The 57671-nt window shown below is 38.1% G+C and carries 55 protein-coding genes (1 of these 55 running past the window's edge); 37 read left to right on the top strand and 18 right to left on the bottom strand.

The annotated features are described in order from the left end of the window. Positions 1-104, bottom strand: partial view of a CarD family transcriptional regulator gene (locus tag ACFCYJ_RS15910; RefSeq protein WP_376074901.1) — the start only. The gene continues 388 nt to the left of window position 1, outside the view; the window shows 104 of its 492 coding nt (coding positions 1-104); it begins with the start codon at positions 102-104; its stop codon lies beyond the left edge, outside the window. A 144-nt stretch (positions 105-248) separates the two neighbouring features. On the opposite strand from ACFCYJ_RS15910, the gene ACFCYJ_RS15905 reads away from it, so the two are divergent. Then, positions 249-692: a MarR family winged helix-turn-helix transcriptional regulator gene (locus ACFCYJ_RS15905; protein ID WP_376074900.1), complete on the top strand. Its 444-nt coding sequence runs from the start codon at positions 249-251 to the stop codon at positions 690-692. A 105-nt stretch (positions 693-797) separates the two neighbouring features. Here ACFCYJ_RS15905 and ACFCYJ_RS15900 read toward each other — a convergent pair whose 3' ends face one another. Both ACFCYJ_RS15900 and ACFCYJ_RS15895 read right to left on the bottom strand, forming a co-directional pair. Further along, positions 798-920, bottom strand: coding sequence for a hypothetical protein (locus ACFCYJ_RS15900; protein WP_376074899.1), 123 nt, complete (start codon positions 918-920; stop codon positions 798-800). A 50-nt stretch (positions 921-970) separates the two neighbouring features. Continuing rightward, the gene (locus tag ACFCYJ_RS15895; protein ID WP_376074898.1) at positions 971-1528 is read right to left on the bottom strand and encodes a hypothetical protein; all 558 of its coding nucleotides are present in this window, start codon (positions 1526-1528) and stop codon (positions 971-973) included. 175 nt (positions 1529-1703) lie between these two features. On the opposite strand from ACFCYJ_RS15895, the gene ACFCYJ_RS15890 reads away from it, so the two are divergent. The 5 genes from ACFCYJ_RS15890 (at position 1704) to ACFCYJ_RS15870 (ending at position 7378) form a co-directional block, all read left to right on the top strand. Beyond that, positions 1704-2201 (top strand): NUDIX hydrolase, encoded by a 498-nt coding sequence (locus ACFCYJ_RS15890; protein ID WP_376074965.1) that lies wholly within the window; start codon positions 1704-1706, stop codon positions 2199-2201. Positions 2202-2224: 23 nt separating this feature from the next. Then, a complete protein-coding gene (locus ACFCYJ_RS15885) occupies positions 2225-3976 on the top strand; it encodes a LytS/YhcK type 5TM receptor domain-containing protein (RefSeq protein WP_376074963.1) in 1752 nt (583 codons plus the stop codon). Between the two features lie 4 nt (positions 3977-3980). Then, positions 3981-4727: a LytR/AlgR family response regulator transcription factor gene (locus ACFCYJ_RS15880; protein ID WP_376074897.1), complete on the top strand. Its 747-nt coding sequence runs from the start codon at positions 3981-3983 to the stop codon at positions 4725-4727. 118 nt (positions 4728-4845) lie between these two features. Continuing rightward, the gene (cstA, locus tag ACFCYJ_RS15875; protein WP_376074896.1) at positions 4846-6639 is read left to right on the top strand and encodes a carbon starvation protein CstA; all 1794 of its coding nucleotides are present in this window, start codon (positions 4846-4848) and stop codon (positions 6637-6639) included. A 409-nt stretch (positions 6640-7048) separates the two neighbouring features. Further along, on the top strand, positions 7049-7378 hold the full coding sequence (locus tag ACFCYJ_RS15870; RefSeq protein WP_376074895.1) for a YuiB family protein: 330 nt from the start codon (positions 7049-7051) through the stop codon (positions 7376-7378). Between the two features lie 148 nt (positions 7379-7526). Here ACFCYJ_RS15870 and ACFCYJ_RS15865 read toward each other — a convergent pair whose 3' ends face one another. Then, entirely contained in the window at positions 7527-8009 is a 483-nt protein-coding gene (locus ACFCYJ_RS15865; protein WP_376074961.1) for a divergent PAP2 family protein, read from the bottom strand. Between the two features lie 113 nt (positions 8010-8122). Between ACFCYJ_RS15865 and ACFCYJ_RS15860 the strand changes: the two genes are divergently transcribed. From ACFCYJ_RS15860 to cysC, 12 genes are all read left to right on the top strand, one after another. Beyond that, positions 8123-9631: a leucyl aminopeptidase gene (locus ACFCYJ_RS15860; protein WP_376074894.1), complete on the top strand. Its 1509-nt coding sequence runs from the start codon at positions 8123-8125 to the stop codon at positions 9629-9631. A gap of 67 nt (positions 9632-9698) precedes the next feature. After that, entirely contained in the window at positions 9699-9905 is a 207-nt protein-coding gene (locus tag ACFCYJ_RS15855; RefSeq protein WP_197144264.1) for a uroporphyrin-III methyltransferase, read from the top strand. Positions 9906-10182: 277 nt separating this feature from the next. Beyond that, positions 10183-10959, top strand: coding sequence for a uroporphyrinogen-III C-methyltransferase (cobA, locus tag ACFCYJ_RS15850; protein WP_376074893.1), 777 nt, complete (start codon positions 10183-10185; stop codon positions 10957-10959). Positions 10960-10971: 12 nt separating this feature from the next. Further along, entirely contained in the window at positions 10972-11712 is a 741-nt protein-coding gene (locus ACFCYJ_RS15845) for a sirohydrochlorin chelatase (protein ID WP_376074892.1), read from the top strand. After that, positions 11712-11861 (top strand): YezD family protein, encoded by a 150-nt coding sequence (locus ACFCYJ_RS15840; protein ID WP_079561519.1) that lies wholly within the window; start codon positions 11712-11714, stop codon positions 11859-11861. The genes ACFCYJ_RS15845 and ACFCYJ_RS15840 overlap by 1 nt, the downstream gene beginning before the upstream one ends. Positions 11862-11972: 111 nt before the next feature. Continuing rightward, positions 11973-13760, top strand: coding sequence for an assimilatory sulfite reductase (NADPH) flavoprotein subunit (locus tag ACFCYJ_RS15835; RefSeq protein WP_376074959.1), 1788 nt, complete (start codon positions 11973-11975; stop codon positions 13758-13760). Further along, entirely contained in the window at positions 13747-13935 is a 189-nt protein-coding gene (locus ACFCYJ_RS15830) for a hypothetical protein (RefSeq protein ID WP_376074891.1), read from the top strand. The genes ACFCYJ_RS15835 and ACFCYJ_RS15830 overlap by 14 nt, the downstream gene beginning before the upstream one ends. A gap of 22 nt (positions 13936-13957) precedes the next feature. After that, complete coding sequence (cysI, locus tag ACFCYJ_RS15825) at positions 13958-15679, top strand: assimilatory sulfite reductase (NADPH) hemoprotein subunit (protein WP_376074890.1); 1722 nt, start codon at positions 13958-13960, stop codon at positions 15677-15679. 436 nt (positions 15680-16115) lie between these two features. Then, positions 16116-16817 carry a phosphoadenylyl-sulfate reductase gene (locus ACFCYJ_RS15820; protein WP_376074889.1) on the top strand — a complete coding sequence of 234 codons (702 nt, stop codon included), beginning with the start codon at positions 16116-16118 and terminating at the stop codon, positions 16815-16817. A 12-nt stretch (positions 16818-16829) separates the two neighbouring features. Next, the gene (locus tag ACFCYJ_RS15815) at positions 16830-17894 is read left to right on the top strand and encodes a sulfate permease (protein WP_376074888.1); all 1065 of its coding nucleotides are present in this window, start codon (positions 16830-16832) and stop codon (positions 17892-17894) included. A gap of 119 nt (positions 17895-18013) precedes the next feature. Beyond that, a complete protein-coding gene (sat, locus tag ACFCYJ_RS15810) occupies positions 18014-19153 on the top strand; it encodes a sulfate adenylyltransferase (protein WP_376074887.1) in 1140 nt (379 codons plus the stop codon). Continuing rightward, entirely contained in the window at positions 19150-19743 is a 594-nt protein-coding gene (cysC, locus tag ACFCYJ_RS15805; RefSeq protein ID WP_376074886.1) for an adenylyl-sulfate kinase, read from the top strand. Before sat ends, cysC begins: the two co-directional genes overlap by 4 nt. Before the next feature lie 71 nt (positions 19744-19814). Here the strand turns inward: cysC and mnhG are convergent, their stop codons facing one another. Genes mnhG through ACFCYJ_RS15770 form a run of 7 tightly spaced genes read right to left on the bottom strand, consistent with a single transcriptional unit; the run spans position 19815 to position 25573 of the window. Continuing rightward, on the bottom strand, positions 19815-20183 hold the full coding sequence (mnhG, locus tag ACFCYJ_RS15800) for a monovalent cation/H(+) antiporter subunit G (protein WP_132361712.1): 369 nt from the start codon (positions 20181-20183) through the stop codon (positions 19815-19817). Further along, a complete protein-coding gene (locus ACFCYJ_RS15795; RefSeq protein ID WP_376074885.1) occupies positions 20167-20448 on the bottom strand; it encodes a Na(+)/H(+) antiporter subunit F1 in 282 nt (93 codons plus the stop codon). Before ACFCYJ_RS15795 ends, mnhG begins: the two co-directional genes overlap by 17 nt. After that, entirely contained in the window at positions 20445-20924 is a 480-nt protein-coding gene (locus tag ACFCYJ_RS15790) for a Na+/H+ antiporter subunit E (protein WP_376074884.1), read from the bottom strand. Before ACFCYJ_RS15790 ends, ACFCYJ_RS15795 begins: the two co-directional genes overlap by 4 nt. Before the next feature lie 4 nt (positions 20925-20928). Then, a complete protein-coding gene (locus tag ACFCYJ_RS15785) occupies positions 20929-22416 on the bottom strand; it encodes a Na+/H+ antiporter subunit D (protein WP_376074883.1) in 1488 nt (495 codons plus the stop codon). Continuing rightward, positions 22409-22750, bottom strand: a complete 342-nt coding sequence (locus ACFCYJ_RS15780; RefSeq protein ID WP_142510534.1) for a Na(+)/H(+) antiporter subunit C — start codon at positions 22748-22750, stop codon at positions 22409-22411. Before ACFCYJ_RS15780 ends, ACFCYJ_RS15785 begins: the two co-directional genes overlap by 8 nt. Further along, on the bottom strand, positions 22750-23172 hold the full coding sequence (locus tag ACFCYJ_RS15775) for a Na(+)/H(+) antiporter subunit B (RefSeq protein ID WP_376074882.1): 423 nt from the start codon (positions 23170-23172) through the stop codon (positions 22750-22752). The genes ACFCYJ_RS15780 and ACFCYJ_RS15775 overlap by 1 nt, the downstream gene beginning before the upstream one ends. Continuing rightward, positions 23159-25573 (bottom strand): Na+/H+ antiporter subunit A, encoded by a 2415-nt coding sequence (locus ACFCYJ_RS15770; RefSeq protein WP_376074881.1) that lies wholly within the window; start codon positions 25571-25573, stop codon positions 23159-23161. The genes ACFCYJ_RS15775 and ACFCYJ_RS15770 overlap by 14 nt, the downstream gene beginning before the upstream one ends. Before the next feature lie 153 nt (positions 25574-25726). Here ACFCYJ_RS15770 and ACFCYJ_RS15765 point away from each other — a divergent pair, with 153 nt between their 5' ends. Next, entirely contained in the window at positions 25727-26290 is a 564-nt protein-coding gene (locus ACFCYJ_RS15765) for a DUF5366 family protein (protein ID WP_376074880.1), read from the top strand. A 122-nt stretch (positions 26291-26412) separates the two neighbouring features. On the opposite strand, the gene ACFCYJ_RS15760 is transcribed toward ACFCYJ_RS15765, so the two are convergent. Further along, complete coding sequence (locus ACFCYJ_RS15760) at positions 26413-28266, bottom strand: transglycosylase domain-containing protein (protein ID WP_376074879.1); 1854 nt, start codon at positions 28264-28266, stop codon at positions 26413-26415. Between the two features lie 139 nt (positions 28267-28405). On the opposite strand from ACFCYJ_RS15760, the gene ACFCYJ_RS15755 reads away from it, so the two are divergent. The 4 genes from ACFCYJ_RS15755 to ACFCYJ_RS15740 all read left to right on the top strand — a co-directional run bounded on the left by ACFCYJ_RS15755 (position 28406) and on the right by ACFCYJ_RS15740 (position 30049). Continuing rightward, the gene (locus ACFCYJ_RS15755; protein ID WP_376074878.1) at positions 28406-28603 is read left to right on the top strand and encodes a hypothetical protein; all 198 of its coding nucleotides are present in this window, start codon (positions 28406-28408) and stop codon (positions 28601-28603) included. A 313-nt stretch (positions 28604-28916) separates the two neighbouring features. Further along, positions 28917-29138: a hypothetical protein gene (locus tag ACFCYJ_RS15750; RefSeq protein ID WP_376074877.1), complete on the top strand. Its 222-nt coding sequence runs from the start codon at positions 28917-28919 to the stop codon at positions 29136-29138. An 88-nt stretch (positions 29139-29226) separates the two neighbouring features. Beyond that, positions 29227-29814: a peptidylprolyl isomerase gene (locus tag ACFCYJ_RS15745; protein ID WP_376074876.1), complete on the top strand. Its 588-nt coding sequence runs from the start codon at positions 29227-29229 to the stop codon at positions 29812-29814. A gap of 22 nt (positions 29815-29836) precedes the next feature. Continuing rightward, positions 29837-30049, top strand: coding sequence for a hypothetical protein (locus tag ACFCYJ_RS15740; protein ID WP_049669158.1), 213 nt, complete (start codon positions 29837-29839; stop codon positions 30047-30049). 194 nt (positions 30050-30243) lie between these two features. Here ACFCYJ_RS15740 and ACFCYJ_RS15735 read toward each other — a convergent pair whose 3' ends face one another. Further along, positions 30244-31416: a MalY/PatB family protein gene (locus ACFCYJ_RS15735; protein ID WP_376074875.1), complete on the bottom strand. Its 1173-nt coding sequence runs from the start codon at positions 31414-31416 to the stop codon at positions 30244-30246. A 72-nt stretch (positions 31417-31488) separates the two neighbouring features. On the opposite strand from ACFCYJ_RS15735, the gene ACFCYJ_RS15730 reads away from it, so the two are divergent. Further along, a complete protein-coding gene (locus tag ACFCYJ_RS15730; RefSeq protein WP_082339692.1) occupies positions 31489-31749 on the top strand; it encodes a DUF1871 family protein in 261 nt (86 codons plus the stop codon). 369 nt (positions 31750-32118) lie between these two features. Here the strand turns inward: ACFCYJ_RS15730 and ACFCYJ_RS15725 are convergent, their stop codons facing one another. Further along, positions 32119-33459 (bottom strand): sodium-dependent transporter, encoded by a 1341-nt coding sequence (locus ACFCYJ_RS15725; RefSeq protein WP_376074874.1) that lies wholly within the window; start codon positions 33457-33459, stop codon positions 32119-32121. Between the two features lie 257 nt (positions 33460-33716). Here ACFCYJ_RS15725 and ACFCYJ_RS15720 point away from each other — a divergent pair, with 257 nt between their 5' ends. The 3 genes from ACFCYJ_RS15720 to yugI all read left to right on the top strand — a co-directional run bounded on the left by ACFCYJ_RS15720 (position 33717) and on the right by yugI (position 36367). Then, positions 33717-34265 carry an RNA polymerase sigma factor gene (locus tag ACFCYJ_RS15720; RefSeq protein WP_376074873.1) on the top strand — a complete coding sequence of 183 codons (549 nt, stop codon included), beginning with the start codon at positions 33717-33719 and terminating at the stop codon, positions 34263-34265. Next, positions 34258-35904, top strand: coding sequence for a hypothetical protein (locus ACFCYJ_RS15715; protein ID WP_376074872.1), 1647 nt, complete (start codon positions 34258-34260; stop codon positions 35902-35904). Before ACFCYJ_RS15720 ends, ACFCYJ_RS15715 begins: the two co-directional genes overlap by 8 nt. An 85-nt stretch (positions 35905-35989) precedes the next feature. Further along, a complete protein-coding gene (yugI, locus tag ACFCYJ_RS15710; protein ID WP_376074871.1) occupies positions 35990-36367 on the top strand; it encodes a S1 domain-containing post-transcriptional regulator GSP13 in 378 nt (125 codons plus the stop codon). Between the two features lie 216 nt (positions 36368-36583). Here yugI and ACFCYJ_RS15705 read toward each other — a convergent pair whose 3' ends face one another. After that, the gene (locus ACFCYJ_RS15705) at positions 36584-37891 is read right to left on the bottom strand and encodes an AAA-type ATPase lid domain-containing protein (protein WP_376074870.1); all 1308 of its coding nucleotides are present in this window, start codon (positions 37889-37891) and stop codon (positions 36584-36586) included. A gap of 145 nt (positions 37892-38036) precedes the next feature. Here ACFCYJ_RS15705 and pruA point away from each other — a divergent pair, with 145 nt between their 5' ends. From pruA to ACFCYJ_RS15690, 3 genes are all read left to right on the top strand, one after another. Continuing rightward, on the top strand, positions 38037-39581 hold the full coding sequence (gene pruA, locus ACFCYJ_RS15700; RefSeq protein WP_376074869.1) for an L-glutamate gamma-semialdehyde dehydrogenase: 1545 nt from the start codon (positions 38037-38039) through the stop codon (positions 39579-39581). A gap of 296 nt (positions 39582-39877) precedes the next feature. Continuing rightward, positions 39878-41071, top strand: a complete 1194-nt coding sequence (locus tag ACFCYJ_RS15695; RefSeq protein ID WP_376074868.1) for an ornithine--oxo-acid transaminase — start codon at positions 39878-39880, stop codon at positions 41069-41071. Between the two features lie 83 nt (positions 41072-41154). Next, entirely contained in the window at positions 41155-42399 is a 1245-nt protein-coding gene (locus tag ACFCYJ_RS15690; RefSeq protein ID WP_376074867.1) for a Glu/Leu/Phe/Val family dehydrogenase, read from the top strand. 37 nt (positions 42400-42436) lie between these two features. Here ACFCYJ_RS15690 and ACFCYJ_RS15685 read toward each other — a convergent pair whose 3' ends face one another. Next, positions 42437-42613 carry a hypothetical protein gene (locus tag ACFCYJ_RS15685; protein ID WP_376074866.1) on the bottom strand — a complete coding sequence of 59 codons (177 nt, stop codon included), beginning with the start codon at positions 42611-42613 and terminating at the stop codon, positions 42437-42439. Positions 42614-42864: 251 nt separating this feature from the next. On the opposite strand from ACFCYJ_RS15685, the gene ACFCYJ_RS15680 reads away from it, so the two are divergent. The 6 genes from ACFCYJ_RS15680 (at position 42865) to ACFCYJ_RS15655 (ending at position 54306) form a co-directional block, all read left to right on the top strand. Next, complete coding sequence (locus ACFCYJ_RS15680) at positions 42865-47457, top strand: DUF8202 domain-containing protein (RefSeq protein ID WP_376074865.1); 4593 nt, start codon at positions 42865-42867, stop codon at positions 47455-47457. Between the two features lie 185 nt (positions 47458-47642). Further along, entirely contained in the window at positions 47643-47840 is a 198-nt protein-coding gene (locus tag ACFCYJ_RS15675; protein ID WP_376074864.1) for an S-layer homology domain-containing protein, read from the top strand. A 235-nt stretch (positions 47841-48075) separates the two neighbouring features. Continuing rightward, positions 48076-51039: a sensor histidine kinase gene (locus ACFCYJ_RS15670; protein WP_376074863.1), complete on the top strand. Its 2964-nt coding sequence runs from the start codon at positions 48076-48078 to the stop codon at positions 51037-51039. Further along, positions 51036-52145 carry a response regulator gene (locus tag ACFCYJ_RS15665; protein ID WP_376074862.1) on the top strand — a complete coding sequence of 370 codons (1110 nt, stop codon included), beginning with the start codon at positions 51036-51038 and terminating at the stop codon, positions 52143-52145. Before ACFCYJ_RS15670 ends, ACFCYJ_RS15665 begins: the two co-directional genes overlap by 4 nt. A gap of 66 nt (positions 52146-52211) precedes the next feature. Then, positions 52212-53375 (top strand): iron-containing alcohol dehydrogenase, encoded by a 1164-nt coding sequence (locus ACFCYJ_RS15660; RefSeq protein ID WP_376074861.1) that lies wholly within the window; start codon positions 52212-52214, stop codon positions 53373-53375. Between the two features lie 187 nt (positions 53376-53562). Continuing rightward, positions 53563-54306 carry a hypothetical protein gene (locus tag ACFCYJ_RS15655; RefSeq protein WP_376074860.1) on the top strand — a complete coding sequence of 248 codons (744 nt, stop codon included), beginning with the start codon at positions 53563-53565 and terminating at the stop codon, positions 54304-54306. Positions 54307-54379: 73 nt separating this feature from the next. Here ACFCYJ_RS15655 and ACFCYJ_RS15650 read toward each other — a convergent pair whose 3' ends face one another. Then, positions 54380-55375, bottom strand: coding sequence for a cation diffusion facilitator family transporter (locus ACFCYJ_RS15650; RefSeq protein ID WP_376074859.1), 996 nt, complete (start codon positions 55373-55375; stop codon positions 54380-54382). Between the two features lie 14 nt (positions 55376-55389). Further along, positions 55390-56106, bottom strand: coding sequence for an MgtC/SapB family protein (locus ACFCYJ_RS15645; RefSeq protein ID WP_376074858.1), 717 nt, complete (start codon positions 56104-56106; stop codon positions 55390-55392). Between the two features lie 365 nt (positions 56107-56471). Between ACFCYJ_RS15645 and ACFCYJ_RS15640 the strand changes: the two genes are divergently transcribed. Beyond that, on the top strand, positions 56472-57371 hold the full coding sequence (locus tag ACFCYJ_RS15640) for a DMT family transporter (RefSeq protein WP_376074857.1): 900 nt from the start codon (positions 56472-56474) through the stop codon (positions 57369-57371). Positions 57372-57671: the final 300 nt, after the last annotated feature.

Here is a 57671-nt window from a genome sequence, read left to right as displayed (position 1 = left end):
ACATAATATGTTTTTGTAATGTCGTTAAAGGTTTGTTCACAAATATCTTCAATAGAACAAAGTCCATGTGATGAATAAATGACTACATCGCCAACATTGTACATGTATATTCCCTCCAACAAACTATATTGTCAACTTAGTTGACTAAATTTATTGTAAGCAATTAAAAGGTTTTTGTCAACTTAGTTGACGATTGCTGCTGTTTTTTGTATATTAATAACGAAAAATAGGAAATGAAGGTGAACTAGTTGAAGGACGAATTGCAGAATCGAGATGTCATTGATTTGTTGAGCGAACGTCACGAACTACTTCGAAGACTTGCTGAAGAGAAGTGGAATAAGCATAACGATATTTATATATCAAATTCGGAATGGTATATTTTGGGTATAATTTATAAAAAACAACTTACGATTTCAGATGTAGCTAAAAATGTTAAATTTTCAAGACAAGCAACCCATAAAATAATAAAGAGTTTGGAAGTTAAAGGGTTGGTGACAGTTACGAGTGTCGAACATAGTAAAAAACATAAAGCTATTCGTATGACTGAATTTGGTGAAGATTGCTTTGAAAAAAATCAATATTGTAAAGCAGAAATAGAAAAACAACTGGTCAATACAATTGGAGAAGATCAGGTCATCCGATTAAAAAATATATTAAAGCTTGATTGGGATATGGAGCAGTTGGAAGCGTAAGTAGTCGTTGTTTAGGTATGGAAAATGCTTGGAACACGGCTTATAACATGAAAAGGTAGGGCACTGTCTTAAGCCACTTTCGTTCTACTCGAAAGTGGTTTTTTTTTAACGTCTTTCAGCAAAAGACACCTGTAGCTGACGCTTCGCTTTCGCTACAGAAAATAATTGCTGAAAGAAGTTAAAGCCTCCGGCGGATGTCACGGAATCGGAAGGGAGTTCTTTGTGCAAGCACAAATCCGATTCCGGACGCAATTATGCCGGGGCATAATTGATAATCGTTACTTTACCTTCTCACGTTCTATAAATATAGCGCCATTTTCATTTGTTAAATTGTAAATAGCACTTTTCTCCTCTGGACCAAAACCAAATTGTCCGTTTTCTTCAATGACAAACTTTTCGTTATTTTTCGTTTGGAAATAATAAGTGCCTACTGTACCTGTTTCATACTCATAAATGACTTCCTTAATATTCTGCCATTCATATGTAGTTTTATGGAGATATTCTTTGAAAACAATTTGTGTATTCTGTATAGCGATATAACTTAAAACAGAAAAATAGCCTAAAACCAGACTGCTCACGATTGTTATAATCGTAATCAAATAGGTGTATTTATTTCTTTTGAAACCAAGTATGATCAACGTTAAAATAATTAGTGTAATTGCTAGGAAAAGCATAGTGAAATTGCTTATTGGAGTGATCAGCACGATATTATCGCTACTAAAATAAAAAGTTTGGGAAATCGTAAATGGCAACATGAAAACAATGATGGGTGATAGTAAAAGCAACGCTATCGCAATAATAAAAAGCTTCCCATTAGGTGATAATTCGTTTAACATAAAATTTCCTCCTTTAAATAGAGTGAATATTCTATATTTTAACTAGTGTAACATATTTACAAAATTGGAGTACATGCATATTTTATGTTTGAGAGTGAGAAGTAACCATAAAATTCTGAATTAATACTTCTATATACGGAAAAGCCGTTATAATAGTGATATAGAGGTGAAGATGATGAAAAAAGATAGAGGAAAAGTTTGGTTAGGTGTTGCAGGGGTAACTGTAAATGAGTTAGGACAATGGCTAGTTGTCAAAAAGGCATATAGCGGATTAAAGGGAAGATGGTCATTGCCAGCTGGTTTTGTCAATGCTGGTGAAACAGTAGATGAGGCTGTTGTTCGTGAACTAAAAGAAGAAACGGGCATTGATTGCTATGTATCAGGCTTAATTGGTTTTCGAACGGGTGTGATTCGTGGTGACATTAGTGATAATATGGCGATATTTTATTGTCGGATGAAAGATGAGCAACAGCAGATTTGTATTCAGGAAAAAGAATTGTTAGAAGCGAAATGGATGTATCCAAAAGAGCTAACTCAAGATGAGATGACTTCTGTGATGTTAAAGGAAATGGCATCCAATCAATTTGAAAAGCACCAATTAGAGGGGATAGAAGGGATTAATCCAGGAGATGTCTTTGGTTATTCCTCTTATAAATTGTTCTTTAAAAAATAGAGCGTCAGAGGAGGGGACCTATGATGGAGCTATTTTTGTTTATGTTAGAGCGAGTAGGGCTAATCATTGTGTTTGCCTTTTTAATGTCAAGATGGCGCCTCTTTCGGGGAGTGCTCTTTCAAGATCAAGGGGTTAAGGAAAAAGTTTGGCTTATTATTATTTTTAGTGCTTTAAGTATAGTTAGCAGCTATACAGGGATTAAAATTGAAAGTGGGTCCATTCATCCTTTAAATCAAATGATACATAGCACTATAAATGCAGAGGAGGCCATTGCGAATACGAGGCTAATTGGCGTAGCAATTGCCGGGATCTTCGGTGGGCCACTTGTAGGTGTTTGCGTAGGGATTATTGCAGGGATTCATCGTATTACCCTTGGCGGTTTTACAGCGGTTGCCTGTGGTGTTTCAACAATACTAGCAGGATTCATTACAGGTGGTTTAAGTAAGCAATTAAAAATACGTCAAACATTCTCCTATAAAAAGGCTGTTATCATCGGAATTTGTGCAGAGACTTTACAAATGATTGTTATTTTACTAATGGCAAAGCCTTTTGAACAAGCTTTGCAATTAGTTTCTTTAATTGCGCTACCGATGATTTTTATGAATGCCCTTGGGATTTTGATATTTTTCATTATTATTAAAACTTTTATTGATGAGGAAGAGCGTACAAAAGCATTACAAACACACCAAGCCTTTTCTATTGCTCAACAAACAATAGACCATTTTCGTAAAGGGTTAAGTGAAGAATCGTGCCAAACGGTTGCGGAGATTATTAAAAGAGAGATTAAGGTTGATGCAGTCGCGATTACTGATACAAATGGGATTTTAGCACATGTAGGAGTAGGAGAGGATCATCACGTCATTCATCAAGAAATAATGACGGCTTTAACGAAGCGCGTATTAGTGGAAGGGCGCATTATTACAGCGACGTCCGCAAAAGAAATCAATTGTCCACATGAAGATTGTCCGTTAAGTGCTGCGATTGTCTTACCATTAAAAGTACAGCATAAAACGGTTGGTACCTTAAAGCTATATTTTATTAATGTTACTTCGTTAACAGGGGCTAAAAAGGAACTTGCTGAGGGCCTCAGTCGACTATTTTCTTCGCAGCTTGAATATGCTGAAATTGAGCAGCAAAGAAAGCTATTAAAGGATGCCGAAATTAAAGCGCTACAAGCACAGGTACATCCTCATTTCTTTTTTAATAGTCTCAATACTATTTCAAGTTTGATCCGAACGGATGCTGATGGGGCTAGAGCATTATTGATAAAGCTTAGTACATTTTTCAGGAGTAATTTGCAGGGCGCTCGTCAAATGCTGATTCCGTTAAAAAATGAAATTGACCATGTGGAGGCTTATTTGTCGATTGAACAAACAAGGTTTCCAAATCGCTATGATGTGCAATTTCACTTGGATGAATCACTTTTTGACGTACAAATCCCCCCATTTACCTTACAGCCACTTGTTGAAAATGCCGTTTATCATGCCTTTAAAAATCGTAAGGAAGGCAAAATTGACGTTAAGGTACAACGAATTAATAATAAGCTGTTGCTGTCAACAGAGGATAATGGCTGTGGGATGAGAAAAGAGCAGGTTAAGCAGCTTGGCAAAACGATCATGCAATCCGAGCAAGGAACGGGGACCGCTTTATGGAATATTTATCAGCGTATTCATGAAATTTATGGAACTGAGGCAGATTTTCACATTTCAAGTACATTGGATGTTGGTACGACAATTATGATCCAGCTACCGTTAAAAGCCACAAGATGGGAGTAGAGAAATGTTAAATGTCTATATTGTAGATGATGAACCGTTAGCAAGGGCTGAATTGCGATATTTATTGGAGCAAACAAAGTTAGTTCAGATCATCGGTGAATCAGAGGATTTGGAGGAAATACTGCTGGATCCACAGTTTGAGCAGATCGATTGTGTGTTTTTAGATATTCAGCTAGGCGTAAATAATGGCCTTGAATTGGCAAAACAGCTACAACAAAGCATACTTAAATCTGAAATTATTTTTGCTACTGCTTATGATGAGTATGCACTACAGGCATTCGAAGTGAACGCTTTTGATTATATTTTGAAACCGTTTGAGCAAGAGCGTGTGCAACGTGCAGTTGAAAAACTAGTGGCCAAAAGAAGAGCAACACAGACTAAAACGATGGAAAAATTAAAGCATTTACAATTGGACAAGCTTGATAAATTAACAGTTTATGTGAATGATCGAATTTTACTTATAAAAATACAGGAAATTTTATATTGTACATCTGAAGATAGTAAGACGATTGTTGTCACTGAGAAAGGGAGATATTTTGCTTCAGAGTCGTTAGCCGTTTTGGAGAAAAAGCTCACTTTAAAAGGTTTTGTGCGTGTCCATCGGGCATTTATCGTCAATTTAGAACATATTGTAGAGCTGGAGCCTTGGAGTAGCTCTAAATACAATTTGATTTTGCATAATAGACATTCGATACCTGTCAGCAGGCTTTATATGAAGGATGTGCGCAAGATCTTTCAGCTATCAAAATAACTGCATTTCAACAGTAGAAAACACCCTTTCAACTTAAAATTCTGACATTTTGGTGAATTTTACGAATAATCGTTTAATTCATTTGCTATGATGTGGAAAACGTAAAAGGAGTGATAACATGAATGCTATTACAATTGTAATAGGTTCCATTTGTGTACTGATGATTAGCTATCGTTTGTATGGCATATTTTTCACAAAGAAGGTACTTAAGATAAAAGATGATACACCCACCCCAGCGCACGCTATGGAGGATGGTAAAGACTATGTTCCGACGAATAAATGGGTGACATTTGGGCATCATTTTGCAGCGATTGCAGCAGCTGGACCGTTAGTCGGACCTATTTTAGCTGCACAATTTGGCTATTTGCCAGGGCTCCTTTGGCTGTTAATTGGCGCGGTAATCGGTGGTGCAGTACACGATGCTGTAGTGTTATTCGCTTCTATGCGTCATGGTGGGAAGTCGTTATCAGAGGTAATGAAAAAGGAATTAGGCCCTGTTGCAGGATTCTGTACAGGCCTTGCCATGCTTTTCATTATTACAATTACAATGGCCGGGCTATCGATGGTTGTCCTTGGTGCGTTGGAGCGAAATCCATGGGGGACTTTTGCGGTAGGGATTACGATTCCAATAGCGATGCTTGTTGGTATTGCTTATCGTAAAACAGGAAATTTAATTGTTACATCGACAGTTGGCTTTATTTTGTTGATGATCGGTGTATTTATTGGACCGATGATTCAAGGAACAGCATTTGGTGATTTTTTAACGTTTGATCGTGATACTTTAGCTATTATTCTACCGATCTATGCATTCTTTGCGGCGGCATTACCTGTTTGGCTCTTATTAGCGCCGCGTGATTATTTAAGTAGTTTTATGAAAATTGGCGTATTTATTGCGTTAATCATCGGGGTCTTTTTCGTTAACCCAGTTATTCAATTCCCGCCAATTACAGAGTTTATTCATGGTGGAGGTCCAGTCATTGCTGGTCCAGTATGGCCATTCGTCTCTATCACAATTGCCTGTGGGGCTATTTCTGGCTTCCATGCTTTCGTAGGCTCTGGGACAACGCCGAAAATGATTGATCGCTGGGAAGATATTCGCATCGTTGGTTTTGGTGCCATGCTCGTAGAATCTTTAGTAGGTGTAATGGCTTTAATTGCAGCAACAGCCCTTCATCCTGCAGATTATTTTGCGATTAATTCAGCTCCAGCAGTCTTTGCTACATTAGGAATGGAGCCGGTTCATTTACATGCATTAGCTGAAAGTATTGGGATGGATTTAGAAGGACGTACAGGAGGAGCTGTTACTCTTGCAGTTGGGATGACTGATATTTTCACGGGGATTCCTTGGTTTGCTGAACTGTCTTCTTATTTCTATCAATTCGTGATCATGTTTGAAGCGGTCTTTATTTTAACGGCTATTGATGCTGGGACACGTGTTGCGCGCTATTTAATTCAAGATTTTGGCGGCAATGTTTACAAGCCGCTGAAACGTACAAATTGGCTTCCGGGTACAATCTTTGCAAGTGCACTTGCATGTTTCATGTGGGGCTACTTATTGTATTCAGGAGATATTAGTTCGATTTGGGTATTATTCGGCGTTTCGAATCAGTTGATGGCGACAATCGGTTTAGTATGTGGTGTAACAATAGTCTTAAAAGTTGCAGATAAGCGAATCTATGCTTTAACATGTTTTATCCCATTGGCCTATTTATATGTCACTGTAAATGTAGCAGGCTATTGGATGATTAAAAATGTGTATTGGAATACAGCGGCTGCAGGTTACAATATGTTAAATGGTGTATTGTCAGTCATTATGTTAGTTTTAGGCTTTATCATTGTTATTGCTGCCATTAAAAAATGGGCAGAGCTTTGGAAGTCACCAAAGTTTTTATTATCTCAAACAGCTTCATAATGAAAAGCAAGAAACTATTGAAAATTAGTTGTATACTAGTTTTCAATAGTTTTTTATTGGCTAATCACCAAGAGTTATGGATGACATTGCCACATATAAGTGGAGACTGGGCGACTCCTTGGGGATCAGTGTTACAGATGAGAACCTGCAGCGGGTAGGGGAACAAAGCTAAAACCATTACATCCTGTGATAACGCCTTGATCAACCTCGTGCTGGCCCGACGCCCCAAGGAAGCTTTGCTCTGCGCGAAAGCGAAGCAGCGGCAAAGCGCCCAGTCGGAACGGAAATCAACCACATGTTATGGTGAAGATCCCTAAATATGACGAACAAGCGAAATCAAGGATATGTTCATTGAAAGCGTTGTAGTAATCATGTAAACTAATGAGAGGAAAACGGAGGTTATACATACATGGATGGTCCAGTTTCATTAGTACAGTTAATCATTTCGATTTTGTTATTTTTCGTCATGTTCTTTGGTATTGGATTTTTATTGAATATGCTTCTGCGAATGACATGGTTAATGGCAATCGTGTATCCAATTGTTGTTATCTTTATTGTCGATGATGTAAGCTTTTTAGATTATATTTTCAAGCCAGGTTCTGCATTTCCAGCACTTTTAGATAAGTTACAAGCATTGCACCTTGTGGATGTGACCATCTTATCTGGTGGCTTTGCCGGTTCAATTGTTGCGGGAATTGTCATGATTTATTTACGTAAAAGTGGTTATCGAATGTTTTAACTTCTTTCAGTATTCTTCTTTCAATAAAAAGAAGAATACTGATTTTTTTATTGAATTTTTCCGATAAATCTAGAAAAGTTTCCGATAAATCACAAAAATGTTCCGATAAACAAAAAAACACAGCCTCGACAGGAGGATGTGTCTATTTTCACAAAATAAACTGGTATGTGATGATGGCGATAAAAATTCCAGTTAATGCTCCAAAAAATACCTCGCTCCGTTTGTGACCTAGCAATGTTTTTAGCTCTTCCATTTTCTCTCGCCCATCCATTTGCGGCCATTTTTTTAATTCATGAAGCAATGTTTCAAAGTCCTTACGCAGTTGATTTAATACAGCTGCATGTTGACCTGCCTGAAAACGTACTCCACTCGCATCATACATGACGATAAATGAAAACATAGCGGCTACGGCGAAAATTGGGGAATCTAATCCTGTTTCATAGGCAATAGAGGTTGTTAGTCCTGTTACGGAAGCGGAGTGGGAGCTAGGCATTCCTCCGGTGGAAGTAAATAATCCCCAATTAATCTTTCGAGTCATTAAAAAATGAATAGGGATTTTTATAAACTGTGCAAAGAGAACAGCAAAAAGGGCGACGAGTAAAGGGGTATTTTGAAGTAAACTCATGATCATCACAACCTTCACTTATAATTGCTTTTATTATAACATTCATTATTTTCTAAAAGCCAAATATTACGCGTTTTCTGAAACTTAGGTATAATAGAATACTGAATGGAGGAATGTACATGCATATTGTAAAAGAAGCAAAAACATTTGAAACGATTTCTACTGAAGTGTTAGTAGTAGGAGTCCCTAAACATCGTGAACAAATGCAGGAATGGGCAAGCTTTTCATCATTTTATGGAGAATCCATTGATGCGTGGATTGGTGCAGGGGATGTATCTACTGCGTTAAAAAAAATAACGAAATTGCCATTCTTGAAGGGCCACGCAAATCTTAAACGCATTTTATTTGTTGGTTTAGATGATCGTAAGGACCTAACAGAAGGCGATGTTCGTGCAGTATTTGGGTTGCTAGGCAAGGAACTAAGAGCCTTAAAGATTAAAGAATATTCAATTTGGCTAGAGTCGTTTACGACAGAGTCGATTACTTTAACAGATGTTGCATTTTTAGCTGGTGAAGGAACTGGTCTTGGTTATTATTCAATTCCTCATTACAAAACAACATCAAATGAAGTAGATAAACGTATTGATGCGGTTCATCTTGTAACTACTGCTAATGATTTAGATGAAGTAGTGGCAAGCTTTGAAGTTGGCGCTATTTATGCAGATGCAGTAAATGAAGCACGTAGCTTAATTAATTTACCACCAAACTTACTGACAGCGACAGACTTAGCCAATTACGCAGAGTCCCTTGCAGTCGAGTACGATTTTGAAGTGGAAATTTTAGATAAAGCACAATTAGAGGAGCTTGGAATGGGCGGTATTTTATGTGTCAACCAAGGCTCCGATGAAGAACCTCGTTTAATAACTTTAAAATATAAAGCGACTGAAGATTTTGACGATCCAATTGGCCTTGTTGGCAAAGGGGTTACGTATGATACAGGTGGCTATTCCTTAAAGCCAAAAGATTCAATGGTAGGCATGAAGGGCGATATGGGCGGTGCGGCAGGAGTACTAGGCGCCATGAAAATTATTGGTGAATTACGTCCTAACAAAAATGTTGTAGCCGTTATTGGCTCTACCGATAATATGGTATCTGGCACAGCATTTAAGCCAGATGATGTCATTACGACATATAGTGGCAAGACGGTAGAAGTTTTAAATACCGATGCGGAAGGACGCTTAGTATTAGCAGACGCGACTACATATGCTAAACAACAAGGGGCTACTTCCCTGATCGATGTTGCAACGTTAACAGGTGGAGTGATTACAGCACTTGGTATGGATAAAACAGGTGCACTTTCGAATGATGATGAATTCTTTGCTGCTTTCATGGAAGCTGCACAAGAGACGGATGAATTTGTATGGCGCATGCCTTTAACAGAAAATGATAAAAAACGAATTCGTAAATCAGACGTCGCTGATTTAAATAATTCACCTGGTCGTGATGGACACATGATTTTTGGAGGCGGCTTTGTTGGTGAGTTTGTTGGTGATACACCATGGATTCACTTAGATATTGCAGGGACGTCAGATGCGATGGCTGTACATGACTTAGGTCCAAAAGGTGGTACAGGTGTAATGGTACGTACACTTGCAAACTTTGTGCAACGTTTGGGAGAAGAAAAATAGAATAGGCAATAGACGTGTGATATATGCATCCCCCTACATACGATAGAGTAAAAAAGGGAGGAAGCTTATGACATTCTTTGGAGGTTATCCAGGAGGTGGCTTTTGGCCAATTGGAGGGCCGTTTTTGGGAGGATTTTTAGGGAGTTTTCTTGGATCACAGTTTGGCCCATCTCCATTTTATCCGCCGTTCTATCGCCCATTTCCACCGTTTTACCGACCTGGTCCACCATTTTTCCGACCAGGTCCACCGTTTGGAGGGCATCGTAGATATTAATTCAAATAAAATAGATCTCAAAAAAAACCAGATGTCAGCAAGCGACACCTGGTTTTTTCTTTAAAAGGTTAAATTAAATAAATATCATAGTCTAGGCATTAAATAAAGTGTTGACAGAATATACTAAATTATTTATTATTCTTATTGTATTACTAAGAATTAAATACGTAGCTGACTAGCAAACTAGAGGCTCTTATTATTCACAGGCATTGCTCTGCCTATGGATAATTTGAGTCTTTTTTTATCTCTAAGAAAAGACGAAAGGGAGTGAAATCAAATGGGGAAAGTTTTTATAGTGGGTGCTGGACCTGGCGATGTTGATCTTATCACAGTAAAAGGATTACGGTGTATCGAATGTGCTGATGTCATCCTGTATGACAGACTCATTAATAAGACTCTACTATCCTATGCTAAACGAGAGGCTAAGCTCATCTTTTGCGGTAAGCTACCTCAGCAGCATGCCATGATTCAAGAGCAAATTAATCAAGCACTTGTCAGCTATGCACAGCAAGGATTGATTGTGACGAGATTAAAGGGAGGAGATCCATTCGTTTTTGGAAGGGGAGCTGAGGAAGCAGAGGTGCTAGCACAGCATAATATTCCATTTGAAATAGTGCCTGGCATCACTTCAGGGATAGCAGCACCGGCATATGCGGGGATTCCTGTTACACATCGTGACCTAGGCTCAAGTTTTGCAATGGTCACGGGGCATATGAGAGAGGGCAAGGATGATGGAATCCAATGGGAAAGTCTTGCAAAAGGGGTGGATACGATTGCTATTTATATGGGGGTCGGTAATCTTCCCTATATCCGTGAGCAGCTGCTCAAGTATGGGCGAGATAAAGAAACACCGATAGCACTCATCCATTGGGGTACATTTTCTCAACAAAAAACAGTCACGGGAACTTTAGCTAATATTGAAGAACTAGTCCAGCGGGAAAATATTCAAAATCCAAGCATAATTGTAGTAGGAAAAGTTGTTACTTTGAGGGAAACAATTCAATGGTTTGAGCAAAACATTCCGCAGCCACAGTTAGCAGAAGTTTCTGTGTAAGGATGTGGGTTCATGCAAGCTATTTTATATATCGCTCATGGAAGTAGAGTAAAGGCAGGAGTGGAGCAAGCCGTTACCTTTCTAAAGAGCGTACAACAAGAGATTAAAATACCGATTCAAGAAATTAGTTTTTTAGAACTCGCGACTCCGACAATTGCTGAAGGTATCGCAAGCTGTATTAACCAAGGGGCTACAGCTATAGCGATCGTGCCTATTTTATTGCTTGCCGCTCAGCATGCAAAGCACGATATTCCAAGTGAGATTGATAAAGCAAAAGAACAGCATCCACAAGTGCGTTTTACATACGGTGAACCACTTGGTATCCATGAATTATTAATTGATACATTACAGACTAGAATTTTAGAAGCAAGGTGCCCGTCTAACGATGCAAGTGTTTTACTTATAGGTCGTGGGAGTAGTGATCCTGCAGTAAAGAGTGATTTAGCCAAAATTGCAACAAGATTACGTGATAAATACGCTTATGAAGCTGTAGACACGTGCTTTCTATATGGAATGGGTCCTACGTTTGAAGATTGGTTACAACAAGAGAAGAATAGGGACAATCAAGTATTTATAGTCCCGTATTTGTTGTTTACTGGGATTTTGCGCCAAAGCATAACAAGGCGATTACAAGATTATGAGAATCAGAACGTTATTTTATGTGAAAGTTTAGGCTATGACGACAATGTAAGGGAAGTTTTAGTGGAACGTATTTATCAATTATTAAAACTTACTAAGGAAGGTGTTTTGTAATGGTAGATAAAAGGACAGAAAATGTAAATCTAGCATTAGACAATGTCCGTCAAATTTTAAATACTGTGAACCACGGATCGATTACATTGATTGTGCAAAATTCCTATGTGGTCCAAATAGAAAAGAAGGAAAAAATACGACTTCGATAATTTTAACTTCTTTCAGCGGGTGTCCCGGCATAATTGATCTTTTTTCAGCAATCGTTTTGTCAGACAAATTATCAAGAGAAGAAAATGATACGAATACGTGAGGTGGCAAGGTTGAAACTGCAAGTAGTAAACAGTCCATTTAATGAGGAGCAGGTAAAGCTGTTAAATGAGCTGCTCCCTAAACTAACAGGAGAACAGAGGATTTGGTTAAACGGCTTTTTAAGTGCACCACTAGTAACTATTGATCCTGTTGTCGAAGAAGTAACGCCGATAGTAAAAACAATCACCAAAACAGTAACGATTTTATATGGTTCACAAACTGGCAATAGCCAGGGGTTAGCTGAAAAATATGCCTCAGCCTTGAAAGATAATGATGTGGACGTAACAATTTCGTCGTTAGCAACATTTAAACCAAATAATTTAAAAAAGGTGACAAATCTTTTACTCATTGTTAGCACACATGGGGAAGGGGATCCACCTGATCAAGCGATACAGTTCTACGAATTTTTGCATAGCAAACGTGCTCCTAAGTTAGAGCAGCTTCATTATTCAGTGCTAGCCTTAGGTGATAGCTCCTATGAATTTTTCTGTAAAACAGGAAAGGATTTTGATGAACAGTTTGCAAAGTTAGGAGCAACTCGAATCGTACCGCGCACAGATTGTGATGTAGATTATGATGTCGAGGCAACCCATTGGTTCTCAGCTGTTCAGCAGGAGTTGCTGCAACAGACGGATGTAGCTGATATAACGACTACACAAAATAAAACAGCACAAGGAGACACTACATATTCTCGTAAAAATCCGTTTTATGCTGAAGTACTTGAAAACATTAATTTAAACGGCAGAGGATCAAATAAAGAAACACGTCATATTGAATTATCCATCGAAGGTGCAAGTTTCTATTTCGAACCAGGAGATAGTATCGGTATTCAACCGGAAAATGATGAAAAGCTAGTCGATGCTTTAATCACAGCGTTACAGTTTGATCCACAAATTGAGGTAAGCGTCTTTGAGGAAACACTGCCATTAAAGGATGTATTGCAAAAAAAACTAGAAATTACAGTGTTGTCTAAGCCATTGTTACAAAAAATTGGTGCCTATACGGGCCATCAGGAATTTACCAAGCTACTTGCAGACTCGGAATCTTGGAAGGACTATGCAAAAGGAAGAGATTTACTTGACGTTGTGGAAGACTTCGCACCATTTATATGGGATGCGCAGCAATTTGTAGATTTACTACGTAAAATTCCAGCACGTCTATATTCCATTGCTAGTAGTCAAAAGGCAAATAGTGAAGAGGTACATTTAACAATTGGGAAAGTAAGCTATGAGACGAATGGACGTCAACGTCTTGGCGTTTGCTCTGGTAGCGTAGCAGAGCGTATTCAAATTGGTGATACATTACCGATATATGTTCATAAAAATCCGAACTTTAGATTACCAGAGCATGAGGACACACCGATTATTATGATTGGTGCTGGCACAGGTGTAGCCCCGTATCGTGCATTTTTGGAGGAGCGTGAGGAATTAGGCGTCGAAGGAAAAGCGTGGCTAATTTTGGGTGATCAACATTTTGTCACAGACTTCCTTTATCAAACGGATTGGCAGCGTTGGCTTGCTTCAGGCACACTAAGTCAAATGCATGTAGCTTTCTCACGTGATACAGATAGAAAAATATATGTTCAACATAAAATTGAGGAAAATGCTGTTGCTTTTTATGAATGGCTAGAGCAAGGAGCTGTTATTTACGTCTGTGGCGATAAAAAATTGATGGCGGCTGATGTTGATGCAACAATCCATCGCGTTATTGAACAACAGGGACAAAAAACGCCAGAGGAAGCTAAAGCCTTTGTCAATGAGCTAAAACAGCAGAAACGCTATCAACGTGACGTTTATTAACTTCTTTCGGCAAGTGTTTTCTGTAGCGAAAGCAAAGCGGCAGCTACAAATGTTTTATGTAGCGAAAGCAAAGCGACAGCGGCAAATGTTTTATGTAGCGAAAGCAAAGCGACAGCTACAAAATGTGTTTTCTGCGCGAAAGCGAAGCGACAGCGGCAATTCCGCCGAGGCATAATTGATTAAAGGAGCGATAACAAATGACAGGAAAAATTATTCTACCTCCACAACCAGGGAATCCTAGTGATGTAGAACGTATTAAAACCGATAGTAATTATCTACGCGGAACATTAGAGCGTACGATGAACAATCCATTAAGCTCAGGTATTCCAGAGGATGATAACCGTCTAATGAAGTTCCATGGTAGTTACTTACAAGACGATCGCGATCTTCGTAACGAACGTCAGCGTCAAAAGCTTGAGCCTGCCTACCAATTTATGGTGCGTGTACGTACACCGGGCGGAGCAGCAACTCCAGCACAATGGCTAGTAATGGATGAAATGGCGAGAAAGTATGGTAATGGCTCCTTAAAATTAACGACACGTCAGGCATTCCAAGTGCATGGCATTTTAAAATGGAATGTTAAAAAATATATGCAGGAAATTAATGAGGTGTTATTAGATTCTCTTGCAGCCTGCGGAGATGTCAATCGTAATGTGATGTGTAATGTGAATCCAAACCAATCCGCATTACATGAGGAAATCTATAATTGGTCTGCCAAATTAAGTGAGCATTTACTACCTAGAACACGAGCTTACCATGAACTATGGCTAGATGGTGAAAAGGTAGTTGATAGTCAGGATGAAGAAGTTGAACCTATATACGGTGCGCAATATTTACCGCGTAAATTTAAAATTGGTATTGCGGTTCCACCAAGTAATGATGTGGACGTATTCTCACAAGATATAGGGTTAATAGCAATTGTTGAGGAGGATAAGCTAGTAGGCTTTAACGTAGCTGTTGGTGGAGGAATGGGCATGACACATGGCGATCATGAAACATACCCACAGCTTGCTCGTATAATTGGCTTTATCACACCTGATAAACTACTGGAAACAGCGGAGAAGATTATGACGATTCAGCGCGATTATGGGAATCGTTCGGTTCGTAAAAATGCACGTTTTAAATATACAATTGATGCAAGAGGACTTGAATGGTTTAACGAAGAACTAACTCGTCGTCTAGGTTGGAATATCCAAGAGGCTCGTCCATTTACTTTTAATCGAACGGGTGATGAGTTTGGCTGGATTAAAGGTGCAGAAGGTCAATGGCATTATACATTATTTATTCAAAATGGTCGTATTAAGGACTTTGAAAATTATGAGCTTTTAACAGGATTACGTGAAATTGCGAAGGTGCATACAGGTGATTTCCGCTTAACGCCAAACCAAAATTTAATGATTAGTAATGTAACGCCGCAAAAGAAGAAAAAAATTGCTGCTATTATTGAGCAATATAACCTTACAGATGGAGCGCACTATTCTGCATTGCGCCGAAATTCGATTGCTTGCGTATCATTACCAACATGCGGTTTAGCCATGGCAGAAGCCGAGCGTTACCTGCCTTCTCTTATTACAAAAATTGAAACAATCATCGATGAAGCAGGCTTAAACGATACAGAAATCGTTATTCGCATGTCAGGCTGTCCGAATGGTTGCTCGCGCGCAGCAATGGCTGAGATTGGCTTTATCGGTAAAGGTCCTGGGAAATATAATATGTATTTAGGAGCAAGCTTTACTGGTGATCGTCTCAATAAAATATATCGTGAAAATATAGGTGAGGAGGAGATATTGGCGGAGCTTCGTACAATCCTTCTGCACTATGCAAAGGAACGTCTAGAGGGAGAGCATTTTGGAGATTTTGTTATTCGTGCCGATTATGTAACAACTGTGTACGACGGACGAGATTTTCATCAAAAATAAAATAGTAGTCATGTAGCAAACTTGTCTGCTTATATGGTCTTTTAACTTCTTTCAGCAATTGTCTTTTGACCGAAAGCGAAGTGACAGCAACACGGTTTTATCTGTGCGAAAGCGAAGCGACAGCAACACTGCGCTTTAGCATAAAAAACAGTTGTTGACCTAATACCATCGAACGCAATTATGCCGAGGCTTAATTGATTATGGAAAAATCCTAAATCTTCTGATCAATATTTTATTCAACAAATTCCTGAAAACCTAGTTGACTACTAGGTGTACTTTAGTATATATTTGGTAATAAGAAAAATGATTGTAGAACGAGGTAGTGAACAATCATTAAATAATAAGCTGGCTAGTCAAACTAGAGGCGTTTTAACAAAGACATGTTTACACTATGTCTTTTGTTAGAACGCCTCTTTTCGTTTACAAGGGGGATTATATGCTAACATATGCAACTTGGCATGAGCCAACATTGAATTTTCAGGTAGACGAAACCTATAAGGCTGCACTGGAGGTTTTACAGTGGAGTTATGCTGAATATGGTGAGGAAATCGTCTATGCATGTAGCTTTGGGATTGAGGGAATTGTCTTGATTGACCTTATTTCAAAGGTGAAGCCTAATGCTACGATTATCTTTTTAGATACAGATGTTCATTTTAAGGAAACATATGAAACGATTGATAAAGTAAAAGAAAAATATCCGCAGCTTAACATTATTATGCAAAAACCAGCACTTACACTCGAACAACAGGCAGCTCAATATGGCGATGAATTATGGAATTCCAATCCAAATAAATGCTGCGAAATTCGCAAGATTGCGCCGTTACATGAAGCGTTGGCGGGCGCAAAGGCTTGGATATCAGGCTTACGTCGTGAACAATCACCAACCCGGCAAAATACGAACTTTATCAATCATGACGATAAATTTCAGTCCATTAAAATTTGTCCACTTATTCATTGGACATGGAAAGATGTCTGGCGTTATGTCTCAAAGCATGGTTTACCGTACAATCCATTGCATGACAGAGGCTATCCAAGCGTCGGCTGCGAGCACTGTACAAAACCGGCATTTACAATGGATGATTTGCGTTCAGGCAGATGGCAAGGGTCTGGTAAAACTGAGTGTGGATTACATGAATAAAGGAGTTTTGCCATGCTTGAAAATGTAGCAATAGCAATTAGTTTATTTTTTGCGATGAATATAGGTGCTAGTGGAGCGGCAGCCTCAATGGGAGTTGCTTACGGAGCAGGTGCCATCAAAAAAGCTTGGCAAGCATTGCTCATTTGCTCAGTGGGTGTTTTTTCTGGGGCAGTTCTTGGAGGTGGAGAGGTAGTAAAAACAATCAGCTCCGGCATAATGCCACAGGAGTACATTACAGTAAAGGTTGTCATTATTATTTTGATTTCTGCGACAAGCTCACTATTTCTCGCCAATCTTTTAGGCATCCCATTATCGACGAGTGAAGTGACAGTAGGCGCAGTTGTAGGTGTAGGGATTGCCTATAAAGTGCTATATATTAAGTCATTACTTGTTATCATATCATTTTGGATAATAGTGCCAATCGTAGCGTTTATCATTGCATTTGTCTTTGGGAAGTGGCTGTATAAATTACGAGTCAAGGGCTTGTTAAAAGATCATTTAATATTAACGATCCTCCTTGTGTTTGCTGGATTTTTCGAAGCGTTTTCAGCAGGGATGAATAACGTAGCAAATGCAGTTGGACCTCTTGTTGGCGCAGGAATGATAAGTGTAACAACTGGAATATCGCTTGGCGGGATATTTGTAGCGCTTGGTGCGATGCTCCTTGGCAAACGAGTGCTTGAAACAAACGGTAAAAAAATTATGCGCTTTGAGAAGGCAGAAGGGATACTAATATCGAGTACAGGTGCACTACTAGTCGGTATAAGCTCTATCTTTGGGCTTCCCGTGCCATTAACACAAGTAACATCCTCTTCGATTATCGGAATGGGGTTGGCCAAAAACGGGAAACAAATTTTCCATAAGTACATTGTGAAAAAAATAATCCGTATTTGGATTGTTTCGCCAATCTTTTCTTTAGCCATTTCTTATTTTTTAGTACAGCTATTCTTAGAAAAAGATTTCTATACCATCGTATTAATTGGCAGTATTATTGTTGGAACACTGGGTGTCATTAGCTTAATGCGAACAATGCGTGAAGAAGAGCGCTCAATATACGATGCGGGTGAAGGAATTTAAATACCCGAATTACTTTTGAGGGAAAGCCGATCACATTTTGAACCCAGTCTATCCAATCAATATGCAAATAAACTTAAATATAAAACTGAGTAATTCAATAAAATTAGGGGGAGATTGTAATGAGTTTACAACCACATGGTGGACTATTAGTGCAAGCCTTTAATCCAGAGAAGGATATAACGCATATAAATAAAGTTATTGAGCTTGATGCCATTGCACTTAGTGATTTAGAGTTAATTGCTATCGGTGGTTACAGTCCGATTGAAGGTTTTTTAACGCAGGAAGATTATGAGTCAGTTGTTGAACATACACGTTTAGCGTCAGGCGTGGTATGGAGTATTCCGATTACATTACCTATAGCAAAGGATGTAGCGGCAACATTGCAGCAGGGTGATGAGGCAAAATTAGTATATGGTGATACTGTTTATGGCGTTATTGAAATTGCTGATATTTATGAGCCAAATAAACGGAAAGAGGCATTGTTAATATACGGCACGGAGGATTTACAGCATCCTGGTGTTAAAAAGTTGCATGAACGTCCAAGTATTTATGTGGGCGGAAAAATTACATTAGTAAAACGTCTAGAGAAAAAGTTCCCAGCCTATTCATTTGATCCGTTTGAAACACGCCAGCTTTTTGCAGAAAAGGGCTGGAAAACAATTGTTGGCTTCCAAACACGAAATCCTGTGCACCGAGCGCATGAATACATTCAAAAGGTAGCACTTGAAACAATTGATGGGTTATTTTTAAATCCACTAGTTGGAGAAACGAAATCAGACGATGTTCCAGCTGCAATTCGCATGGAAAGTTACGAAGTTTTACTAAAAAATTATTATCCTGAAAATCGTGTGCAATTAGGGGTGTTTCCAGCTGCAATGCGTTATGCAGGACCAAAGGAAGCTATTTTCCATGCACTTGTACGAAAAAATTATGGCTGTACGCACTTTATCGTTGGGCGTGATCATGCAGGTGTTGGTGATTACTATGGTACATACGATGCACAAAAAATCTTTGAACAATTTACAGAAGATGAATTAGGAATTATTCCATTAAAATTTGAGCATAGCTTCTATTGCAACAAATGTGAGGGCATGGCAACGACGAAAACTTGTCCACATGAAAGCTCGGCGCATGTCATTTTATCGGGTACTAAGGTTCGTGAGATGTTGCGTAATGGCGAAGTGCCTCCAAGTACATTTAGTCGTAAAGAGGTTGTGGATGTATTAATTAAAGGAATGCGTCAGGAGGTAATAAAGTGAGTTCAAACATCGTTTGGCACGAAGCGTCTATTACGAAAGAGGAGCGTCGTATACAAAACAAGCATCAAAGCTTTATTTTATGGTTCACTGGTTTATCAGCATCTGGAAAATCTTCTGTGGCGAATGCATTTGCACGCCGACTCTTTGAACGTGGCAATCAAGTATTTGTCTTAGATGGTGATAATGTTCGCCATGGCTTAAATAAGGATTTAGGATTTGATGAAGCTGGTCGAAAGGAAAATATACGACGTATTGGAGAGGTATCTAAGCTTTTTGTGGAAAATGGACAAATTGTTCTAACTGCCTTTATTTCACCTTACCGAGAAGATCGTCAAGTTGTCCGTGAGCTTGTGGAAGCAGGAGAATTTATAGAGGTCTATGTGAAGTGTTCTGTTGAAACGTGTGAAAAGCGTGATCCAAAAGGTCTTTATAAAAAAGCACGTAATGCGGAAATTCCTAACTTTACGGGTATTAGTGCGCCATATGAGGAACCAGAACGTCCAGAAATTATTTTAGATACAGAAAATTACTCCATAGACAAATGTGTTGATCAGCTAACGAGTATTTTATTCTCCAAAGGGTATATTTAAGTAGAAATATAAAAAATCTGCTCGATTTATTAATTAAAATCGGGCAGATTATTTTTGTGTTTGTATCAAAGTTATTTAATGCCTTGTTCCTTTTTCATCCGATCAATTTCAGGACCAAGCTCGTCGTGTATTGTGCCTTTCCAAGGCTTTACGCCAGCAATGTATGAGGAGCGAGTCATAATATGCCCTCCAACAGGACCTGTGATGAACAGGAACAGTATACCAAGCAAAATGCGGGGATTAAAGTGATCTTCAATAAGCCAGAAGTGAAAGAATACACCAATGAGCACGCACATAACACCGAGCGTGGCACTTTTAGAAGCTGCGTGGGCACGTGTGTACAAATCAGGTAAACGGACAAGACCAATGGCTGTCACGACAATAAATAGCACCCCTACAGAAATGAAAAAGATAACTAAACTATTAGCGAGAATTGTCACGTTTAATGATATCTCCTTTCTCTATGAATTTAGAGAAAGCAACAGTACCGATAAACGATAAGATCGCTAACAATAATATAATCTCTAGGAAGAAGCTTGTTTCAACCAATACTGAAAACAGTGCAATTAGTGAGATGACTGATACACCCAATGAATCCAATGCTACCACACGGTCGGATGCAGAAGGTCCTTTAACCATTCGATAAATAACTGCAACCATCGATAAGCAAATCACTACAATCGAAGCAATAATAAACGTTGTCATGATTTACTCACCTCCAAAATCGCTTTCTCAAATGAATCTCGAATTGCTGTAATCGCTTCATCGACATCACTCATATCAATAGCATGTACATACAAAGTTTTTGCATCGTCTGATACGTGCACTACTACTGTACCAGGTGTTAACGTAATAAGACTTGATAATAAAGTAATTTCCCATTCTTCTGTTAAAACAGTCGGATAGGCAAAGAATGCAGGCTGCATATCCAACTTAGGCTTTAAGACCACTTGAAGAACTTGTATATTCGCTAACACTAGCTCCTTTAAAAAGAGTAACGTCAGTTTAATGATTGCCCATATGCGGTAGACATAAAGACGGGTAGTAAAAAATCTACGCATCATAATGAGCAATATAATACCGAGAATAAACCCAATGATAAAGCCTGTTGCTGTGTAATTAGAAGAAAGGAACATCCAAACGAAGGCAAGTACAACATTTAAAATAATTTGAAATGCCATATCTCTAATCCTCCTTCATTACAGCATCTATATAAATAGATGGATCACTTAATAGTTTTGCCGCATCGTCCATAAATGGAGTAATCCATTCAGAGCCTACACCATACGCTACAGTAATGAGCACTAAAAGAACTGTAGGCACAAATAGTGTATAGTAGACTTTTTTATCGACAGTACCCGTTGTTTCTTTTTCTTCACCCCAGAAGGCATAAAGGAAAATACGAATAACCGATAATAAAACGAGAAGTGATGAAGCTAAAATAAAAATACTACTCCATTTACTGCCTGCTTCAAATCCTCCCTGTACAATCAACAGCTTTCCAACGAAGCCACTAAGTGGGGGAATCCCTGCTAAACCAAATGCTGCAATTAAATAGCACCAACCGAGAGCAGGATATTTATTCATAAGACCGCCCATTTTTCGCAAATCGGATGTGCCCGTAATGTAAATCACAATACCTATTAACATAAAGAGCGCTGCTTTTATAAGCATGTCATGAATTAAATAGAACATGGCACCTTTTAGGGCGATTTCATTCATTTGAGATACACCGAATAAAATAACACCTACAGCAATGACAATATTATAGATAATGATGAGCTTCACATCGTGATAGGCAAGAGCACCAATACAGCCCGCAATAATTGTTGCAACTGCTAATGCCATTAGTAGATCATGTGTATATGATAAATCATGAACAAAGAACAATGTATATGTTCGAGTAATCGCATAAATGCCAACCTTTGTTAATAGTGCACCAAATAGCGTTAGCACTGGTATTGGTGCCGCCACATAAGAAGTTGGAAGCCAGAAGTAGAGCGGGAAAATAGCCGCTTTTAACCCAAATACCATTAAAAATAGTACAGCTATAACCGTAACAATACCAGGCTGATTAATGTCAGCAATTTTTACTGCAATATCTGCCATGTTTAATGTGCCTACTACAGAGTAAAGGAAGGCAACAGTAATAACAAATAATGCAGATGAAATAACATTAATTAAAATATATTTAATGGAACCTTTAAGCTGTCCTTTTTCACCGCCGAGAACAATAAGTAGATAAGAGGCCATTAATAATACCTCGAAGAACACGAAAAGGTTGAAAATATCGCCTGTCGTAAATGCCCCGTTCACCCCAGTTAAAATAAACATGATCCCAGGATAATAGAAGAAGCGTTCACGTTCCTTTGTGATGGAACCAAAGCCATACCATACAACAAAGATGGTAATAAGTAGCGTAGTTGTGACAAGCAGTGCTGACACCATATCTGAAACCATCGTAATACCATACGGCACAGGCCAATCCCCGAATGTCACCTTTTGTATACCGTCATTCTTCACCTTAATAAGCAGTGAAATGGCTGATATAAGAGCGAGCCCTATACCTAGTAATGCGAATGAACGCTGGTATTTTAAGTTTTTTTGCCCAAACATCAATATCATGCCGAAGAAAAAAGGAATGATAATGGGCAGTAGAAGGAAGTTATTCATCCTCATCACTTCCTCTCATTAAGCTTATATCATCTGTCTCGAGCTCTTGGTAAGAACGGTAAGCAAGTACAAGGAAGAACGCCGTTACCCCAAAGCTAATAACAATCGCTGTTAAAATAAGCGCCTGTGGTAATGGGTCTGCAAATGTTTTAGCCCCTTCCTTTAAAACAGGTGGTGCTTCTCCACCAAGCCCGCCCATCGTTAAAATGAGAAGATGAGCACCATGACTTAAAAGACCTGTCCCGATAATAATACGCAATAAGCTTTTGGATAAGATTAAATAAACCGCTGCCATAAACAAAAAGCCTATGACAAACGCCATCATTATTTCCATTATTCATCCTCTCCAATCGTTTGAATAATGGTCATCGTAACGCCGACAACAACCAAATAGACACCGCTATCAAAAAGCATAGCCGTGTGTAATGACTGTTTGCCTAGAAGCGGTAAATCGAAATTATCAAAGAAATGTGTGAAAAACGGTTTACCTACAAACATTGGGAAAGCGGCTGTTGCTAGAGCTAGTAGTAAGCCAATTGCAGTTAAATACGTATAATTTATTGGTAAAACCTTACGAACCGTATTTAAATCAAAGGCAAGGACTAAGAGTACGATCGCACTCGATGTTAAAAGTCCACCGACAAAGCCGCCTCCAGGTGTGTAATGACCAGCAAGGAAGATATGAATGGAGAAGAAGAAAATAATGAAGAATACAATCTTTGTTGTAAATTGTATAATGACATCATTTGTTTTCATGCGATTTCTCCTTTCTATTCATGCGTAGCTTGATCATTGCTAAAATGGCCATTCCAGCAATACTTAGCACAGTAATTTCAAATAATGTATCAAAGCCACGGTAGTCTACTAATATTACATTGACAATGTTTCCACCACCGGCTTTTGAATAAACTGTTTCCTCATAATACTTCGAGATAGTTGGAATCAATTTTTGTGAATGTGCAGACAGTGCTAAAAGCGTAACCATAACACCGACAGCAATGGAAACTATCGCGCGATTTAATTGGAATCTCATGCGCTCTTCTCGTTTTCCAAGCTTCGGCAAATGATAAAACGCTAGTAAAAATAACGCAACAGAAATCGTTTCAATGACAAGCTGTGTTAATGCTAAATCAGGAGCATTAAAAATAACGAAGAATAATGCTACTGTATAGCCTACAGCGCCAAGTCCAATAATGGCTGTTAAACGAGATTTGGCCAAAATTGTAATGGATGTTCCAATGACTAAAACCACCACTAAAATGATTTCGTAAGGACGAATAGGTGCAGTATCTTGGAAGGAGACTGTAAAGGCATTCTTCACAAATAAAGAACCGATTACAATCGCTGCAATACTACTGAACATATATAGCAGATAATGACGCATAGAGCCTGTCATATAAAGACGAGATACACGATTTAACCCAACGTCCAATCCAAGCATTATCTTGTCATATGCATTATTTAATGTTAAAGAACGTGGGAATTTTTGATAAATACCCTGCCATTTCGGTAATGCTACAAACAATAGAAACCCAACGATTACTATGCCAAATGTCATGAGTAATTCAGGTGTAATTTCACCATGCCAAGCCGCCACATGAATATCAATATCCTTTGGTGAATCATATAAGAATGGCTGAATAGCTTGTACGGCTGGCTTTACAAAAGTATCCCCAACTAGGTTCGGAATAAAGAATATTGTTACGACTAATGCTGCTAAAATCATCGGCGAAATTAGCATGCCAATCGGTGCCTCGTGTGGTTTATGAGGTAATTTTTCTGGTGTATATTTACCAGTAAATGTTCTAAAAACAAAATAGAAGCTATAGATGAATGTGAAAATACTTGCAATCCAAGCGACAATTGGGAAGAGCGCTCCCCAAGTATCAAAACCGAAAAGTTCAAAATTTTGCAGTGCAAGCATTGCAGTTAAAAACATTTCCTTACTTAAAAAGCCGTTAAATGGCGGTAGACCGGCCATTGATAAGCTTCCGATTGCCGCGACTGTAAAGCTAAGCGGCATAATACTCATTAAGCCACCGAGCTTACGAATATCACGTGTACCTGTTTCATGATCGACAATACCTGCAATCATAAATAAGCTCCCTTTAAACGTTGCATGGTTGATCAGGTGGAAGATCGCCGCAAAGGCAGCAAATTTAAGCGTATCTGTTGCCCCATTGCCATGAAATGCTAAGGCGCTAGCGCCGAGCAATGACATAATAAGTCCAAGCTGACTCACTGTAGAGAACGCAAGGATTCCTTTTAAATCTGTTTGCTTGACAGCAAAGAACGAACCCCAGAATAGCGTTACGATACCTACGCCTGTAACGAGCCATACCCAAAGTTCAGAAACAGCGAAAATTGGTGTAAAGCGTGCAACTAAATAAATACCTGCTTTAACCATTGTTGCAGAGTGAAGGTATGCACTAACTGGTGTTGGTGCTTCCATTGCATCTGGTAACCAAATATAGAATGGGAATTGTGCAGATTTTGTAAATGCCCCTAAAAGTATTAAAACGAGTGACCAAGTGAACATTGGATGCTGCACTAAAGAAGGTGCCATGACAATAAGTTCACGGATTGAATATGTTCCGCCCATTAAATACAGAAGGATAAATCCCCCTAACATCATTAAGCCGCCACCGACTGTAATCATCATCGACTTAAGTGCACCAAAACGGGAGGCATCACGAGAATACCAGTAGCCGATCAGTAAAAATGATGAAATGGATGTTAGCTCCCAAAAGAAGTACAGAGTAATTAAATGATCTGACTGTACTACTCCTAGCATTGCGGTCATAAATAGTAATAAGTAAACATAAAAATTATGTAATTTTTCTTTATGTTTGTCTAAGTAAAAAATAGAGTAAAGTACGACTAATGAGCCGATTCCTGTAATTAACAATGAGAATAGCAAGCTAAGTCCATCTAAATAAGAAACGACGGAAATATCAAGCGATGGAATCCAAGGAAGCTCTTCAAGAAATACTTTACCATCTGCTACTTTTGCGATATAAGAGGCGTAAATAATCGCGAGTGTAGCAGGGACTGCAAGAACAAACCAGCCTGTGTGAATATTTTTAATGCGTTTATATAAAAAAGGCACAAAAATTGCAGCAAGCATTGGAATGAAAATATAAAGTACTTGTAACAAAAAAATCCTCCTTTATGCAGGTAAGTAGGTTAATTATAACGCACTTCTTGTATGAATGCATATGCACTCATAGGATTTAGCTTGCGATAGTGGAAGAATTTTGGATATATTATAAATAGGAAGTTATCAAAAAAAATAGAGGAAAAAATTTTTATGAAAAACCCTTATATCTATGGTTATCTACCATTAATTACAATTTTGTTATTTAGTTTGACGTTTGGTATGTATGCTGTAAGTGAATCGTTGCAAGTTTTTCATGCCATTGGAGTATATTCTGGCATGCGGGAGTTTTTATCCGATTTCGAGCTCCGTGTTTTTTTACTAATTGTCTTTGCTGGGATCTTTTTCATGTTATTTTCAGCATTAAAATTAGTAGGGGAAACGATTCATGAGCTTGGAATGTTATTTTTCTCAAAGGATAATGATGGTGCGACAGTTCATCAAGCACGAGGCGGATACATCATATTATTAGTTGGTGCAATATGTTCTGCCTTCGCTATTCAATTTATTTACGTTTTAGTAGGTATTTTTGTCTTAACCGTTTTTATCTACTTTATTTACCTTATTTATAAAATGAGTCATTTTATGTCGATGGGTGGAACGATTGGCTTACTAGTATTTGAGCTATTTATGTGGACAATACTATTATCACTAATAATTTATGTTGTTTTAAAATTGTATAATGGCATCTTGGCAAGCTTACCGTTTGCACATTAAATGCCTCGGTTTACCTTAAGTATTTATCCAACTACATAGGAACGTTACATGAGGAAAGGAGCAGCCCTAGAGTGATGAATTTCACTCAGGGCTGCTCCTTTTCGTTGAGGATTTATGACTATTTACTGTAGTAAAACATTAAATAGTTGATGGTGAATCTTATAGTTTTCTAATCTCTCCATAGATTGTGGCTTATCATAGCCCAGCCATACTGCTGCGGTGTATTCATCATTTAATCCTGCAAGCCAGTAGTCGCGATAGTCGTTAGTTGTTCCTGTTTTCGCACCGACATAGTTACTTCTACTATAAACGCCTTGCCCTGTACCTTGAGAAACAACATCTGAAAGCATTGAACGCATATACTTAACCGTTTTCGGTGACCAAATTTGATCGCGTGTTGAATCCCAGCTGTAAAGCTCCGTGCCATCAGATGCTGTTACTTTACGGATGCTATGGGCAAGTACGTATGAGCCGTCTATAAAGCTTGTATAAGCATCTGCTAGCTCAAGTGCTGTAACACCATACGTTAACCCTCCCAAAGAGACAGCAGCATAATTATGGTCTTTTGCCACAATGGAGCGGAAGTGAAAGCGATCTAAGTAACTAAAAGCTGTATCAATTCCGACTGTGTTCAAGAGACGGAGAGCCGATGTATTGTAGCTATATTGAAATGCTACTCGAATAGGTACATCACCGTATTTGAAGCCACCATAGTTTTGTGGGCAAAATGAACCGACACAATAACTGCCACCGCTCACTATAGAATCAGGTGTGTGTGCTGTCGTTTCAAAGAAAGGAGCATATACCGCTAACGGCTTAAAGGCAGAGCCTGGCTGACGCGTTCCTTGAAAGGCCCGATGATAACCAAACTTTTCATAGTTTTTCCCCGCATAAAGACTAACTACTTCACGAGATTTATTATCAATAACTGCTCCAGCTGCTTGTAATTTGCCTGAACCTAGAATGGCAGTCATCTTTTGCTCATCATGTGCTTGTTTGTCTGGGTTAAGCGCGGTATAAATCGTTAATCCATTTTGAAATAATGTATTGAGTCGATTGTCTAGCTGCGCTTTGATTTTTTTCTTTTCTTCTTCACTTTGTGTATTTGCAAGACGATCTGAATAGCCTTCTTTTTCTGCAACTAACCATCTAAGCTCTTGTAGGACGTAAGTGCTGTACATAGGGTAGCTTTGCGCTTTATTCTTTACATTTAACGTGATCGTTTCAGCTTTATATGTAGTGGCATCTTCTTTTGTTATAGCGCCGCTCGTTGCGAGTGTATCTAATAACCGCTCTTGTCTCGCTTTTGTTTTTTCAAAATTTTTTAAAGGATTATACAATGAGGGGTTATTTGGAATAGCCGCAATAAATGCGATTTCAGCTATAGATAATTCTTGGAGTGGTTTTTGAAAATAATAGGTAGCTGCTCCACCGATTCCATAAACTTGATTGCTAAAATAGGCTTCATTTAGATACATCGTTAAAATCTCGTCTTTATCAAATTCTTTCTCAAGCTCATAGGAGTAAAAAACCTCTGTTAATTTTCGCTCATATGTTTTTTCGTCGGATAAATAACGCATACGAACGAGCTGCTGTGTTATAGTGCTGGCACCTTGAGAAGCTGAATTTGAGTTTGAATTAGCAACAACTGCACGGATGATAGCACTGAGGTCAAAGCCGATATGCTCATAAAAATGAGCGTCCTCACTTGCGATAAAAATTTCCTGGGCAATTTTGGGTATTTCTTGTAGTGTTAGAGGATGCCTCCATTCGACATATTCCTCGCTAAATGTATTGCCATTTTGATCAATAAGTGTTACTGGAAGCTGTGTCTGAACTTCCGGTAAGTGAATAGCGCTAGCAATTTTCTCCTCATGCGCTTGTGCCGCATTGATTTCCGTCCTAATATTTGTACTAATCCACCAAAGGACAGGTAAGGAGAGTAAAATGATAATAAAACCAAAAGCCTTTTTCATGTGTGCCTCCACTCTAAATATGAGTCATTCAAAAGAATAACATAATTTGGATGGTTTCCAAATACTCGTTCAGACCTATTTGCAATTTTGTTGGCTCTTCGGCAAAGCGAGGGGGTGATTTCCGTTTCGGCTGGACGCTTTGTTGCTGCCGCTTCGCTTTAGCACAGATAAAACATTTGTAGCTGACGTTGGTCACGAAGGCGTTATCACAGGATGTGATGATTTTAGCCTTCGTTCCTCTATCGCTGATCCCCAAGGAGTCGTCCAGCCGGAACGAAGATCAACTTATCCACATGACATACGTTTTAACAAAATGACATCCAACTTTTTAGTTTGATCGGGACCTTTTCAGGAGTTATCGCCCAACTTTTAAATTTTATCTACCAACTGTCACGTTTTATCTACCAACTTCTGAATTTTATCGACAAACTTTCACGTTTTATCACCTAACTTTTAATTTTTATCGACATCCACATTCAGAAGAACAAAAAGGATTCACACACAAAACTGTGCGTGAATCCTTTAACTTTATTATGTCGCCCAGACTCCACTCCACATAGCATATCACTCTAATATATAGTCATAAAACGATGCTTCAGTAAGAGGGTTTCGTCTATGCAAAAGCGTAGCGTCAGTAACAAATGCTTTTTGTGCGAAGGCGAAGCGACAGCAACAACAACACGATGTTGGTCACGAAGGCGTTATCACAGGGCGTGATGCTATTAGCCTTCGTTCCTCAACTTGCTCTCACCTATTACACTGTCCCTAAGGAGGCGCCCAGTCGGAACGGAAAGCGACCTCACGCTTTGGTTATCAGCCAAAAAATTAAAAGTGCAAAAAATCGTCAATACTTTGGTGAAGAAAACCATTAAGAAGTATGTTAGACTAAAATGAGGTCAGAAATGATAGTACTATCATTTTCATTGAAACTGAAATTTTACATTTAAAGGAGAGACTTCAATGTTTCCACAATTAACAACAGAAGTACTTGAAGGCGAAGTACTTGTAGAAATGAAAACAACATTAGGTGCCATCAAAATTAAATTATTCCCAGAGCATGCACCAAAAACGGTTGAAAACTTCTTAGGCCATGCAAAATCTGGTTACTATGACGGCATCATTTTCCACCGTGTCATCCAAGACTTTATGATTCAAGGTGGTGACCCAACTGGTACAGGTATGGGTGGCGAATCAATTTGGGGTAACTCTTTCGAGGATGAGTTCTCTGAAAACGTATTTAATCTTCGCGGTGCTCTTTCAATGGCAAATGCGGGTCCAAACACAAATGGTTCACAATTCTTTATCGTACAAATGAAGAACCTTCCAAGTGATATGCTTCGTCAATTACAAGGTGCTGGCTTCCCAGAAGAAATTATTGAAGCTTATGCTAAAAATGGCGGTACTCCTTGGTTAGACCATAAACATACAGTATTTGGTCATGTTGTTGAAGGAATGGACATCGTCGACAAAATTGCAGATGCAGAAAAAGACATGCGTGATAAACCAGTAGAAGATGTGAAAATCGAGTCAATTACAGTTTTTGAATAATAATTGTAAGGACGTGTAAAACATGAAACATTTAATGTATCAATTTTTATATTTCCCAGAAGATAAATCAGGCTATGTTCCTGCAGCTTTTGAATTTTTAATCATGCTTATTTTATGTATTGTTGTCTTTACCGTTTTCCGTAAGATTTCTAAGAAACAAGAAATGAAATCAAAGGAACTCGAAGCACGTATTCTTTCAGAGAAAAATAATACAAACAATCAGCAAAATATTTAAAAAAGCACTTTATATAGAAAGCCAGATGCCTCGCAGCCATTAAGGACTGCGGGGCATTATACTTTCTCATTAATCTCATGTTAAAATTTTGTCTTCGCTCCATTCTTCAAATGCTTCATCTCCATGTGATATATATTTTTCAAACAAAAAAGGATACCTCAGAAAAACTTGAGATATCCTTCACTATTTATTTTCTATTGTTGAAGTGCTTGCTTAAAGCGCTGAACACCATCTTTTACTGTGTCAAATGAGCAAGCAACGTTCATACGTAGGAAGCCATGACCCTCTTCACCATATTTTGATCCTGGCTCTAATGCAAGCTTGCCATGTTCCAGCAAACGTTTCATGATTTCTTTTTCATCAAGCTCTAATTCTCGATAATCAATCCAAAGTAAGTAAGTGCCCTGAGGTTTTTTAATATGGATACCAGGTAATTGCCCTAATTCAGCAATTACATAGTTCATATTGTTTGAAATGTAAGTAAGCATGTCATTTAACCATGTGGAACCCTCTGTATAAGCAGCCTGAAGTGCGACAGAAGCAAATGTATTTAATGATCCTTGCCCGCTAGCCATATGAACTGCTTCTAGTAGCATACGCTTTTTCTTATCCGTCACAATCATATAGGCAACCTGAATACCCGCTAGATTAAATGTCTTTGTCGGTGCCATGCACGTAATAATACGATCAATTTCATCACCAGCGATTTTTGCTAATGGTGTATGTTGTGAGCCATCCAACATTAAATCAGAATGAATTTCATCGGAAATAATCACTACATCATATTTTGCACATAGTCGTACAATTTCCTTTAATGTAGCTTCATCCCATACATAACCACCGGGATTATGTGGATTACACAATATGTAGGCTTTCACATTTTGAGCAAGTGCTTGCTCAAAGGCTGCAAAGTCATAGACATATGTCCCATCTTTTTCTACTAAAGGACAATTAACCACTTCTCGGCCATTGCTTTTTGGGATGTTATAAAATGGTGGGTAGACAGGTGAGGAAATAAGTACTTTATCTCCTAGATTTGTCAGTGCCTTAATACTATCCGCTAAAGCAGCAACAACACCATTACAGAAAACAATTGATTCTTTATCAATGTGCCAATCATAACGAGCATTCTGCCAGTCTATGATCGACTGTATCGCTTCATCGCTCACAAAGCTATAGCCGAAAACAGTCTTTTCAGCATGTTCTTGTAGTGCTTTTGATACGGCTGCTGGAGCAGCGAAATCCATATCAGCTACCCACATTGGTAGTATGTCTGAAGCATCTTGTACCCCGTATACGTTTTCCATTGCGTCCCATTTTACAGAGTTTGTACAAAGACGTTTAATAGTTTGATCGAAAATAGACAAGCAAATCACTCTTTTCTTTTTTATTTACTATGGTATCATACGAGTATGATAAAAGGATAATAGGTGAGTATTTTGGAAAATATAAAAATGAATCAAGCAGCCGTACATCTGCTAGAGGAGTGGGATCCATTCCACTTAGGTCCAGATCATTATGATACTGAAACCGCAGATGTTGTAGCGGCATTGCAAGGTATCGATGATCCATCTGTTCTTGCAAAGGTTATTCAAGAAACATATGAGCATTCGTTTGAAGAATGGATTCCATTTGAAGATTGTGTAGCCATTTCATATAAACTTATTGCGATAAAATTTGAAGCAAAATGCATTATTTAACTTATTTCAGCCGATTCCGGACGCAATTATGCCGAGGCATAATTGATCTTCTTTCAGCGGTTGAAAATGCCTGAGTGACTAATATTGTATTGGCCTAACTTCTGGTGGATGTCATGGAATCGGAAAAGAGTTCACATAGGATGTTAGCCTAAAATCATCGCATCCATGCGATAACGGCTAACTGACCTGCATCGGTAAAAACGCCACGTCCTGTGGCATTACCGAAATGACCGACATCGTGTCGGCCCTCGTGCAGGCCTGAGCACAAGCCGAATTCGGACACAATTATGTTTTTGCTTTTCTATAGAAAACGAGGTTGTCTTTCAATTTTGAGACAACCTCGTTTTTTGCTATAAAATTGAAAGTCTTTTATTTAAACAACGGTAAAATCCCCTTGATGAAAATAATGAATATCGCTATCGGAGAAACATAACGGATTAAAATATACCAAATATTGAACAGCAGACTAGATGTTGCAAGCTCCTTTCGTGAGATGTCCTTTGTATAATAATAGCCTGCAAAAATAGAAATCAGTAAGGCTCCAATTGGCATACCAATATTATTCGTAAAAAAGTCTACAAAGTCGAAGATAGAGCGGTCTAAAATTTTTACATCAGATAGGATACCGAATGACAGAGCACTTGGAATACCAACGATAAAAATAATAATACCGCCAATCCAAGCAATTTTTTTACGCTTTTCAGGCTTATCTCCAATTGCGATCGCCACGACAATTTCTAACATGGAAATGGAAGAAGTAACTGTTGCAAATAGTAAAAGTACGAAGAAAATCATTAAGAATAGACCACCAAGAGGTAATTGCTCAAAAACAGCAGGTAAAATAATAAATACGAGTCCAGGACCTTGGTCTGGTGTATAGCCAAGTGCGAACACTGCTGGGAAAATTACTAGACCTGCAAGTAAAGAAATAATGATATTCATCGATGCAACATTGATCGCTGAATTTCCAATCTTTTCTGTTCTTGATAAATAGGAAGCGTATGTGATCATTACCGCGATCCCGACACTTAATGAGAAGAAAGCTTGTCCAAGTGCCATTAAAAACGTTTCCGCATTTAAGTAGGACCAATCAGGGACGAACATAAATTTGACGCCTTCCATTGCACCGTCCAATGTTAAAGAGCGTATCACTAATACGATGAAGAAGACGAATAATAGAGGCATCATCCATGTACTAGCTTTTTCAATCCCGCCTTTAATACCTGCTGATACAATCACTACTGTTAACAACATAAATAACCCTTGTACAAGGACTGCTTCAAATGGGCTTGAAATGATGTTACCAAATAAATCTGCATAATTAGTATTTGAACTAGAAGTATTGAGGTGGAATGTGATGGCGCGGCCCAAGTAACTTAAAATCCAACCACCAACAACACTGTAGAATGAAAGAATTAGACCGGCAATAATCATGCCACTCCATCCTATTAAGTACCACGGTTTTCCTGGTGCTTGTTCCTTGAACGACGTGACGGCATCCTTTTGCCCACGGCGACCAATCATAAATTCTGCAATTAACACCGGCAAACCGATGAAAAATGTACAAAGGATGAATAGTAAAATAAAGACACTTCCGCCGTTAGTACCCGCCATGTAAGGAAACTTCCAAATAGCTCCCAACCCTATAGCACTTCCAGCGGCAGCTAAAATAAACCCGATTTTAGATGTAAATTGATCTCTCGAAGACACAAAAATTAATCCTCCTTATACTAAAGCTTTATTTTACCGCAATATGCCCATAACACAAACTAATTTCAGCAAATGATTTTAGATGTTTTTACATTAATTTTGGTTTGTGCAGGAGGGTAATTTTAGTAGCTGAATAGATGGTTTTAGCGGCGGAGTGCAAGGAAATCAACCACACTGTATGGTAAAGATCCAAAATATATTTAAATATGTAACAATTAGGAGGGAGGGTTCGTTACATATGCAAAGGGGGGATGACTGTGACAGAAACTGAATTAATAGAACGGGCTCAGCAAGGAGACAAAGGCGCCTATATAGAGCTGATCCGAATACATCAGCGAACAGTTGAAAAGTTTGCTTTTCAATGCGGCGTGCATAGTAATGATTTAGCCGATGTTTCACAAGAGGTATTTGTGAAGCTCTATCGTTTTTTACATCAATTTAAGCAGGATCGTTTTACGACATGGCTCTATAAAATCACATTGAATGCAACGCGTGATTATTATCGCAAAGAACAACGAGAGCAAGCAAAGGAAGAAAGGCTAAGTGCACAGCAACAAATGCCCTCATCTTCGGCAGAAAAGCATGTCCTTAATTTTGAAGAGGATAGGTTATTACATAATGCTATTAAAGAACTTGATGAAAAATATCGTTATCCTCTTATATTATTTTACTTCCATGAATTAAAGTATGAGGAGATAGCAGAGGTACTAAATATTGCGTTATCAACTGTCAAAGTTCGTATATTACGTGCAAAGGAGAAACTCAAAGTGGTGTTAATGCAGGAGGGGAGTGTTGAAAATGGATGATAGACAGTTTGAAAAACGAATGGAGCTTCTAAAAAAATCCTATGATCGCCTAGAATCACAGCTAGATCCAGAAGCCATTTTCGCACAAATCGAGGCAGAAAATGCAACACAGCAAGCGCAAGAAACAGAAGCGACACAAAAGCCCCCTTCAAGATGGCAAAAGCCAGCTGTCTGGATAGCATGCATTGCAAGTGTACTTTTAGTAGGTGTTCTCGTTTCGTCGTATGTGATTAATCCATCGACATTTGTTCAAACAGCTGAACAAGAACAAGAAAAAGCATATGACGAATGGCTTTCAAACTTTACAAAAGAATATAAAGAAAAACGTGAACAAATGCGTAAAGAGCTCGACATTCCGGAGAAAGAGTTTAGTGAAATAGCATTAGTTCAAACTACAGACAATGAAGTGAACTCATTACCTAAAAGAAAAGAGTTGTTTCAAGGGGTACAGAACAAAAATAATAACTTTTTGAACAGTTTGGCAAAAAATACATTGGATAATCTACAAACGCCACGTGAGCAAATACAACTTATCGAAACTTACGGAAATCTTATGTCATTTGAAGAATCTTATTACTTTTATAGTGGATATTCATACCCAGCAGAAGAGATAGCAAACTATTATTCTAATAAGCTTGTTCAATATGAAAAAGTTTTATCACAAAAACCAAAAAGTCTACCTGCAGATCTAAATAAATTAATTGCTACAGCTAAAGAGCAATATTTAGAATTACAATATAATGGACAAAGTTATAGTTTTCGACCAAATCCTGTATTCGGGAAAGACGCGCCTGAATATATTGAACGCCTTCACCCAAATGTATTAGGATATTTTAAATACCTAGCTACGGGCTCATTGCTTGTTGGTGGAGATTTACTCTATTCTATAGAGGATTCCGCAACTATTCTGCGTCTCTATGAAAAAACGCTTGTAGCGGATAAATCTACTGAGACGGACAATTTTAACGTATTAAAGGGAGAGTTTGAAAATACATGGCTTGCCATTTTTAAGGGAACTGAAACCAATCCTATTCGTACAAAAACTGGTCAATTCAAACCTGAATATATGGATTTGTTAACTAAAATTGCGAATGGCGGATATGGTGAAGCAATGCGCAAAACAGCACAATTAATACTAGATGAAATAAAGTTAACGGGACAATCTAAAACGCTAGAACAGTTAACAACATATGATATCTGGATGGGAATTTTATATTTGCGAGAAGACACGTTTATGCAGACGGATGATGGAACAACTAGTATAGAGATTAATGAAGGTTGGATTGAGCAAACTAAATCTCTTTACGATGAGTATGTTAAAACGAAGAATGATGCAATTATAGAGACATTAAATCCAATTAATATCGTTAGTTTATTTTTATATGCTAATGGGATTGGTGATCGTGACATAGCTCAGAGACTTTTAACTGATGACTTGGATATAAATACAGTTGTTCAGTTTGATGGGATGGAAAATTTTAAAGCTCTTTATGAAATGGGAGGCTCGTCACTTAGTATTAGAACAATTGTAAAAGGTGCGGCGCAAGGGGTAATTGGACAGCAATTATCTTTCGAATTAATCCCTGTAGTAACCGAAAATGGTGAACAACATTACCTAATTAGTGCTATTAACGAATAAGGAGATTTTTTGCCCCACTAATTTACGTATGTTATAATTTATGGTGATATATACGTAGCAAACAAAAAGAAAGTGGGCAAAGTTTATGGGAAAAAAATATGAATTAGGAGACGTGTTAACTGGAAAAGTTACAGGTATACAGCCGTACGGTGCATTTGTTGCGCTTGATGAAGATACACAAGGCCTTGTACATATTTCCGAAATTACGTACGGCTTTGTAAAGGACGTTAGTGAATTTTTGTCAGTTGGGCAAGAGGTAGAAGTGAAGATACTTGAAATCGATGAAGATGCCGAAAAAATTAGTTTATCGATTCGTGCTTTGCAGGAGCGCCCAGCTACATTGCGTAAAAAAGATGCACCACCACGTAAATCATTGCAGGACCGTGTAGATGAATCGGATGCGAATGGCTTTAATTCCTTAAAAGATAAATTACAGGGCTGGATCGAGCAGTCAGGACAATAAAGTGAAACTTTAATCAGTGGGCCCCCACTGATTATTAGTCTTCACCAATCGGGCTTTTACAGGCAGTTATTTTACTGGATTTTAGATGGGAGTCTTGTACCAGACGCTTCGCTTTCGGTACAGATCAATTACTGCCTGTTAATGCGGGATAAAAAAACGGGGATACTTTCAAGTAGGAAAGTATCCTCGTTTTTTGTATTTAATTATAGCTAAAAGTTATTGGTTTTTTATTTTTCGAATTCGATACTGTAGGTTTTGACGACTCATGCCAAGTGCACTAGCGGCCTTTGTAATATTGCCTTCATATAAATTTAAGACGTTTTGCACATAATAGGATTCGGCTTCACGTAAATAAGCATCGAGCGGCATAACATCATTCTGTTGCTGGAACATAAAGAATTCCGGCTCGTGATTAGATACGTCTTGCTGCTGTACCTTGAAGCGGAAATGCATTGGTAATAAATCTGAGGTAACTGTTGATTCAGTGGTCATAAACGACACCGTTTCATCTAGTAATAGCTCAAGCTCCTTTAAGTTTCCTGGCCAATCATATTGCAAAAATAAATCCTGTACATCAGGTGATAATTCCGCGACATTTGAAGCAAATCGTTCTTGATGGCGGTTGAAGTAATCATCTACAAATGGAAGAATATCTTCTTTTCGATCTGTTAAATTAGGAATGGAAATGGCCATTGTAGCAAAGAAATAATACAGTGATTTTGAAAGTTTCTTTTCTGCGATCAATGTAATGGGGTCGCTTCCTACACTGCCAATGAGCATGTATTTTGACTGTGGAAGAGACTGTAAAACCTCTAATAGTTGCTCCTGAATGTCTAGACTTAAAAAATCAATGCGTTCAAAGAAAAAAGTGTATGTCTTGTCATCCTGTAAGTGCTTCTGTAATTTATCTAAAACAGATTGTGCAGAGTGACGACTTACTAGAGTTACAAATGCTTCAGGATCAGTCGATGCTGCATGGTGCATACCTTCTGCGACTAAATCCTTTCCTGTACCCGATTCACCAATAAGTAATACTGGTAGTTTCACTGCTGATGCTTTTTTGGCGTTTGCGATTACTTGTCGCATCGATTCAGAAACAGCTGTAATCATATCGAATGTTATAGGTTCACCATATCGACGAAGGGGCTGATAAACTAGTTTTTCGAGTGATGTAATGTCCCGAGCAAACTCAATAGCTCCAATTAGTTTATTTTCGACATAAAGTGGAAAAGTATCATTAATCGTTGTAATTTCATGGCCATTTTTATTCCAATACGTTTGTTTTACATTAATTTCCTTTTTTCCTGTTTGTAAGACTCGCATTAAAGTACTTTCATGCTGGCGGAAAGAAAACATTTCAATAACAGAACGATCTGCTAATTCATCAAAATGAAATCCCTCAATTTCTTTCATCTTCGTATTATAAATAATTGTTTTGCCAGAAAGATCTACAGCATGAATACCAACAGTTACATTCGTTGTAATAAACTCATAAAAAGGGAGTAAGGGTTCGGAATTTTTCATAAAATTTGCACCTCAAAAATTTTTTACTTGAAATATGCAACAAAATTTTGCATTATTATAAGTGTAAGAATATTCTAAACGCAAAGATATTTTGCGTCAATGTTTTTTGCACACTTAAAACACATCTCACGAGGGAGGATATAGTATGATTTCATACAAACACGAACCATTCACAGATTTTACTCAAGAGGCAAATTACAACGCATATTTAGAAGCGTTAAATAAAGTAGAGAGTTATTTAGGTCAAGACTACCCACTTATTATCGGTGGCGAACGTATTACGACAGAAGATAAAATCGTTTCATATAATCCTGCAAAGAAAACAGAAGTAATTGGTCGCGTATCAAAAGCAAACAAAGAACTAGCTGAAAAAGCGATGCAAGCTGCAGACGAAACATTTAAAACTTGGAAAAAAGTAGATCCAGCTATTCGTGCAGACGTACTATTTAAAGCAGCGGCAATTATCCGTCGTCGTAAACACGAATTCTCTGCACTTTTAACAAAAGAAGCGGGTAAACCATGGGCTGAAGCTGATGCAGATACTGCAGAAGCAATTGATTTCTTAGAATACTATGGTCGTCAAATGCTACGTGTTAAAGAAGGTCAACCTGTAGAAAGCCGTCCTGGTGAATACAACCGTTATGACTATATTCCATTAGGTATTGGTATTGTCATTTCACCATGGAACTTCCCATTCGCAATTATGGCCGGGACAACGGTTGCAGCTTTAGTAACAGGTAACACTGTATTGTTAAAACCAGCTTCAACAACACCTGTAGTTGCTTATAAATTTATCGAAGTGTTAGAGCAAGCTGGTCTTCCAGCAGGTGCGGTGAACTTTGTACCAGGTTCTGGTTCAGAAGTAGGTGACTACTTAGTTGATCATCCAAAAACACGCTTCATCAGCTTCACTGGATCTCGTGATGTAGGTTTACGTATTAACCAACGTGCATCTGTATTAAATGATGGTCAAATTTGGATTAAACGTGTTATCGCTGAAATGGGCGGTAAAGATACAATCGTTGTTGATAAAGAAGCAGATTTAGAGCTTGCAGCACAATCTATCGTAAAATCAGCATTCGGCTTCTCAGGTCAAAAATGTTCAGCATGTTCTCGTGCTATTATCGTTGAAGATGTCTATGACACAGTTGTTAATCGTGTAATGGAGCTTACTAACACGTTAACAGTTGGTGATCCAACAGACTTCAAAAACTTCATGGCAACAGTTATTGACCAAGCAGCATTTAATAAAGTGACAGATTACATTGAAATTGGTAAAGGAGAAGGTCGCCTAGTTGCAGGTGGTACAGCTGATGATTCAGTTGGTTACTTCATCCAACCAACAGTATTTGCAGACGTAGATCCTTCTGCGCGTATTATGAAAGAAGAAATCTTTGGGCCAGTTGTAGCGATTGCAAAAGCTAAAGATTTCGATCAAGCAATTGATATTGCAAACGATACTGAATACGGTTTAACTGGTGCGGTTATTACAAATAATCGTATGAACTTAGAAAAAGCTCGTGAAGATTTCCATGTAGGTAACTTATACTTCAACCGTGGCTGTACAGGTGCAATCGTAGGTTACCAACCATTCGGCGGCTTCAATATGTCAGGTACAGACTCAAAAGCAGGTGGCCCTGACTATCTACAACTTCACATGCAAGCAAAAACAACTTCAGAAATGCTGTAACTTCTTTAGCAGAATGAAAGAAGTTATAGCTCTCGGCGTATGTCACGGATTCGGTTTTGTGCAAGCGCAAAACCGAATCTGGCCGGGGCTGATAAGAGAATCTGCGAGAATCTTCCTGGTAAAGTTGGCTCAGCAAGAACCGCAGACGCTAACGTTGTAGCGGCTTACCTAGGGGTAGCTAGGCCGATTCTTGTTTTTTATATTCAGAAAATGCGAAATTGTTCTATTAAATTTACTTATAGAAAAACATAGTCTTCCAAAGATTTTTCATCATGAACATAAGGAGAGAATACTATATGACAAAAACAGATCAAGTTATTGAACAAACTCAAAATTTTGGTGCTGCAAACTATCACCCACTACCAATCGTCATTGCAGAGGCTGAGGGTGCTTGGGTAAAAGATCCGGAAGGTAATAAATACTTAGATATGCTATCAGCTTACTCTGCTGTGAATCAGGGACATCGTCATCCGAAAATTATCGCTGCGTTAAAAGAACAAGCTGATAAAGTAACATTAACTTCTCGTGCATTTTATAGCGAAAACCTTGGTGAATGGTATGAGCTAGTTGGGAAATTAACGAATAAACAAATGGTATTACCGATGAATACAGGTGCAGAAGCGGTAGAAACTGCATTTAAAGCAGCTCGTCGTTGGGCATATGATGTAAAAGGTGTAGAAGATGGCAAGGCTGAAGTCATTGCATGTAATGGTAACTTCCATGGCCGTACAATGCTTGCTGTATCTTTATCGTCTGACGAAGAATATCGTCGTGGCTTCGGTCCTATGTTACCGAATGTTAAGTTAGTAGATTACGGTAATCTAGAAGCATTAAAAGCTGCCATTACGCCTAACACAGCAGCGTTTTTAATTGAGCCAATTCAAGGTGAAGCTGGTATTGTCATTCCAACAGAAGGCTTCTTAAAAGCTGCTCGCGAGCTATGCCGTGAAAACAATGTTTTATTCATTGCAGATGAAATCCAAGCTGGTTTAGCACGTACAGGTAAAATGTTCGCATGTGATTGGGAAGAAGTAGAGCCTGATATGTACATCTTAGGTAAAGCTTTAGGCGGCGGTGTATTCCCGATTTCTTGTGTAGCTGCAAATCGCGAGATCTTAGGTGTGTTCAATCCAGGATCACATGGTTCAACTTTCGGCGGTAATCCGTTAGCATGTGCTGTATCTATTGCTTCAATTAAAGTATTACTAGATGAAAAATTAGCAGAGCGTTCACACGAACTTGGTGAATACTTTAAAGGGAAATTAAAAGAAATTAACAACCCAGTCATTAAAGACGTTCGTGGTCGTGGTTTATTTATCGGAATGGAATTAACAGAGGCAGCACGTCCGTACTGTGAAAAGCTTAAAGAATTAGGCCTATTATGTAAAGAAACACATGATACTGTCATTCGATTTGCGCCACCACTTGTTATTTCACAAGAGGATTTAGATTGGTCAATTGAGCAAATTGAAAAAGTTTTTAAAGTTTAACAAAATGTTCACATTTCAATTCGGAAGTATGTTACAATGATGCCGATATACTATCATTATAAAAACAAAGAGGCGATTTAATAATGTCTGAAAACTTAAATCTGTTCACATCAACTCAAGAAGTCATTCAAGAGGCTCTAAATAGACTTGGCTATGACGAAGCAATGTATGAATTGTTAAAAGAACCGCTTCGCATGCTACAAGTGCGTATTCCAGTGAAAATGGATGATGGTACAACAAAAGTATTTACTGGTTACCGTGCACAACATAATGATGCAGTAGGACCAACTAAAGGTGGGGTTCGTTTCCATCCGGCCGTATCTGAGGAAGAAGTTAAAGCGCTTTCAATGTGGATGACATTGAAATGTGGTATCGTGGATCTACCTTATGGCGGTGGTAAAGGCGGAGTCATCTGTGACCCTCGTCAAATGTCTATGGATGAAATCGAACGATTGAGCCGTGGATATGTACGTGCAGTCAGTCAAATCGTAGGACCAACAAAAGATATTCCTGCGCCAGACGTATTTACGAATGCACAAATCATGGCTTGGATGATGGATGAATACAGCCGTATGGACGAATTCAACTCTCCAGGTTTCATCACAGGTAAGCCACTAGTGCTTGGTGGTTCTCAAGGTCGTGACCGTGCGACTGCACAAGGTGTAACAATCGTTATCCAAGAAGCAGCGAAAAAACGTGGCATTGATATTAAAGGTGCGCGCGTTGTTATTCAAGGCTTCGGTAACGCAGGTAGCTTCCTAGCGAAATTCATGCATGATTTAGGTGCAAAAGTAATCGGTATTTCAGATGCTTATGGTGCACTACATGATCCTGAAGGTTTAGATATCGACTACTTATTAGATCGTCGCGATAGCTTTGGTACGGTAACAACATTATTTGAAAACACAATTTCAAACAAAGAATTACTAGAACTTGATTGTGATATTTTAGTGCCAGCTGCTATTGAAAACCAAATTACTGCTGATAATGCAAACAACATTAAAGCAAAAATCGTAGTTGAAGCAGCGAACGGTCCAACAACTTCTGAAGCAACTAGAATTTTAACTGATCGTGGCATTTTACTTGTACCAGACGTATTAGCATCTGCTGGTGGTGTAACAGTTTCTTACTTCGAATGGGTACAAAATAACCAAGGTTATTACTGGACAGAAGAAGAAGTTGAAGAACGTCTATACAAAAAAATGGTTGATGCATTTGAAAACGTTTATACAACAGCGACAACACGTAACATTAACATGCGCTTAGCAGCTTATATGGTAGGTGTTCGCCGCACTGCAGAAGCTTCACGCTTCCGTGGATGGGTTTAATCAATATTTAAATACAAAACGAGTCATTCCTATATCATTAGGATGACTCGTTTTTTTCTTGGGGCAATTTGTATTTATTCGTTTGGATAAGATGCTCCAGCCGCTTTTCTAACATCGCTTTTCTTACTTTCCGCTCCTTTTGTATAAGCATATATTTCAATATACCTAATCCACCGAAAATAACAACAAACCAAATAATTACAATATTTAACATAATCATAAGCAAAATTCCTTTGTTCTATGTACTGTCTCTACTATACAATGACTACCTAAACAAAATCTGAACATATGGATAGATTATTTGTGCAGGTAGATAGAACTGATATATAGATAAATAGAACTAATTGTTCAGATTCTGTTCAGGAAGACTATAGTAAATTGAGGTATGACGGTGTTAAAAATTTGAAAGGGGCGAAAATATTTAATGAAGAACAACGGAGTTTTAAATAGGTAGGAGGGAAAAGGATGCATATCAAAACGAAACAGAAAAAATGGTGGAAGCGTTCACTTACTGTTATGCTTTCACTTACACTTGTGACAAGTAGTGTTTCGCTGACAGGGTTGCCTAAAAAAGCGCTAGCAGCGGATCCTGTGAATCCGGGTGGTGTAAGTACACAACCAGTACTATGGTTGAAATCAAATGAAGGTGTAAAAGAAAGTGCTGGAAATTTAACACATTGGGCTGATCAATCTGTAGCACCAGTGAATTTTACACTTGATATTCCAACAGGACAAGAAGAGAGAACACCGAAGTATAACGTAAATGGTGTGAACTTTAACCCAAGTGTAAAATTTGATAACCCAAGTGGAGCAGCTCACTATAATCAATCTGCTAAATTAGTAGGAGATAAACAGATTACTTTCCAGTCTGGATATGCGGTTTATAAATGGCCTGAAGCTGGGACTGCAGGGGCACTTATTGGTTCTACGGAAATAATCAAGTACGGTACTCAGATTTTAGGTGGGGGTGGAAGCGGTGGAAACTATTTCGCAGTAGGGACAGGTGCAAACTCTACATGGCGCTCTTTTGGACCTGCTAACAGAAAAATATTCCAAATAGCAAACTATGAAATGAATGATGATGGCACAAAGGCATTAGCAAGAATAAATGGACAGCTGACTACTGTAGGCCAACCAACAATTACAATTAAACCAATTACATTTACACCTGTTATTGGGGCTACTGGACCTGGAGCTTCTAGTAGTAACTTCTCAGGTCTCAATGCTGATGTGGCAGAGATTATTTTGTATGATGGGGAAACAAGTGCAGATGCTGCTAAAATTGAAACGTATTTAGCAGTAAAATATGGGATTACGTTAAATGATGGTACTAGCAATTACGTAGCGACAAATAACGCTATTGTATGGGATGCAACTGAAAACACCAAGTATCAACAAAATATCGCTGGTATCGGTCGTGACGATGCAGAGGAACTTGAACAAAAGCAAAGCCGAAGCATTAACGAAGGTACACAGGTTGCAATTGGTGTTGAGGCACTTACAGCTACAAATTTGACTAATCAAGGTACCCTAACAGATGGACAATATTTGATCTGGGCCGATAACGGCAAGGGTCTAGCGTTCACAAAGCAAATCGGCACAACTAACAAAAATCATGCTGAACGTATTTGGAAAGTACAAAATACAGGAAGTGTGGGTGAAGTAGAAATTGCCATTCCAAAGAGTGCTCTTCCAGAAAACACAACATTACGAGTAGGGAACAGCGATACAGATTTTGCACTAGCAACTGAATATACATTAACAGAGATTACTTTAAATGGCGCACCTCATTATGCTGCAAAAGCGACATTAGCTAAAGGTCAATATTTCACGTTTGCAGCGGATGCACCTGCACCACAAAGCGTGAAAGTGGAAGAAATCACAGCGAATCAAAATCAAATTGTCGTGACATTTGATAAAGACATCAAATTAACAGCACCTGAAGCAACTGGGTTTACAGTGACAGTAGGTACGGAAACAATTACACTTACTGATGCCGATGTGAAAGTAGATCCAGCTAATCCAAAGCAATTACTGATTACATTACCAGGGACAGATACCACTGGTAAATCCGTAAAAGTAGAGTATGACGGACAAGGAAAATTAACAGGTACAGATGGTGTACCGGTAAATAGCTTTGAAGAAACTATGACAAACACTGCCATACCATCTCTACAAATCACGGAGCCAACAGGTAAAGTGAACACTAAAAACCCAGACATTAAAGGAACAGTAGATAAAGACGCAACGGTGAGAGTTGTGATTAAAGATAAAGACGGCAATGAAGTACCAAATGCGAGTGGGAATGCGACGGTTGACGGAAGTGGCAATTGGGCATTCACGCCAAGCATTGACTTAGTAGATGGCGACTACACAATCGAAGTCGAGGCAAAAAGAGGCGACAAGATAGCAAAACAAACGGTAAACATGACAGTAGATACAGCAGCTCCAAATCCAACAGTAGGAGCAACAGCACCAACAGAAACGGTGAGTACAGCTAAACCAACATTTACTGGAACAGCAACACCAGGTGCAACAGTAAAAATCAAAATTTCTGATAACATAACGTTAACAACAACAGCAGATGAACATGGAAACTGGAGCATCACACCGAACAAAGATATACCTAACGGCACATACAATGTAGAGTATACAGCAGAAATTAATGGTCATACATCTGGCATAGTATCAAAACTTTTAACAGTCGATGCGCCAGATAAATCACTTTTAGCGACTCGAGTGGAGATTGTCGAAGGCTTAACAAAAGAAGATTATACTCCTGAAAGTTGGAATGACTTAGAGCCAGCATTGAGTGCAGCAAAAGCTGTATTGGACAATCCAAATTCAACACAAGCTGACATAGATGCAGCTTACAATGCTTTAAAAGCAAAACATGATGCATTGGAGTTTATAGATTCAGATAAAACAGTTGATAAAACGAATCTGCAAAAAGAGCTTACAATTGTCGCTGGATTTAGCGAGTTGAATTATACGCAAGATAGTTGGTCTGCATTTGAAACGGCAAAAAAAGATGCCCAAGATGTATTCAATGATCCACAAGCAACTCAAGAAGAGGTAAATGCAGCTTGGGAAAAATTAGTTGCAGCGCGTCATGCATTAATAGATGCCCCGACTGCTCCTACAGTAGATAAAACAGCATTGCAAGCCAAAGTAAATGAATCAACGAACTTATCGGCAGGTAGCTATACACCAGAAAGTTGGTCAAACTACCAAAAGGCGTTAAATGATGCGATAGCTATATTGACAAAAGGAAGCGCTACGCAAACAGAAATAGACGATGCCTTACAAGCATTAACAGCAGCACAGAATGCACTTGTAAAGAAACCTACACAACCAACATCAGGTCTAGGCTCACTAACACCATCAACAGGTGCATTAAGTCCAAACTTCTCATCAGAAGTCACAAATTACACAATGAATGTGAATTACGCAACGTCTCAACTAACATTTACAGCACTACCAAGCAATTCAGGTGCTACAGTGACGATGACCGTGAATGGACAAGTTGTGACAACTGGTCTTGTTCCACTCCAAGTCGGTGCAAATACCGTGGTTATTACGGTTCAAGATGGTACAGGAGTCAAACAATATACAATTACGGTTTATCGTGCCGCTGACTCGTCATCAGGCTCAGTCGGTGGCGGAGATACATGGACGACAGCTCCAACACCACCAACAACGACTAAACCTGGTACAACTACAACGAAAATCCAAGTGGCATTAGAAATTGATGGCGAAAACCCACTGGAAAAAACAACAGTGGAAATTGAGCGCACAAAACATGCCAACAGTGAAATCACAGATGTTGTGGTATTAACAGAAGCGAACTCGAAGGAAGCTGTAGAAAAAGCGAAACGAATTGGCAATAACATTGTTCGTATCGTCATTCCGGATGTCAATGATGAAGTAGATAAAGTAACGATAGAAATACCGAAACAATCTCTACAATTACTACATGACAATGGTTTATCATTAGAATTTGCTACAGAGAATGGACTGATTGCAATTCCACTCAGCTCAATGGACGGTGTGAATGATAATTTCTACTTCCGTTTAGTACCTGTGAAAAAGGAAAGTGAGCGTAAGGCCATTGAAGAACGTGCTCGAGTGGAGAGAGTGGTTCGTGAGACACTACAAAGCAACAATGTACGTGTCGTGGCTCGTCCAATGACGATTGAAACAAATATGCCAAGTCGTCCTGTTCAAGTAACACTGCCGTTAAAAGGCGTAAAAGTACCGACAGATGCAGCGGAGCGTCAAGCATTTTTAGACCAACTAGCAGTGTTTATTGAACATTCGGATGGCGAGAAAAAAGTGGTATTCCCTGAAGTCGTGACAATGGCGAAGGGTAAACTTGGCTTACGCTTCACAGTGAACAAATTCAGTACATTTACGATTATTCAGGTAGAAAAGAAAGAAGAGCAAGTTATTCACCACCATGAAGCATACATTAAAGGCTTCCCTGATGGTACATTTGGTCCGGAGAAAAACGTAACACGTGCCCAAGTAGCTACGATGATTGCGCGTATCTTAGGCTATACAGATGGCACAGTAGATACTGCACCATTCAAGGATGTGGCAAAAGATCAGAGTGCAGCAGGGGCTATTGCCTTTGTCAAAGAGCAGGGCATTATGAACGGTGATGACCATGGAAACTTCCATGCGGGTCAAAATATCACACGAGCAGAAATGGCAGCAGTGGTAGCCAACTACAAGCAGCTTTCTGTAGAACAAGGTGTAGCAATCACGTTTAAGGATACAAAAGGCCACTGGGCTCAATGGATTATCGAGGCAAATCGTAATGCAAGCATTATTAACGGTCGCGCAGATAGCAGTTTTGCACCAGATGAGCACTTAACACGTGCCCAAGCAGTAGTGATGATGAACCGTATGTTTGAACGCGGTTCACTACATGGCGTGACAACACCAAGCTTCCCAGATGTGAAGGCATCTCACTGGGCATTTAACGAAATTGAAGAGGCAGCGAAACCTCATGCATATTTCATCGATGAAGAGGGGCAAGAGCAAATTAATTGAATAAGTATGGCAATTACAGGCTAAGTATTTTTTAGCCTGTTTTTCAGTTATTTATTGGTTGAAGAGAGTTTTTGTTAATAAATTGATATTTTTAAAAGATCTGTTCAGATTTTGTTCAGGCATCCATTGATAGACTAAATAGGAAAATCATGAAGCCGATTTTTAGTGAAGGGGAGAACATAAAGATGAAAAATAGCACAGCACTTTACGACAAACTATTTAAAGTAGCTATGGCTACAACTATGGCTACAAGTGCAATTGCTGTTGTGGCATCAAACATGGCAAAAGCCGCAAATGAGGAAGTATTTACGGATGTCAAAACAACCTCTGACTACTATGAATATGTTAATGAATTGTTTGAACGTGGCTTTGTGAATGGGTAAACTATTAAATAACTTCCCAATTATTGTTCAGAATTTGTTCAATTATTTTATAATAGAAAAAATTACATAAAAAAATAAATGATTAAGCAATCGAATCTATGTAAATAAATCAAACGATAGTGAGAACATAATAATGAAAAAAGATTTTGTAATAGTGGTTAGTATCTTCATGTTATTTGCCATAGTTTTTGTGGTAGGGAATAGGCATCATTTTTCGGGAAATAATGACAGCATTGTGAAACAGGGAATGGCGGTTGTTTCAAATGAGCAACTTGAAAATAATAACACCATTAAGCTCAATGGGGATTGGTCCTTTTACCCGAATGTTCTGATATCGCCTCAACAGTCATTAGATGATTTCGAAGAGCGACGTATATCTATGAAAGTTCCTGATAAATGGGAGGATTATTTTCAATTCAATGAAAAAGGACCTCTTGTTGGTACCTATCATCTCGTAGTAAAGGTGCCTACAGAAGAGCAGTATGGTTTGTTTTTTCGCTATATTCACTCATCTAGTCGTGTTTTTATTAATGGTATCAACGTTGGGGGAAAAGGAAATCCAAGTACATCTTTCTTGAGCTTTCAATCAGAAAACGATGATGCATTTATTGTCATGGGGCAAAGTAACGAGCAAGAGCTTGATATATTAATACAAGTAGCTAGCTACAATAAATATCCAACAGCGGGAATGATTTATCCTGTTGAATTTGGAACAAGGGAGAGCATACAGAATTTCTACGATCACAAGAGGTTGATTGATGTATTGGTGATTTTTGGACATATCGTTTTTGGCATCATTTACCTGACTATTTATGGACAAAGTCGCAAAAGGAAAGAAGAATTGTTTTTCGGACTTTATATGTTACTGATAGGTTTTCAGTCGTCCTTTACTAATCACAAGATTTTCTTTCAAGTTTTTCCTATAGAAGAAACGTTTACCCAGTCACGTTTACAGCTCGGTGTTATCCCTCTAATCGATATTTGTCAAATACTTTTTCTTTATACTATGTATCCACAAGTGGCGAATAAAAAAATTGTCAATACAATTGTTATTTCACTAGGTTGCGTTTTTTTTCTATATGGTATTTATAATCCATTTTATCTCGATACAAGTGAAATGACTGCACAAGCAATGATTATTCGACAAATTACATATGTAGCTTTGATTATTTTGTTAACTGGCTACACGCAATTGATGTTAATCCGTGTTATCTTGAAAAAACTAGAAGGTGCACGATATATATTAATCATTTTTGCAGGAGGTTGCTGTTATACGTTATTAGTAATCATTAATTTTTTAACAGAAGTACCTAATGAGTATAGTAAATTGGTATTTTTGGGTTGTACATTAGTTGGCTTCACTTTACTCCTAAACTATCGTATGAATCAGGCCTTTACAGATGCACAGACATTATCAAAGGAGCTATTAGTACACAATCAAATGAAGGATGGATTTTTACTGAAAACCTCCCATGAATTGCGCACACCGTTAAATGGGATTTTGAATTTATCAAAATCACTAATGGAAGGTGCTGAAGGGCCGTTGAAGCGTACCCAACAGGAGCAAGTGATTTTAATTCATAATGTTACACAGCGTTTAGGCTATTTAGTAGAGGATTTACTGTTTTCATCCAATTATATGTCTGGCGAAATACGTGTCTCTCCTCGTACAGTGGCAATAACGGTGATTAATGAAGTAGTAGCAGAAATTCGCAGTGTGATGTCTACTAATAGTCACGTACGACTACTCGTTGAAGTAGATTTGACATTGCCGCCCATGCTGACAGATGAATTGCGCTTTAAGCAGGTGTTGTACAATCTGTTACACAATGCTATCCAGCATACCGAAATTGGAGAAATTACTGTAACTGCCTATCAGCAAGAGAAACATATGGTCATCGAGGTAAGCGATACCGGAAAAGGAATTTCCGCTCAGGATTTAGAACGCATTTTTAATTCGTTTTATCAAGTGAAAAATAATCATCAGAAGGAGGGCCTTGGAATAGGATTAAGCATTGCAAAAAATATTGTAGATAAATTAAATGGTGATATTTATGTAAAAAGTACTTTAGGAGAAGGAACAACCTTTACATTCACAATGCCTCTTGCAACAGAAGAGCAAGTGGGTATTGAAAACTCATTCGCAATCGTCTCACGTACCAACGCATCCAAGATATTACAGCTTGAGCTACCGTTGATTCATAATGGAAACGATAAAAAAATACTTGTAGTAGATGATGATCATGTCAATATAAAGGTTTTAGCGGATGTATTAGCACTAAAGGGCTATACAGTGATTGGTGTTGATAATGGCTTTGACGCTATCGACTACATCAAAACGAATCAAGTGGATTGTATGCTAGTCGACTTAATGATGGAAGGTATGTCGGGCTATGAATTATGTAAGCAAGTGCGCAAGCAATATGACATGTTAGAACTACCAATCATTGTTTTAACTGCTATTATGAAACATTCTGATTTAGTGCTAACTTTGCAAGTAGGAGCGAATGATTATTTACGAAAGCCTGTAGCAACGGATGAATTGCTTATACGAATAGAATCATTATTAGCGGTTCGACAATCATCAATAGATGCAATCGAAGTTGAGATGAATTATTTATATGCGCAAGTGACCCCTCATTTTGTCTATAATACACTCAATACAATTATTGGATTGAGCTATTCCGATATGGATAATACAAGGGAAGCACTATACTGCCTAGCAACTTACTTCCGTGCAAAGCTCAATGTTCATTATCGTAACAGTATGGTGTTGATTGAAGAAGAATTGGAGCTCGTAAAAGCATATCTTTATATTGAAAAGATGCGTTTTGGTAATCGTTTAACTGTCAAATATGATATTGATGAATCTATACAACTTATGATTCCAGCATTATCGCTACAGCCTTTAGTGGAAAATGCCGTTTTTCATGGTATTTCCAAAAAGCCAGAGGGAGGTACAATTGAAGTAAGTGTCCAGAGAGAAGGACAATTTGTTCGGATTAAAATACAAGATAATGGGGTAGGTATACCCGCTAAAAAGTTACAACAATTAATTAATGAAGAAAGTTCGCGCATTGGTTTTACAAATCCGTTAAAAAAATTTAAATTAATGAAAAATGCGAGCCTTCGTTTAAATAGTGAGGAAGGAAAGGGGACAACTATTCTAATATTATTACCGAAGGGTGATGGAGCATGAATATTATTATCGTAGATGATGAAAAAATGGCTATTGATGTTTTACGTTTCAAGTTAAATCGACTTACACAATTTCAGATTTCTATTAAAGGAACATTTACGAATGCAGCCGATGCCCTGATTTTTCTAGAGAAAGAATCTATTGATGTTGTTTTTCTAGATATAGAAATGATTGATGTGCATGGCTTACAGGTAGCAAAACAATTAAAAGGGAAATCATCATCAACACAAATAATATTTGTTACAGCACATGCCCAATTTGCAGTGGATGCATTTGATGTAGAGGCAACGGATTATTTGTTAAAACCTGTTCATGAGAAGCGGCTCATAAAGGCGTTGATCAAAGCGCAGCAGAAGTTGCAATTACAAGAAGATGTAGCAAAAGTGAAAAAAGAACATCTCTTATATGCACATACATTTGGAAGCTTTTATTTATTGGATGCCCAGCATGAGGTTATGAAGTGGCGTACTAGGAAAGTGCGAGAACTATTTTTATATTTATGGTTTCATCAAAAAAAGCCTATGTTAAACGTTGTCATAATAGAGGAGCTCTGGCCAGATTTAGAATTTGAGAAGGCGGCCAGTAACTTACATACGTCTATTTACCAGTTAAGGAAGCACCTTAAAGAAAAAGGTATTCAAGATCCAATTCGATTGGTCAATAATCATTATCAATTAAATGTGGAAATGGCTAGTGATTATGATAAATTTATTTATTTGCTAGAGCAGAAAAGGCATGATGAAATATCCATCCAGCAGCTTTTAAATTACTATGAAGGTGATTTTTTAGCGGAGGAGGAGTACTCTTGGGCTATTCAAACCCAGCTGCGCTTAAAGCAAGGGATCTTACATGTACTCGAAATGTATATTACTACTACAATTTCTATTAATTCATTACTAAAATTAAACTGTTTACAAAAGATGCTAGAGCTAGATGAGTTTAACGAAAACTATATGTTTCTACTACTAGAATTTTTAATTGTGCAAAACAAAAAACAGGATTGTATAAAGTGCTATGAGAGGATACAAGAAAAATTATCGGAAATTGGTATTTCAGTACCAGAGAAAATTCTTAGTATTTATAATGCTTACATGATTCATGTTTAGGGATCTTTATTCTTTGCTTTCTCCAATATAAATATGAGAAAATCCGAGTAGAAAGGGGCGAATTGAATGGATTCATTTACATTTTATAATCCAGTGAAGTTACATTTTGGTGAAAATGCACTGGAAAAGCTATCAAATGAGTTAGCTCTGCATGGTGAAAAGGTGTTAGTTGTTTATGGTGGAGGAAGCATTAAGAAAAATGGTGTATATGATGCTGTCATCGAGAAGTTACAAGAAGCGGATAAAATAATATTTGAACTAAGCGGTGTTGAGCCAAACCCACGTGTAGAAACAGCAAGACTTGGTATTGATCTTTGTAAAAAAGAAGGAATAGATCTAGTATTAGCTGTTGGAGGCGGTTCCGTAATTGACTGTTCTAAATTAATAGCCGCTGGTGCAAAATATGATGGCGATGCTTGGGATATTGTAAAGCGTAAAGTATTTGTGCAGGACGCTTTACCGCTTGGAACGGTATTAACGCTAGCTGCAACAGGCTCCGAAATGAACTCAGGCTCTGTTATTACAAATGCGGCTACTGAGGAAAAACTAAGCTGGGGTAGCCCTGCTGTATTCCCGAAATTTTCGATTTTAAATCCAGCGTATACAGTGACAGTACCAAAAAATCATACAGTTTACGGTATGGTTGATATGATGTCGCATGTAATTGAACAATATTTCCATAATACGACGAATACACCGATTACAGATGAAATGTGTGAAGGAGTATTAAGAACTGTCATTGCAACAGCACCTAAATTGATAGAAGATTTAGAGAATATCCAGTTGCGTGAAACGATTTTATTAGCCGGAACAATTGGATTAAATGGATTCTTATCAATTGGCTCTCGCGGTGATTGGGCGTCACATAATATTGAGCACGCTGTATCTGCAGTGTACGATATTCCGCACGCAGGTGGTTTAGCAATATTACAACCACATTGGATGCGTCTGAGTGTACCCGTAAATCCAGAGCGTTTTGCAGGCATTGCAACACGCGTTTTCGGTGTTGACGCAACAGGGAAGTCCCCAGAAGAGGTTGCATACGAAGGGATTGATCGTTTATCGGCATTCTGGTCTTCACTAGGAGCTCCAAGTCGCCTAGCGGATTATGACATTGATGATTCAAAATTCCAGCAAATTTTAGAGCATGCTATGCAAAATGGACCCTTTGGAAACTTCAACAAATTACAGGAAGAAGATGTGCGAACTATTTTGCAAAACGCTCTTTAATATGAAAATAGACATGAGGCTACGCGTTGTAGTCTCATATTTTTTATTGTGCCAGTGTCCTAACAAAAATCTTAGGAAATAACTAAGTCCTTGTCGAATGTTCTCGTTAATTGTAAAATTGTTCAGAATTTGTTCAACTATGTTTATTAAAATAAAGATAATAATAAACTAGGATGGAGAGGGACAAATGTTGAAACAAATGCTTGAAGATTGCAATGTCACATCGGGTTGCATAAAGACGCCATTTCAGCGGCACGTTTATAAAATGCAGAATTGTGTAGAAGTATTGGGGATTGAAACGAAATCACTGCAAGTTGAGAATGACCAAATTGTCACGGGATATATCGTTGATCAAAGTATATTTTTTAAAAGCTTACAATGTGGCCAAACGAATATTACCTTTACAGATGGTGTAAATAAAGCAAATGTACAAGTTTTTGTACGTCCTTCTGGGGAAATCGTTGTAGAAGTGGAACCTTATTTAGGAGATACTGAAATAGTGCTAGTTTATTATCGAACAATACTAGCAGATACAGCTATTGCGATTGATTTAAAAGGTGCTTTAAAACATTATTTGGTGACTCATCAAATGATGAATAATGATGATTCAATTGCAGAGGTACATTACCGATCTATGCATCCTAATGTATTGAAAGATTCTTATGCGGGTAATTTCATATTAGGTTGCTATGCAGATGGAAGAGAGATTACAAATGCAGAAGAATATGCATTAGCTAATCGATTGGCAACATTAAAATTCTCAAAAATCGTTATTCAACAGCAAGGTGTAAAAAAGGTTATCGCATTAAAAATGTTATTAACTTTTATGATAACAGATCATGTTTTTGTAAATAATGAAGAGATTCTAGATTGCTTAATAGAAGATACAAAAGAAGTTAAACGAGAACAAAGTCATCTAGTGCTGGTATAAAAAATAGCCAACTGCCTGAAATAAGGCAATTGGCTATTTATTTTATTTAGAAAAATTATTTTTGATCATGATGTTATTGTTTGGGTGTTGAGTTTTCCGGTCTTTCACCAATATGCACCCAAGCTAGTTGCCCATCATCTTCATCAAATATAATGGCCACTTTTGATACGCCTTTCTGACTTAAAATGACCTCTGTTAAATGGTCGCGGACATCATCTAAAAAAGCGAGTGATAAGTTGGGGTCAGCTTCGGCAACTAATTCCACATGTAAAAATTCACCTTCTTTAACGACCTCTAAACGAACAATATCTTTAATGTTTGGGTCATCCATAACAAGATGAGCAATATGATTTAGCATTTCTTCGTCTGTTTCACCAATAACCCCACGCGCATTATCAAGGAAAACTTTCGCTACTACATAGAACATCATACAGCCAATAATCATTGATACAAGTCCTTCTATTCTTGTCCAGCCTGTAAAATGTGCGATTAAAATAGCTGCGAAGGCCAAGAAGTTACCGCCTGTAGCCACTAAGTCTTCCATAAACACTAATTTTGTTGCTGGTTTTGCGCGATTTAAATAGGGAAAAGCTTTAGGGATAGCTGTTATTATTCCCGTTTTTTCCTGCCCAGCGTCATGTAGTATTTCAACGGCAGCCTTCGCAAGAACTGACCCTTCTAAAACAATACCAATCAATAATACGCCAAGTGCAATGAACATTCCTTTGGATTCTCCAGCTGGGTGTATAAAATGATGCCAGCCTTCTTTTATAGTTTCATAAGAAAGGATCGCCACGATTATAACAGCAAAAAGACAAACTAAATTTACTATTCGGCCAAAGCCTCCAGGAAACTGTTTTGTCGGTGCTTTTTTCGAAAGCGCTGAGCCGATATAAACGAATAATTGGTTTGCTGCATCTCCTAGTGAGTGCATCATTTCTGCAAACATGGCAACATTACCTGTAAAGAAGAAGGCAACACCTTTAATAATTCCTAAAAAGGCATTGACAACTGCTGCCAACAGAGAAGGTTTATTCCCGTTTTTTAATAGTTTCAATATTTCTCCCACGAAAGAACCTCCAACTAGTTTAAAATTTCCATTTCGATTTTTTCTATATAGGGTAGTGCTCGTAACGAACGATAAAATGACAATAAGTTATCAGAAACTATTAATGATAAGCGTAAATCTAATTCGTGAAAAACATTATTATTATTTGGAACATCTTGAATGCGTATGTTTTCGATAATAATATTGTTTTCCTTTAGAAATGCTAAAAAGGATTCACTATTTTCATCATTGTTAATCTGAACTTTCAATGATACTTCTCGCATACGAATCCTTTTTGGTCCTATTTTCATTAGGAACGGCGATAAAACCTCAATGCCGAAGACAATGATAATAACCGCCAAAGTAGCATCTATATAAAAGCCTGCGCCAACAGCAATTCCTATCCCCGCAGCTCCCCAAATCATTGCTGCAGTTGTTAAACCTGAGATACTATCATTCCCGCGCCTTAAAATAACACCTGCTCCAAGAAATCCAATTCCACTAACAATTTGGGCAGCTAAGCGTAGAGGATCCATTGTAATATTGATTTCCGACCTTGGGGGTGTTGAGTAGGCGGTTTCAATCGAAATAACAGTTAATAAACAGCTAAATGTAGCGATAACTAAGCTCGTTTTTAATCCTACAGGCTTCTTTTTTAATTCTCTCTCGATGCCGATTACTAAACTTAATGTGGCTGCAATTACTAATTTTATGCCAACTTCATATGTAATCAAATTTTCAAATGTTTCCATACGCAACCCTCCACAGATATTTCGTATTGCTAAGAGATATGCAAGGTGTCATTATTATATGTACATTACTTTTTTGTATTGTACATCACGATAGGAATGAAGTAGAAGTATTTTTAACTTCTTTCGGCAATTATTTTAGGTAGCGAAAGCGAAGCGTCAGTTACAAATCTTTTATTTAGCGAAAGTGAAACGCCAGCTACAAATGTTTTATGTAGTGAACTAAAGTAGCTACAGAAATCGCCACTTCTATTGGTGGTTCGATAAATGCGGGTATAAGTTAAAGCCTCAGGTAGATATCACGGATAGCACAAAGCCGAATCCAGACGTAATTATGCCTAGGCAAAATTGATTGGAGGTTGGTTTTAATGGAGAAACCAAAAATTCATCCATACATTCCTATATTTATTGGTGTTATTTCTGTATCCTTATCTGCCATATTTGTAAAATTGGCAAATGCAGAAGCAGGGGTTATTGCGTTTTACCGTATGTTGTTTTCGGTGTTAATAATGGCGCCTCTGTTTTTTTGGAAGTACACTAACGAGATAAAGAAATTAACAATACGTGATTGGGGATTTTCTTCGGTTGCAGGCATATTTTTAGCCTTCCATTTTATTTTGTGGTTTGAATCACTCCATTACACTTCTGTAGCAAGTTCTACAGTTTTGGTTACACTACAGCCGTTGTTTGCATTTGTAGGTACATATTTTTTCTTCAAAGAGAACATTACTCTGAAAACCATACTTGCAGGAGCGGTTGCTATTGTTGGTAGTATTTTAATCAGTTGGGGAGATTTTAAACTTAGCGGTACTGCATTTTATGGAGACATGCTTGCTCTTATTGCGTGTGCACTCGTTACTGCTTATTTTTTATTTGGACAAGATGTACGTAAGAGGTTATCTCTTGTGACCTATACGATGCTTGTTTATGCTGTTAGTACAATTACGTTATTTATCTATGTTCTTATTAAGGGTGAATCTTTCGGCCCCTATCCAACTATGGACTGGATATGGTTTATTTTATTAGCGATCGTGCCTAATTTATTTGGTCATACTCTATTTAATTGGTCTATCAAATACGTTAGTACAAATGTGGTCTCTATTGCGATATTATTTGAACCAATTGGCGCGGCCATTCTAGCTCTTCTCATTTTTAAAGAGTATTTAATAGCCACACAAATTATTGGTGGATTAATTGTTATAGTAGGAATTCTATTATTTGTAGTGGATGAGAAAAAGATTTTTAAACTTTTTTCGAAAAAAGCTTGATTTTTAAATTGCTATATTATATATTATTACTTGTCCTTAACAAGAAGGACGACTTGAAAAAAAAGATTTTAAAAAAGTTGTTGACTTATTGTCGGAGATGAGTTATGATGATAAAGTTGTTAAAAACAACAACGACAAAATGAACCTTGAAAACTGAACAAGCAAAACGTAATCAATAAAGTTTTTAGTAACTAGCCTTGAGTTGGTGAACGAAACAAAATTTTGGACATCAAACATGATGCCAGCAAAACAATTTGAGCTAATCAAATTTCTTTTTATGGAGAGTTTGATCCTGGCTCA

The organism is Lysinibacillus sp. NPDC056232 (assembly GCF_042267565.1).
Taxonomy (GTDB): Bacteria; Bacillota; Bacilli; order Bacillales_A; family Planococcaceae; genus Lysinibacillus.
The sequence above is the reverse complement of the archived record's forward strand: the minus strand, read 5'-3'. Positions and strand labels throughout refer to the sequence as shown.

What these genes read in the sequence shown, in the direction of transcription:
- ACFCYJ_RS15660 (WP_376074861.1), top strand. Translation starts at nt 52,212, where the DNA reads ATGGATTCATTTACATTTTATAATCCAGTGAAGTTACATTTTGGTGAA.
- ACFCYJ_RS15865 (WP_376074961.1), bottom strand. Translation starts at nt 8,009, where the DNA reads ATGATCATGAGTTTACTTCAAAATACCCCTTTACTCGTCGCCCTTTTT.
- cysI (WP_376074890.1), top strand. Translation starts at nt 13,958, where the DNA reads ATGACAGGAAAAATTATTCTACCTCCACAACCAGGGAATCCTAGTGAT.
- ACFCYJ_RS15705 (WP_376074870.1), bottom strand. Translation starts at nt 37,891, where the DNA reads ATGAAAAATTCCGAACCCTTACTCCCTTTTTATGAGTTTATTACAACG.
- ACFCYJ_RS15845 (WP_376074892.1), top strand. Translation starts at nt 10,972, where the DNA reads ATGCAAGCTATTTTATATATCGCTCATGGAAGTAGAGTAAAGGCAGGA.
- ACFCYJ_RS15655 (WP_376074860.1), top strand. Translation starts at nt 53,563, where the DNA reads ATGTTGAAACAAATGCTTGAAGATTGCAATGTCACATCGGGTTGCATA.
- ACFCYJ_RS15665 (WP_376074862.1), top strand. Translation starts at nt 51,036, where the DNA reads ATGAATATTATTATCGTAGATGATGAAAAAATGGCTATTGATGTTTTA.
- ACFCYJ_RS15790 (WP_376074884.1), bottom strand. Translation starts at nt 20,924, where the DNA reads ATGGCATTTCAAATTATTTTAAATGTTGTACTTGCCTTCGTTTGGATG.
- ACFCYJ_RS15820 (WP_376074889.1), top strand. Translation starts at nt 16,116, where the DNA reads ATGCTAACATATGCAACTTGGCATGAGCCAACATTGAATTTTCAGGTA.
- ACFCYJ_RS15780 (WP_142510534.1), bottom strand. Translation starts at nt 22,750, where the DNA reads ATGGAAATAATGATGGCGTTTGTCATAGGCTTTTTGTTTATGGCAGCG.
- ACFCYJ_RS15760 (WP_376074879.1), bottom strand. Translation starts at nt 28,266, where the DNA reads ATGAAAAAGGCTTTTGGTTTTATTATCATTTTACTCTCCTTACCTGTC.
- yugI (WP_376074871.1), top strand. Translation starts at nt 35,990, where the DNA reads ATGGGAAAAAAATATGAATTAGGAGACGTGTTAACTGGAAAAGTTACA.
- ACFCYJ_RS15795 (WP_376074885.1), bottom strand. Translation starts at nt 20,448, where the DNA reads ATGACAACGTTTATTATTGCTTCGATTGTAGTGATTTGCTTATCGATG.
- ACFCYJ_RS15680 (WP_376074865.1), top strand. Translation starts at nt 42,865, where the DNA reads ATGCATATCAAAACGAAACAGAAAAAATGGTGGAAGCGTTCACTTACT.
- ACFCYJ_RS15890 (WP_376074965.1), top strand. Translation starts at nt 1,704, where the DNA reads ATGAAAAAAGATAGAGGAAAAGTTTGGTTAGGTGTTGCAGGGGTAACT.
- ACFCYJ_RS15785 (WP_376074883.1), bottom strand. Translation starts at nt 22,416, where the DNA reads ATGAATAACTTCCTTCTACTGCCCATTATCATTCCTTTTTTCTTCGGC.
- ACFCYJ_RS15645 (WP_376074858.1), bottom strand. Translation starts at nt 56,106, where the DNA reads ATGGAAACATTTGAAAATTTGATTACATATGAAGTTGGCATAAAATTA.
- ACFCYJ_RS15685 (WP_376074866.1), bottom strand. Translation starts at nt 42,613, where the DNA reads ATGTTAAATATTGTAATTATTTGGTTTGTTGTTATTTTCGGTGGATTA.
- ACFCYJ_RS15880 (WP_376074897.1), top strand. Translation starts at nt 3,981, where the DNA reads ATGTTAAATGTCTATATTGTAGATGATGAACCGTTAGCAAGGGCTGAA.
- sat (WP_376074887.1), top strand. Translation starts at nt 18,014, where the DNA reads ATGAGTTTACAACCACATGGTGGACTATTAGTGCAAGCCTTTAATCCA.
- ACFCYJ_RS15860 (WP_376074894.1), top strand. Translation starts at nt 8,123, where the DNA reads ATGCATATTGTAAAAGAAGCAAAAACATTTGAAACGATTTCTACTGAA.
- ACFCYJ_RS15715 (WP_376074872.1), top strand. Translation starts at nt 34,258, where the DNA reads ATGGATGATAGACAGTTTGAAAAACGAATGGAGCTTCTAAAAAAATCC.
- ACFCYJ_RS15815 (WP_376074888.1), top strand. Translation starts at nt 16,830, where the DNA reads ATGCTTGAAAATGTAGCAATAGCAATTAGTTTATTTTTTGCGATGAAT.
- ACFCYJ_RS15775 (WP_376074882.1), bottom strand. Translation starts at nt 23,172, where the DNA reads ATGAAAACAAATGATGTCATTATACAATTTACAACAAAGATTGTATTC.
- ACFCYJ_RS15740 (WP_049669158.1), top strand. Translation starts at nt 29,837, where the DNA reads ATGAAACATTTAATGTATCAATTTTTATATTTCCCAGAAGATAAATCA.
- ACFCYJ_RS15765 (WP_376074880.1), top strand. Translation starts at nt 25,727, where the DNA reads ATGAAAAACCCTTATATCTATGGTTATCTACCATTAATTACAATTTTG.
- pruA (WP_376074869.1), top strand. Translation starts at nt 38,037, where the DNA reads ATGATTTCATACAAACACGAACCATTCACAGATTTTACTCAAGAGGCA.
- ACFCYJ_RS15745 (WP_376074876.1), top strand. Translation starts at nt 29,227, where the DNA reads ATGTTTCCACAATTAACAACAGAAGTACTTGAAGGCGAAGTACTTGTA.
- ACFCYJ_RS15690 (WP_376074867.1), top strand. Translation starts at nt 41,155, where the DNA reads ATGTCTGAAAACTTAAATCTGTTCACATCAACTCAAGAAGTCATTCAA.
- ACFCYJ_RS15895 (WP_376074898.1), bottom strand. Translation starts at nt 1,528, where the DNA reads ATGTTAAACGAATTATCACCTAATGGGAAGCTTTTTATTATTGCGATA.
- ACFCYJ_RS15870 (WP_376074895.1), top strand. Translation starts at nt 7,049, where the DNA reads ATGGATGGTCCAGTTTCATTAGTACAGTTAATCATTTCGATTTTGTTA.
- ACFCYJ_RS15885 (WP_376074963.1), top strand. Translation starts at nt 2,225, where the DNA reads ATGGAGCTATTTTTGTTTATGTTAGAGCGAGTAGGGCTAATCATTGTG.
- ACFCYJ_RS15640 (WP_376074857.1), top strand. Translation starts at nt 56,472, where the DNA reads ATGGAGAAACCAAAAATTCATCCATACATTCCTATATTTATTGGTGTT.
- cstA (WP_376074896.1), top strand. Translation starts at nt 4,846, where the DNA reads ATGAATGCTATTACAATTGTAATAGGTTCCATTTGTGTACTGATGATT.
- ACFCYJ_RS15840 (WP_079561519.1), top strand. Translation starts at nt 11,712, where the DNA reads ATGGTAGATAAAAGGACAGAAAATGTAAATCTAGCATTAGACAATGTC.
- ACFCYJ_RS15855 (WP_197144264.1), top strand. Translation starts at nt 9,699, where the DNA reads ATGACATTCTTTGGAGGTTATCCAGGAGGTGGCTTTTGGCCAATTGGA.
- ACFCYJ_RS15695 (WP_376074868.1), top strand. Translation starts at nt 39,878, where the DNA reads ATGACAAAAACAGATCAAGTTATTGAACAAACTCAAAATTTTGGTGCT.
- ACFCYJ_RS15675 (WP_376074864.1), top strand. Translation starts at nt 47,643, where the DNA reads ATGAAAAATAGCACAGCACTTTACGACAAACTATTTAAAGTAGCTATG.
- cobA (WP_376074893.1), top strand. Translation starts at nt 10,183, where the DNA reads ATGGGGAAAGTTTTTATAGTGGGTGCTGGACCTGGCGATGTTGATCTT.